31 protein-coding genes, 24 pseudogenes and 1 other annotated feature (1 of these 56 running past the window's edge) are annotated in these 57,671 nt (G+C 35.4%); of the genes and pseudogenes, 29 read left to right on the top strand and 26 right to left on the bottom strand.

Translation table 11 applies throughout. The annotated features are described in order from the left end of the window. On the top strand, positions 1–429 hold the 3' portion of the coding sequence (locus ARADI_RS20580; protein WP_369406923.1) for a CorA family divalent cation transporter. The gene continues 42 nt to the left of window position 1, outside the view; only the last 429 of its 471 coding nucleotides appear in the window; the start codon falls outside the window, past its left edge; its stop codon occupies positions 427–429. 134 nt (positions 430–563) lie between these two features. Here the strand turns inward: ARADI_RS20580 and ttcA are convergent. Then, positions 564–1,461, bottom strand: a pseudogene (ttcA, locus tag ARADI_RS03335) (tRNA 2-thiocytidine(32) synthetase TtcA). 207 nt (positions 1,462–1,668) lie between these two features. Here ttcA and ARADI_RS03330 point away from each other — a divergent pair. Further along, complete coding sequence (locus tag ARADI_RS03330; RefSeq protein WP_119711114.1) at positions 1,669–2,001, top strand: DMT family transporter; 333 nt, start codon at positions 1,669–1,671, stop codon at positions 1,999–2,001. A 148-nt stretch (positions 2,002–2,149) separates the two neighbouring features. Here ARADI_RS03330 and dsbB read toward each other — a convergent pair whose 3' ends face one another. Then, the gene (gene dsbB / locus ARADI_RS03325; protein WP_119711113.1) at positions 2,150–2,671 is read right to left on the bottom strand and encodes a disulfide bond formation protein DsbB; all 522 of its coding nucleotides are present in this window, start codon (positions 2,669–2,671) and stop codon (positions 2,150–2,152) included. A 213-nt stretch (positions 2,672–2,884) separates the two neighbouring features. Continuing rightward, the gene (nhaB, locus tag ARADI_RS03320; protein ID WP_119711112.1) at positions 2,885–4,429 is read right to left on the bottom strand and encodes a sodium/proton antiporter NhaB; all 1,545 of its coding nucleotides are present in this window, start codon (positions 4,427–4,429) and stop codon (positions 2,885–2,887) included. A gap of 225 nt (positions 4,430–4,654) precedes the next feature. Here nhaB and fadR point away from each other — a divergent pair, with 225 nt between their 5' ends. Further along, positions 4,655–5,377 carry a fatty acid metabolism transcriptional regulator FadR gene (gene fadR / locus ARADI_RS03315; RefSeq protein ID WP_119711111.1) on the top strand — a complete coding sequence of 241 codons (723 nt, stop codon included), beginning with the start codon at positions 4,655–4,657 and terminating at the stop codon, positions 5,375–5,377. 143 nt (positions 5,378–5,520) lie between these two features. Here fadR and ARADI_RS03310 read toward each other — a convergent pair. Both ARADI_RS03310 and gapA read right to left on the bottom strand, forming a co-directional pair. After that, positions 5,521–6,417 (bottom strand): annotated as a pseudogene (locus ARADI_RS03310) (D-hexose-6-phosphate mutarotase). 122 nt (positions 6,418–6,539) lie between these two features. Continuing rightward, entirely contained in the window at positions 6,540–7,535 is a 996-nt protein-coding gene (gene gapA / locus ARADI_RS03305; RefSeq protein ID WP_119711110.1) for a glyceraldehyde-3-phosphate dehydrogenase, read from the bottom strand. 353 nt (positions 7,536–7,888) lie between these two features. Between gapA and msrB the strand changes: the two are divergent. Next, positions 7,889–8,241, top strand: a pseudogene (gene msrB, locus ARADI_RS03300) (peptide-methionine (R)-S-oxide reductase MsrB). A 100-nt stretch (positions 8,242–8,341) separates the two neighbouring features. Beyond that, on the top strand, positions 8,342–8,599 hold the full coding sequence (locus ARADI_RS03295; RefSeq protein ID WP_119711109.1) for a YeaC family protein: 258 nt from the start codon (positions 8,342–8,344) through the stop codon (positions 8,597–8,599). 38 nt (positions 8,600–8,637) lie between these two features. On the opposite strand, the pseudogene pncA reads toward ARADI_RS03295, so the two are convergent. The 3 genes and pseudogenes from pncA to sppA form a co-directional block, all read right to left on the bottom strand. Then, a pseudogene (gene pncA, locus ARADI_RS03290) lies at positions 8,638–9,300 on the bottom strand (bifunctional nicotinamidase/pyrazinamidase). Between the two features lie 10 nt (positions 9,301–9,310). Further along, positions 9,311–10,288: pseudogene (gene ansA / locus ARADI_RS03285) on the bottom strand (asparaginase). Positions 10,289–10,485: 197 nt separating this feature from the next. Then, positions 10,486–12,366 (bottom strand): signal peptide peptidase SppA, encoded by a 1,881-nt coding sequence (sppA, locus tag ARADI_RS03280; RefSeq protein ID WP_119711108.1) that lies wholly within the window; start codon positions 12,364–12,366, stop codon positions 10,486–10,488. Positions 12,367–12,616: 250 nt separating this feature from the next. Here sppA and ARADI_RS03275 point away from each other — a divergent pair. The 3 pseudogenes from ARADI_RS03275 to ARADI_RS03265 all read left to right on the top strand — a co-directional run bounded on the left by ARADI_RS03275 (position 12,617) and on the right by ARADI_RS03265 (position 16,143). After that, positions 12,617–13,170 (top strand): annotated as a pseudogene (locus ARADI_RS03275) (NAD(P)H nitroreductase). 10 nt (positions 13,171–13,180) lie between these two features. Then, positions 13,181–14,220, top strand: a pseudogene (selD, locus tag ARADI_RS03270) (selenide, water dikinase SelD). A 3-nt stretch (positions 14,221–14,223) separates the two neighbouring features. Then, a pseudogene (locus tag ARADI_RS03265) lies at positions 14,224–16,143 on the top strand (DNA topoisomerase III). Between the two features lie 52 nt (positions 16,144–16,195). Here the strand turns inward: ARADI_RS03265 and xthA are convergent. Together xthA and ARADI_RS22090 are read right to left on the bottom strand one after the other, a co-directional pair. Next, positions 16,196–16,837, bottom strand: a pseudogene (gene xthA / locus ARADI_RS03260) (exodeoxyribonuclease III); the annotation flags it as partial. 12 nt (positions 16,838–16,849) lie between these two features. Continuing rightward, positions 16,850–16,987: an endonuclease/exonuclease/phosphatase family protein gene (locus tag ARADI_RS22090; protein ID WP_238149085.1), complete on the bottom strand. Its 138-nt coding sequence runs from the start codon at positions 16,985–16,987 to the stop codon at positions 16,850–16,852. Positions 16,988–17,456: 469 nt separating this feature from the next. Between ARADI_RS22090 and ARADI_RS20575 the strand changes: the two genes are divergently transcribed. Together ARADI_RS20575 and ARADI_RS03255 are read left to right on the top strand one after the other, a co-directional pair. After that, a complete protein-coding gene (locus ARADI_RS20575) occupies positions 17,457–17,645 on the top strand; it encodes a helix-turn-helix domain-containing protein (protein ID WP_369406922.1) in 189 nt (62 codons plus the stop codon). A 30-nt stretch (positions 17,646–17,675) separates the two neighbouring features. Further along, positions 17,676–18,326: a LysR family transcriptional regulator gene (locus tag ARADI_RS03255; protein ID WP_369406921.1), complete on the top strand. Its 651-nt coding sequence runs from the start codon at positions 17,676–17,678 to the stop codon at positions 18,324–18,326. Positions 18,327–18,778: 452 nt separating this feature from the next. Here ARADI_RS03255 and purU read toward each other — a convergent pair. Next, positions 18,779–19,615 (bottom strand): annotated as a pseudogene (gene purU, locus ARADI_RS03250) (formyltetrahydrofolate deformylase). Between the two features lie 649 nt (positions 19,616–20,264). On the opposite strand from purU, the gene ARADI_RS17145 reads away from it, so the two are divergent. The 4 genes from ARADI_RS17145 to galU all read left to right on the top strand — a co-directional run bounded on the left by ARADI_RS17145 (position 20,265) and on the right by galU (position 22,279). Further along, on the top strand, positions 20,265–20,450 hold the full coding sequence (locus ARADI_RS17145) for a response regulator (RefSeq protein WP_238149084.1): 186 nt from the start codon (positions 20,265–20,267) through the stop codon (positions 20,448–20,450). A 135-nt stretch (positions 20,451–20,585) separates the two neighbouring features. Further along, positions 20,586–20,891 (top strand): hypothetical protein, encoded by a 306-nt coding sequence (locus ARADI_RS17140; RefSeq protein WP_238149083.1) that lies wholly within the window; start codon positions 20,586–20,588, stop codon positions 20,889–20,891. An 18-nt stretch (positions 20,892–20,909) separates the two neighbouring features. Further along, complete coding sequence (locus ARADI_RS17135) at positions 20,910–21,179, top strand: hypothetical protein (protein WP_238149082.1); 270 nt, start codon at positions 20,910–20,912, stop codon at positions 21,177–21,179. A gap of 155 nt (positions 21,180–21,334) precedes the next feature. Continuing rightward, positions 21,335–22,279, top strand: coding sequence for a UTP--glucose-1-phosphate uridylyltransferase GalU (gene galU / locus ARADI_RS03240; RefSeq protein WP_119711107.1), 945 nt, complete (start codon positions 21,335–21,337; stop codon positions 22,277–22,279). A gap of 810 nt (positions 22,280–23,089) precedes the next feature. Here the strand turns inward: galU and ARADI_RS03235 are convergent. Continuing rightward, entirely contained in the window at positions 23,090–23,503 is a 414-nt protein-coding gene (locus ARADI_RS03235; RefSeq protein WP_119711106.1) for an H-NS family histone-like protein, read from the bottom strand. 616 nt (positions 23,504–24,119) lie between these two features. Between ARADI_RS03235 and ARADI_RS03230 the strand changes: the two are divergent. Further along, positions 24,120–24,813 (top strand): annotated as a pseudogene (locus ARADI_RS03230) (thymidine kinase). A gap of 176 nt (positions 24,814–24,989) precedes the next feature. On the opposite strand, the pseudogene adhE reads toward ARADI_RS03230, so the two are convergent. Then, positions 24,990–27,639: pseudogene (gene adhE, locus ARADI_RS03225) on the bottom strand (bifunctional acetaldehyde-CoA/alcohol dehydrogenase). Positions 27,640–27,999: 360 nt separating this feature from the next. On the opposite strand from adhE, the pseudogene ARADI_RS03220 reads away from it, so the two are divergent. Continuing rightward, positions 28,000–28,643, top strand: a pseudogene (locus ARADI_RS03220) (YchE family NAAT transporter). 491 nt (positions 28,644–29,134) lie between these two features. On the opposite strand, the gene cls reads toward ARADI_RS03220, so the two are convergent. Next, the gene (gene cls / locus ARADI_RS03215) at positions 29,135–30,595 is read right to left on the bottom strand and encodes a cardiolipin synthase (protein WP_119711617.1); all 1,461 of its coding nucleotides are present in this window, start codon (positions 30,593–30,595) and stop codon (positions 29,135–29,137) included. Positions 30,596–31,502: 907 nt separating this feature from the next. Here cls and ARADI_RS03210 point away from each other — a divergent pair. Continuing rightward, positions 31,503–31,853 carry a TonB family protein gene (locus tag ARADI_RS03210; RefSeq protein ID WP_182853055.1) on the top strand — a complete coding sequence of 117 codons (351 nt, stop codon included), beginning with the start codon at positions 31,503–31,505 and terminating at the stop codon, positions 31,851–31,853. Between the two features lie 58 nt (positions 31,854–31,911). On the opposite strand, the pseudogene yciA reads toward ARADI_RS03210, so the two are convergent. From yciA to ARADI_RS03160, 10 genes and pseudogenes are all read right to left on the bottom strand, one after another. Continuing rightward, positions 31,912–32,348: pseudogene (yciA, locus tag ARADI_RS03205) on the bottom strand (acyl-CoA thioester hydrolase YciA). A 69-nt stretch (positions 32,349–32,417) separates the two neighbouring features. Then, on the bottom strand, positions 32,418–32,954 hold the full coding sequence (locus tag ARADI_RS03200) for a septation protein A (RefSeq protein ID WP_119711104.1): 537 nt from the start codon (positions 32,952–32,954) through the stop codon (positions 32,418–32,420). 340 nt (positions 32,955–33,294) lie between these two features. Beyond that, positions 33,295–34,050 (bottom strand): YciC family protein, encoded by a 756-nt coding sequence (locus tag ARADI_RS03195; RefSeq protein WP_119711103.1) that lies wholly within the window; start codon positions 34,048–34,050, stop codon positions 33,295–33,297. A gap of 332 nt (positions 34,051–34,382) precedes the next feature. Then, positions 34,383–34,697, bottom strand: coding sequence for a BON domain-containing protein (locus ARADI_RS03190; RefSeq protein ID WP_119711102.1), 315 nt, complete (start codon positions 34,695–34,697; stop codon positions 34,383–34,385). 228 nt (positions 34,698–34,925) lie between these two features. Then, positions 34,926–35,333 carry a tryptophan synthase subunit alpha gene (locus ARADI_RS19405; RefSeq protein WP_255420598.1) on the bottom strand — a complete coding sequence of 136 codons (408 nt, stop codon included), beginning with the start codon at positions 35,331–35,333 and terminating at the stop codon, positions 34,926–34,928. Continuing rightward, a complete protein-coding gene (gene trpA / locus ARADI_RS19400; protein ID WP_255420597.1) occupies positions 35,263–35,733 on the bottom strand; it encodes a tryptophan synthase subunit alpha in 471 nt (156 codons plus the stop codon). The genes ARADI_RS19405 and trpA overlap by 71 nt, the downstream gene beginning before the upstream one ends. Further along, positions 35,733–36,923, bottom strand: a pseudogene (trpB, locus tag ARADI_RS03180) (tryptophan synthase subunit beta). The gene trpA and the pseudogene trpB overlap by 1 nt, the downstream one beginning before the upstream one ends. A gap of 50 nt (positions 36,924–36,973) precedes the next feature. Continuing rightward, positions 36,974–38,343: pseudogene (gene trpCF, locus ARADI_RS03175) on the bottom strand (bifunctional indole-3-glycerol-phosphate synthase TrpC/phosphoribosylanthranilate isomerase TrpF). Then, a pseudogene (trpD, locus tag ARADI_RS21515) lies at positions 38,343–39,938 on the bottom strand (bifunctional anthranilate synthase glutamate amidotransferase component TrpG/anthranilate phosphoribosyltransferase TrpD). The pseudogenes trpCF and trpD overlap by 1 nt, the downstream one beginning before the upstream one ends. Positions 39,939–39,964: 26 nt before the next feature. Further along, positions 39,965–41,441 (bottom strand): annotated as a pseudogene (locus ARADI_RS03160) (anthranilate synthase component 1). A gap of 33 nt (positions 41,442–41,474) precedes the next feature. Beyond that, positions 41,475–41,576 (bottom strand) — a sequence feature (Trp leader region). A gap of 179 nt (positions 41,577–41,755) precedes the next feature. On the opposite strand from ARADI_RS03160, the pseudogene rnm reads away from it, so the two are divergent. The 4 genes and pseudogenes from rnm to ARADI_RS03145 all read left to right on the top strand — a co-directional run bounded on the left by rnm (position 41,756) and on the right by ARADI_RS03145 (position 44,209). Beyond that, positions 41,756–42,611, top strand: a pseudogene (gene rnm, locus ARADI_RS03155) (RNase RNM). Between the two features lie 121 nt (positions 42,612–42,732). Beyond that, positions 42,733–43,358, top strand: a pseudogene (locus ARADI_RS03150) (L-threonylcarbamoyladenylate synthase). Positions 43,359–43,550: 192 nt separating this feature from the next. Then, on the top strand, positions 43,551–43,682 hold the full coding sequence (locus tag ARADI_RS19395; protein ID WP_255420596.1) for a hypothetical protein: 132 nt from the start codon (positions 43,551–43,553) through the stop codon (positions 43,680–43,682). A 38-nt stretch (positions 43,683–43,720) separates the two neighbouring features. Then, a complete protein-coding gene (locus ARADI_RS03145; RefSeq protein ID WP_238149239.1) occupies positions 43,721–44,209 on the top strand; it encodes a DUF4393 domain-containing protein in 489 nt (162 codons plus the stop codon). Between the two features lie 23 nt (positions 44,210–44,232). Here ARADI_RS03145 and ARADI_RS03140 read toward each other — a convergent pair whose 3' ends face one another. Continuing rightward, entirely contained in the window at positions 44,233–44,535 is a 303-nt protein-coding gene (locus ARADI_RS03140) for a hypothetical protein (RefSeq protein ID WP_147392342.1), read from the bottom strand. Positions 44,536–44,570: 35 nt separating this feature from the next. On the opposite strand from ARADI_RS03140, the gene ARADI_RS03135 reads away from it, so the two are divergent. The 3 genes from ARADI_RS03135 to ARADI_RS03125 all read left to right on the top strand — a co-directional run bounded on the left by ARADI_RS03135 (position 44,571) and on the right by ARADI_RS03125 (position 47,171). Further along, positions 44,571–45,215 (top strand): hypothetical protein, encoded by a 645-nt coding sequence (locus ARADI_RS03135; RefSeq protein WP_119711098.1) that lies wholly within the window; start codon positions 44,571–44,573, stop codon positions 45,213–45,215. Positions 45,216–45,508: 293 nt separating this feature from the next. After that, complete coding sequence (gene rluB / locus ARADI_RS03130) at positions 45,509–46,435, top strand: 23S rRNA pseudouridine(2605) synthase RluB (RefSeq protein WP_119711097.1); 927 nt, start codon at positions 45,509–45,511, stop codon at positions 46,433–46,435. Positions 46,436–46,718: 283 nt separating this feature from the next. Further along, positions 46,719–47,171, top strand: a complete 453-nt coding sequence (locus tag ARADI_RS03125) for a hypothetical protein (RefSeq protein WP_119711096.1) — start codon at positions 46,719–46,721, stop codon at positions 47,169–47,171. 559 nt (positions 47,172–47,730) lie between these two features. On the opposite strand, the gene ARADI_RS03120 is transcribed toward ARADI_RS03125, so the two are convergent. Next, the gene (locus ARADI_RS03120; RefSeq protein WP_119711095.1) at positions 47,731–48,501 is read right to left on the bottom strand and encodes a YciK family oxidoreductase; all 771 of its coding nucleotides are present in this window, start codon (positions 48,499–48,501) and stop codon (positions 47,731–47,733) included. Positions 48,502–48,629: 128 nt separating this feature from the next. On the opposite strand from ARADI_RS03120, the pseudogene sohB reads away from it, so the two are divergent. From sohB to acnA, 5 genes and pseudogenes are all read left to right on the top strand, one after another. Continuing rightward, positions 48,630–49,313: pseudogene (gene sohB, locus ARADI_RS03115) on the top strand (protease SohB). An 884-nt stretch (positions 49,314–50,197) separates the two neighbouring features. Continuing rightward, positions 50,198–52,797, top strand: a pseudogene (gene topA, locus ARADI_RS03110) (type I DNA topoisomerase). A 102-nt stretch (positions 52,798–52,899) separates the two neighbouring features. After that, positions 52,900–53,417: pseudogene (gene sodC / locus ARADI_RS03105) on the top strand (superoxide dismutase [Cu-Zn] SodC). A gap of 330 nt (positions 53,418–53,747) precedes the next feature. Continuing rightward, positions 53,748–54,722: pseudogene (gene cysB, locus ARADI_RS03100) on the top strand (HTH-type transcriptional regulator CysB). 237 nt (positions 54,723–54,959) lie between these two features. Then, positions 54,960–57,632 (top strand): aconitate hydratase AcnA, encoded by a 2,673-nt coding sequence (gene acnA, locus ARADI_RS03095; protein WP_119711094.1) that lies wholly within the window; start codon positions 54,960–54,962, stop codon positions 57,630–57,632. The last annotated feature ends 39 nt before the right edge of the window (positions 57,633–57,671 follow it).

The raw sequence follows: 57,671 nt of genomic DNA, 5'->3' as shown, positions 1-57,671 counted from the left end.
AAATTTTTATGGATGAGCGATGATGACCACCACCGCATGCAGGAAAATGCCGAAAGGCTTGGACGCTGTATTGATGAATTAGATGGTTTTGTTGCTCGTACCGCCGTTATTACCGATGAAATTAATGCGTTGATATCAGAAGCAACAAATAAACAGATTTATACTATGTCAATGTTAGCGATTGTCTTTCTTCCATCAAACTTTTTAACCGGATTATTTGGGGTTAACCTCAATGGTATACCTGGTAGTGAATTTAAATTTGCATTTAGTGTTTTTTGTTTATTATTAAGTTTCTTAATTAGTTTTGTTATCTGGCGGCTAAAAAGAGGAAGTGGTTATAAAATAAAATATTTTCCAATAGAAAATTTCCAGTTATTTAGTTTGGTAAAAAATAATTGCGCTATATCAAAAAGTTTTATCCTTAACTAGGGCAGAATTGATTTTGCAGGTGAATGCAACGTTAAGCGATGAACGTTGTGCTCCATAATTGTAGTTTTTCTCATATTGAGTTCTTATACAGAATAATTGACCACTATCGGCCGATGTTTAATACATCGGCTTTTTTATTTTATTTCAACTATATTAACCCGATCTGAGGGAGAATTATCTTGGTGTGCGTTGATGATGGGAAATGTTTCTTTATCAAATGCTAAATGGCCACCATTAATAATGTTGCTGGTATGATTAATTTGTTTGAAATTGAATAAGTTGCTATCCCATAAATGCGAAGGAACAATATTTTGCATTGATTGAAACATAGTCTCAATTCGTCCTGGGTACTGTTTATCCCATTCTCTTAGCATATTGCCGATAACTTGCCGTTGTAAATTGGGTTGAGAACCACAGAGATTGCAAGGAATAATTGGAAATGCTTTAATTTTTGCGTAGCTGGCAATATATTTTTACCGGCAATAAGCTAAGGGACGAATAACGATATGTTTACCATCGTCACTTATTAGCTTAGGGGGCATTCCTTTGAGTTTGCCACCATAAAACATATTGAGAAATACAGTTTGTAAAATATCATCGCGGTAGTGGCCTAACGCGATTTTAGTGGCTCCCAGTTCGCTGGCAGTCCGGTATAAAATACCGCGACGTAGGCGAGAGCATAGTGAGCAGGTAGTTTTTCCTGCCGGAATTTTCTCTTTCACAATACCTTAGGTGTATTTTATTCAACTATTTGGTATTCAATCTCGAGTTTGTTGAGATAGGATAGCAAAATGTCAGCAGGGAAACTTGGTTGTTTTTGGTCAAGGTTGATGGGCAAATAAAGTAAAATTTACTGGTGCACTTTTTTGTAAATATTGATAATAGGGTGTAACTATCTTTGCCGCCAGAAAGGCAACCCATAATGCGATCATTTTCTTCAATCATATTGAACTCAGCGATCGCCTGGCCAACGTTACGACGTAACTTTTTTTGTAGTTTATTAAAGTTATATTGTTCTTTTTGTTGATTCATATTTATTACTAATGTATTAAAGGTAATCGATTTTATTACCAAAAGAATGGTTTTTAAATCCACAGCGATAAGAAAATGTGACCAGTTTAGGCTAGTTTAAAGCAAAAGAAAACTTTTGCTGGTTATTTTAGTTTTACCCCACATACTGGCAATTAATGTTTCGATTATCTTACGATTGTGATGATTAGTTTATATTTAGGAGTATAAATGAACGGATTGGTATATCTATTAATATCGATTGTGGATGAAGTGATTGCAACCACATCATTAAAGGCTTCTGATGGTTTTACCCGTTTGTTGCCATCGATTATTGTTGTTATTGGTTATAACATTTCATTTTTTGGTTTATCACAAGTAGTTAAAATGATGCCATTAGGCATTGCCTACGCTATTTGGTCTGGTTTAGGGATCGTGCTGGTGTCTGTGGCAGCGTTGTTTCTCTATCAGCAAAAATTAGATTGGCCTGCCATTTTAGGTATTTTGTTAATTATTTCCGAAGTTTTAGTTATTAATCTGGTTTCTAAAAGTAGTGTTCATTGATAATCGTTAAAGGAGCATTAGTTAATAATCTTTTACCCCTAATATTTATTTAGCTATTTGACTATTTTCAGCTGGAAACCTGCACTATTTTCATCAAATCGCCATAGCAAAAGCTGGACTGATAACTATTAGTTCAGCCCAAATTGTCTTAATGACTATTTTTTTTGAACCATAAAAATTGGCTTAACAAGACAATTATTGCCACCAAGAAATAAGCGATAAAAATAATTAATAACCATACGGGCATTTCAATATTCAAAAATGACCATTGTTTTTGGCTACAGTCACCGTAGGCTTCAAAAATAGTCGGTAACCAGCGGTTAAGTGGCAGCCATGAAGGAAAATTAACGACAAAATCACATGAATCAAAAGGAGAGGGATAGAGTTGTAGTCGGGTATGTTCGAAGGTTAATTTCAATCCTTCCCAGCTACTATATAACCATAAAATTAGTGCTACTAAGCGAAAAGCGCTTCTTGGTGCCATGGCTGCGATTAAACCTGCCACTAAGATAGCAAATATCGCTATCCGTTCGTAAATGCATAATACGCAGGGTCTAAGTCCCATACAGTGTTGAAAATAAAGTGCAATAATTTCTAACATACAGGCGCTAAGAGCTAGTAGCAACCAGGCTTTTCTGGTTTGAGAGTATGAGTAAAAAAATTTAAACATGTTCATTCTATTCCATTATTTCGATAAGTTAGTTAGGCAAGCATATGATCTTATTTTGTTTACGACAAAAAAACAGCTAATTTAAATTAGCTAATAAGATAGGATATGAATTAAATTGTTAAAATGAATTTCCTATTTAGCCAATAGTTTTTGCTTAAAATGACAGGAGAATGCTATTATTTTCAAATAAATAATAGCATTATTAATAAAAAGTTATTTAGCTATATTTATCAAGCCTAATGAAGCAAACCACTCTGTTACTGGGATCAACCATAGTTCTATGGCTAGTAAACCGACTAGTGTCATAACAATAGTATAAGGTAAAGCCATGATAACCATTCGACCATATGAAAGGCGAATAAGTGGTGAAAGCGCTGAAGTTAATAAAAATAAAAAAGCAGCTTGACCGTTTGGCGTTGCGACTGAAGGTAAATTAGTCCCCGTATTAATGGCAACTGCCAGATATTCATATTGTTGATGAGATATTAATCCTTCTTTTAACGCACTCATCGCTTCATTTATGTAAACGGTGCCAACAAAAACATTGTCTGAAATCGCAGAAAGTAACCCATTGAATAAATAAAATAAAACAAGTTGCGATGATTCTGAAGACTGTAGTACAAATTGAATAAATGGCGTAAAAAGATGTTGATCGATAATCACTGCCACAATTGAGAAAAATACCGTTAATAAGGCGGTAAAGGGTAAAGCTTCTTCAAATGCTTTGCCAATGGTGTGCTCATCAGTGATGCCGCAAAATGAGGTTATTAAGATTATTACAGATAAACCAATTAAGCCGACTTCTGCAAGATGGAAAGCTAAAGCAATAATTAACCAAACGCCTACTAATGCTTGAGTTATTAGTTGCAAATTTTCTCGCCGATCCCGTTTTCTGCTGGTTTTTTTATCGTGGATTTGCAGAATATGGCGGACACTTTCAGGTAATTCAGCGCCGTAACCAAATAATTTAAAACGTTCGACGAAATAGCAAATAATTAAGCCACAGACAAATACCGACAACGTCACTGGGATCATATGTAAGAAAAAATTACTAAAATTCCAGCCAACATATTTAGCAATAATTAAATTTTGTGGCTCACCAACCATTGTCATTACGCCACCTAATGCAGTGCCAATGCCGGCGTGCATCATTAGACTACGTAAAAAAGCTCGAAACTGTTCAAGGATCTGGCCTTTTTCGGTCATGTCAGCGTTATTTCCCGGCGGAAGAAGCTCTTTCTGGCTGGATACATAACTATGATAAATAGAATAAAAACCAACGGCTACACTTATCACAACGGCAATAACTGTTAGCGCGTCTAAAAAGGCGGAAAGGAAAGCGCTTGCTAGGCAGAAAGCCAGTGAGAGTACACGTTTAGAATGAATTGACAGTAATAATTTTGTGAAAGCAAATAACAGCAATTGTTTCATGAAGTAAATACCTGCAACCATAAAAATCAATAGCAGTATTACTTCAATGTTATTAGCAATTTCATGACTTACTTGTTGCGGTGAAGTCATCCCAATTATTACCGCTTCAATAGCAAGTAATCCGCCAGGCTGTAGTGGGTAGCATTTTAGCGCCATGGCAAGAGTAAAAATAAATTCAGCAATCAATAACCAACCGGCAATAAAAGGGTTAACCAAAAAAAAGCACAGCGGGTTGATTATCAAGAAGAAAATAATGGTCAATTTGTACCATTCAGGGGAATTACCAAGGAAATTTTTTAACATAATTTGTCTGATATTTATATTCATTATTACTTGCTTTCCTTCACTAGTATATAAGTAAAATTGACTAATCTAGCATACTACGTTTTTTATACCAGAAATTAAAAAAACGATTTCCTAATTAACGACAAATTGCATTAAGTCTTTATGGTCAGATTAGTATTTCTTAATAACTCGGCTACCTCAAACTTTTTCATTCTGATATTATCTCGTTTTATTAATGGCAAAAATTTGTTTTAGGTAGAGAAAAATATGATTATTAGAGCGCAAAGCCCGGCTAATTTTGCAGAGGAGTATATTGTTGAAAGTATTTGGAATAACCATTTTCCGCCGGGTTCAATTTTACCCGCTGAACGTGAGTTATCGGAGTTAATTGGGGTAACGAGAACAACATTACGAGAAGTTTTACAGCGCCTTGCCAGAGACGGTTGGCTAACTATTCAGCATGGAAAACCAACTAAAGTAAACAATTTTTGGGAAACCTCAGGACTTAATATTTTAGAAACGGTGGCGCGGTTAGATCACAGTGGAGCACCAAAACTGATTGAAGATTTGTTATCTGTTAGAACCAATATTTCAGCTATTTTTATTCGAACCGCCTTTCGTAAAAGTAAACCAAAATCATTAGAGATATTATCAATAAGAGAGCATATAGAAGATTATTCTGAAGCATTTAGTACAGTTGATTATAATATTTTTCGTGGACTGGCATTTGTCTCTGGTAATCCTATCTATGGCTTTATCCTAAATGGTTTGAAAGGATTATATACCCGCGTTGGCCGTTACTATTTTTCTAATCCTAAGGCGCGTCAGCTTGCTTGCCGTTTCTACCATGATTTAGCCAAAATATGTGAACAAGAAAACAATGATCTGGTGCTAGATCGGGTTCGTAGTTATGGCAAAGATAGTGGTAATATTTGGCGTGAGATGAAAGATATAGACAATATGATAAATAATTTGTCTGAATTACGTTAAACTCGTTGCTAGTTAATGCGCTATCAGCCTATTTTTATTCCTTCATCAAAAGTGAGGGCGTTAATTGAGATAGCGATTATTAGTATAACATGCTAATAAATTTTAACAATCTTGATTATTATTTCCGCATAAAAATCGTAATCCTATAACATTACGTATTGCATCTTGATGCTACGCACACCTAAGGTTAATGACATGCGGGCAGGTTTTTCACCTGCTGGTTGCATTGGCTGGCTAATATGGGCTGTTTCTATACATAGCATCTTTTTGTAACCATCGCTGGTCATATCTTTTATGGTACTGGATGGTTCAGCGCCCGGGTTCCAACATACTATGTCGCTATGATGGTAATGGTGTATTTCTAAAATACGCTGCCAATTTTTATCATACACCAAATTAGAATCATCGGATTCAGTATAAATCAGTTCGTGCGGTTATATAAGTTTTTGTTTCTTCTGTGTAAACATCACGATCAGCTACTTTATCAATATAATATTTGCCTAGACCTTCAATATATATCTTATTTATGTCACTTACTTGTAAATAGGTATGTAATGCACCGGTGGCAGGCTCAGTACCATAATATTCAAATTCAATTTCGCAGGTCGCTGCTAGCTTTTAAGCGCATTATTAAGGTAAATTCATGTGGCCATATCTTTTTTGTCATTTCATTATCAGAAAGTGTTAGGGTAAGGATCACACTATCTGTAAGCTCACTATGCGCTGTCAATTGCCATTCCTGTAAACGTGCAAAACCATGATTGAGTTGAGGCGACCAGGCCAAACCCATGGGGCCAGCAGATAGGAATTCCGCCGCGAATAGCGGTATTTTTTCGAAATAGACTATTTTTACTCAACCATAAACAGGCTTTTTCCCCCTCGGGCTGCCAGCTAAGTAGTTGTGCTCCCTGCAGACTGATTGCGGCACTCACTTTAGGATGAGAAACAATAATGACTGGAATTTCATCAAGCTGCCGAAGTGTTATATAAGATGAAATTGTTTCTTTTACAGGTAAGCTAAACAGTGTCGTGTCATTCATTATTTCGACCTTTTTATATTTTTTATGATTAGAAATTAGCTAGTTTAAAAATATCGTTGGATTATATGCCAGAATGAAAAAAGCCGCCATCAATGGCGGCTTGAAGCGAGTAATTACGCTATTTATTTAGCAATATGGACAATTAAATCTAAAACTTTATTTGAATAACCAGTTTCATTATCGTACCAGGCTACTAATTTTACAAAACTGTCGTTTAAGGCAATACCCGCTTTAGCATCAAAAATTGATGTTAGTTTGTCGCCATTAAAGTCTGTGGAAACAACATCATCTTCAGTGTAACCAAGAATGCCTTTTAATTCACCATTTGCTGCCTGTTGGATCACCTGGCAAATTTCTTTATAAGTGGCAGGTTTATTCAAACGAACGGTTAAGTCGACAACTGAGACATTCGGGGTTGGAACACGGAAAGCTATACCGGTTAATTTGCCGTTCAATTCAGGAATAACCTTACCAACAGCTTTAGCGGCGCCGGTTGATGAAAGAATGATGTTTTGTGAAGCACCACGTCCACCACGCCAATCTTTAGCTGAAGGTCCGTCAACGGTTTTTTGCGTGGCAGTCGTTGCATGGACGGTAGTCATCAGACCTTCAATGACACCAAATTTATCATTGATAACTTTCGCTAATGGGGCTAGGCAGTTTGTGGTACAAGAGGCATTAGAAACAATATCCTGACCATTATAGGTGTCATGATTAACGCCCATTACAAACATTGGGGTATCATCTTTAGAAGGGCCAGTTAAAACGACTTTTTTAGCGCCCGCCGCAATATGTTCGCGTGCTGTTTCCTCAGTTAAGAAAATACCTGTTGCTTCCGCAACCACATCGACACCAACTTCATTCCATTTCAAGTTAGCAGGATCTTTTTCTGCTGTGTAGCGAATAGTTTTACCATTAACCACCAGGTGACCATCTTTAACTTCGACAGTACCGTTGAAGCGGCCATGGGTTGAGTCATATTTCAGCATATAGGCCATATAATTGGCATCTAATAAATCATTGATTGCTACGATTTCGATATCTTTACGCTCTTGGGCAGCCCGAAAAACAATACGGCCAATACGACCGAAACCATTAATACCTACTTTGATAGTCATAGTATCTCCACCAGCTATATTTTATTTAATTTAAAAGAATTCAATATTGCTTCTATCGTTACCAAAACCTTGCCATCCGTCAAGAGGAATCGTGTCAATTACCAAAAAAATTGACACATAAAGCACTTTTGTATGTTTGTCAACAAGCTTAAGGTCAATGTTTTGATTTACTATTATCGTTCTGGATAAGGAGATTTAAAGTGAATATTGCTAATATATGTGAATTATCTCACAAATCAGACTAGAAAGACCCGGTTTACACCGGGTTAAAAATAATTGAAATGGTTTAGTGTTAATTTTTGCTCATCATATGAATATAATTACTTTTACTAGAAAATAAGGAAAGCTTTCTTATGACAGAAAAAGAACATAAACGCATTAAGTCAAATAAACTTAATAAAATGCAACATCATGTCACTCAAGAAGCCGGAACCGAGCCACCTTTTTCAGGTAAATTATTACATAATCAACGAGAAGGTATTTATTACTGTCTCTGTTGCCATGCGCCGCTTTTTCTATTACAAACAAAATTTGATACTGGCTGTGGCTGGCCAAGTTTTTATCAACCGATTAATGATCAAGCCGTCAGTTATATTGATAATTTTCCCACGGTATGCAGCGGATAGAAGTGCGTTGCCGTCACTGTAACGCACATTTAGGCCATGTTTTTGCCGATGGCCCACAACCGACTGGGCAACGTTATTGAATTAATTCTGTTGCATTAAGTTTTACTGATCAATAATCTGACGAAGTAATTGAGGGTTAAGTAAGGTTTACACGACGATAAAAAAGAGAAGGGATGAAATATGGAGCTTAATGATTTGGTTAATTTAATGACTATCGATATTTATCAACGATTGCTGACTGCCGTTGAGTTGGGGAAGTGGCCTGATGGTGTTGTGTTAACACCCGAGCAAAAAGAAAATAGTCTGCAAGCTATTATGCTTTGGCAGGCTAGGCATAATCATGATGCTCAGCATATGACGGTGGGCACCGATGGGAATATCATTTTGAAAACAAAAGATGAGCTAAAGCGATTGTTTGATAGTGAACAGCAGCACTAACCAAAATTTATTCGATGTTAATAATAGATTGTCCGTCCTTAACTAAGAGCATGAGTTATAGTCATAGATTGCATGAGCAAATCAGAAGATATTATTAATTTAGCACCAGCTAATACCATTTCTTGTAATGTATGATGACTATCTTCTGGATGAAGATTAACGCCCCTACAACCATCTTGAATAACCGTTACTTGATAACTTAATTGCACTGCATCAAGGACGGTAAATTTTACGCAGTAATCTGTTGCTAACCCCATAATGTATAGATGTTTGATTTGATTTTCTGTGAGCCAATGATCTAACTGAGTTGCATGTTGATGATCATTATAAAAAAAAGCACTATAGCTATCAATTGTGGCATTCACCCCTTTTTGAAAAGTTGCCTGGATGGCTGACTGATTAAGTGCTGGATGGAATTGTGCTCCTTTCTGATGTTGCACACAGTGAACTGGCAACCAAATTTGGCGTAGGCCATTAAGTTTCCCCTCTGTGCCTACCTGAGTTCCTGAGTTAATGGCAAAACTTAAATGATCAGCAGGATGTCAGTCCTGGCTGGCAATAATAACGATATTTTGTTGTTGGCAGTAGGCGATAACATTATTAGCTGTACTAATAACACTTTCACTATCTAACACTTCTAGGTCGCCCCCTTTACAAGGGTCATTTTGCAGATCGACCAGCAATGATGCAGTATTAGTCATTATGTTGTCCTTAATAATTGTCACTATAGCTAAGTTCACCGCGCAAATTTTTTTGCATTAGCGTACGAATATCATTTGAAGATAAGGATTGACTAAGTAAATAATGAAGCTTGGTAAGGGTTGCCTCAAAAGTCATATCATAACCACTAATAACACCAACTTTGGCTAATGCGTGCCCGGTTGCATACCCATTCATGTTAACTCGTCCAGAGAGGCATTGTGTCAGATTAATGACGATAATATCGTGTTGACAGGCCTTTTCAAGGCATTTTAACAACTCAGCTTGTGAAGGTGCATTATCAACACCGTAAAACCGAAAATGAGTGCTTTGGTGGGTTGCAATAAGATGTTTTCGATACTTTGTACTGAAATACCAGGATAAATAGTAACAACCCCAATGGGTTGAGGTGTGATTTTATGGCTGCTGAAATTGCCGACGTTTTTTGGCAATGGACAGCTTTGTAAACAACGGATATGAATACCTGCATCAATCAATGCTGGACAATTAGGAGAAGTAAAGGCATCAAAACCATCAGCATGTGATTTGACGATTCGGTTACCCCTAAATAATTTTTTATTAAAAAATAGTGTCACTTCATTGATAGGGTAATTTGCCGCCAAGTACAATGCATTAAGAAGATTAGTTTGGCCATCTGATCTTAACGCTTCCAGTGGTATTTGTGGCCCTGTCACGATAATCGGCTTATCTAGGTTATCAAACATAAATGAAAGTGCAGAGGCGATAAATTCCATCGTATCGGTACCATGTAGAATAACAAAACCATCATAGTTTTCATAATTATCACTAATATCATCTGCAATGCACTGCCAATCTTGTGGTGTCATATTAGCGTAATCAATTAAAGGATTATGTTCACGAATCGTGAAATTTGGCATTTCAGCGCGATGAAATGCTGGCATGCTGGTCAGTTGTTTTTGTAGTAGGTGGCCGAAAGCTGGCACGTATCCATGGGATGGAGTATTGCATGCCAATAGTGCCGCCTGTGTAAACGACATGGATGGATTTTTTTTCATTCTCTTTCCTAACGATATGAATAAGTGAAAATTGATAAATTTAAAGAATTATAAAGTAGTTAGCTAATAAAATCTGTGGGATATTAAATACTAATATAAAATAAAGCACCCATATGCAGGGCGCTAGAATTGAACAATGATGGCTATTTATTAATAAACTTCACCACAATTTAAACAAAATGCGTAGCGATTTTGTGGATCATTCATATGCTGGTAAAATTTGATTTGTTGCTGAAGGTTGTTAGCCATTTTTTGCGGCAGTAACAATTGCAGTGTATTGGGCATCATTGCCTCAGCGCTTGAAGTTAATTCAAGTATTAATTGATCAATAAAAGAACGTTCAGGCTGCATCCAGTCAAGTGACGGTGTAGTAATTTTAGCTAATTCAGCCGCTTTATTTACCGCATCGTCAAAATCACCCAGTTTATCAACCAAACCGTTTTGTAGCGCGTCTGAACCTACCCACACCCGACCTTGAGCGATTTTATCTATTTCTGCTGGTGTTTTGTGGCGCGCCTGAGCAACATATTTTAGAAAGGTGTTATAGCCATTTTCTATGGTGATTTGCATCATGTCAGAAAATTGTTTATTAATCCCTTTTGTAACTGAGATATCCGCTAATCGCGTGGTAGAGACACCGTCAGTATAAACGCCAATTGTATCTAAGCTTTTTTCAAAGGTATTTATCACACCGAAAATACCAATTGAACCGGTCAGGGTTGTTGGACTGGCAAAAATATAATTGGCCGGTGTTGAAATCCAATAACCGCCTGATGCTGCCATTCCTCCCATCGAGACTACAATAGGTTTATTGGCCTCGCGGACAGCAACAAGTTCATTCCTTATCGCTTCTGAAGCGGTAACACTACCACCAGGACTATTAACACGTAACACAATCGCTTTGATATCAGGGTTAAATCTTGCTTTACGTATTTGCGCTACCGTTGTTTCGCTGCCAACCATGCCAGGCTCTTGTAGTCCATCTATAATGGCGCCTTGGGTAATTATCACAGCGATATTTCTAGCTTGCTCATCGGATTGTTTTTGTCGCATTAGCTGATTTTGCTGGGGGTGTTCATCGGCATAATCATAGATACTGATGTAATTAAAATGTTGCTCTTTATCATTCCAACCAAATTTTTTGCTTAACTCTTTCTCCATAACTGAGCCGGTAAATATATGATCAATGAGTTTTTGTTTAATTGCATATTGCGCACTATCACCATTGACGCTTTTTATTTCTTCAATCAATTTATCGGCACCAGGGAAGATATTTTCTGGCGTCATTTGTCGGTTTTGCGCCACGGTTGATAAATAATGTTGCCATAGTGAACCAATACAGACTTTATCGGCTTCACGTGCTTCAGGTGACATATTGTTACGAATAAATGGCTCTACCGCTGATTTATAGGTGCCAACACGGAAAATATGACTATTGACTTTTAGGTTATCCAGTAGCGTCTTATAAAAGAGTTTATTGGTTGAAAAACCGTAAATTCCGACATGACCCTGTTGTGACATATAGATATGATTGGCAAAACTGGCTAAATAATATTGCGATTGATTATAGCCATTACCTACAGCATAAATAGGTTTTCCCGCTTGCTTAAACTCTATCAACGCCTTACCAATATATTGTAAAGATGGCTGGCCGGAACCAATCAGATTATCTAGTTGTAAAACGATACCGGTAATTTTGTCGTCATAGGTTGCCCGGCGGATAATATTTACAATGTCAAATAAGGAGTTTTCTTGCATGCGTTTGTTTGACGAGCCTAACAATTCGCGGCTCATTTTACCAAGAGGATTAGGGATAGAGACTTGATCAACGATCACACCTTGTAGATCAATAAGTAGCGCACCATGATATTGGCTCGTCGATTTTTTTTCACTTTTATAGGCAAAGTAACTGCTTGCTGCGATAAAGATCAAAAAAAGACAGATAAAACTGGTGACAAATCGTCTGATAAAATTAAGTAATCGCCAACTAAATTTAAAACAGGTTGCGATTAAATTCCATGGGTTTCGCATGTGATCTCCAATTATATGATTAACATATTTATCTTAAAAGGACATAAGATAATTGTTAGCCATAACTCATAGAATAATTAAAAATATTATTTTATTGCTATTCAAGCTGATTAAAAATGTTACCTTACTATACTAATGCTGATGATAATATTCTATTTTTGAGAAACATACTTATAAAAAGGTCATTTCTACGCTATTTTTAGCTATTCAATTAGTTGCGATATAAGTGAATTTCAACAAGGAGGAATCTATGGATGCTTTAACACTATTATTAACTCGTCGTTCCATGAGTCATTTGATATCACCAGCACCTGAAGGTCAATTACTGGATAATATTTTGGCAGCCGGAATACGGGCTCCTGATCATGGTACGTTACACGCCCCTGGCATTTTGTGGTGATCCAAAATTAAGAGCTCGATAAATTTGGACAGTTACTGGAAAAAGCCGCAATTAACGCTAATTTGGGTCAAGAAGCTGAAGAGAAAACCAAAAAAGCACCTTTACGAGCTCCGTTAATTATTGCTGTTATTGCTAAAATTGTCGTCGATACAAAAATTCCTGACTAGGACCAAGTTATTACTGCTGGTTGTTGTGTTCATGCTATGCAGATGGCTGCTGTTGCTCAAGGATTTGGTGGCATTTGGCGTACCGGCTCTTGGACCACTGATCCGGTGGTGAGATCAGGTTTAGCTTGCCAGCAAGATGATAAAATTGTTGGCTTCCTCTATTCAGGAACGCCTAAATTTAATCCTACAATGAAAAGTTCTTCACCGGATATAAAGGATTTTGTGACTTATTTTTAAAGGAAAAAATATGCCATCGGAAATTAAATTAACCCAATTTAGTCATGGAGCGGGTTGCGGTTGTAAAATTGCTCCCAATATATTGGAGACCATTTTATATAGTGAACGTAAAAAATTTAATGATCCTCATTTGCTGGTTGGTAACGAGACCAACGATGACGCTGCTGTTTATGATCTTCGCAATGGCATAGGGATTATTAGTACCACGGATTTTTTATGCCAATAGTGGATTCGCCGATTGATTTTGGACGTATTGTTGCCACTAATGCAATTAGTGATATTTATGCGATGGGCGGTAAACCCATTATGGCGATTGCGATATTAGGTTGGCCCATTAATAAAATCCCAGTTGAGATAGCCCAACAAGTGATTGAAGGGGGCGAGTGGTTTGTAAGGATGCTGGCATATCACTTGCAGGTGGTCATTCGATCGATGCGCCCGAACCGATATTTGGTCTTGCCGTGACAGGTGTTATTCATACCACTAAAGTAAAAAAGAATAGTACTGCAGTTGCGGGTAGCCAATTATTTTTAACTAAACTATTAGGAATTGGTATTCACACAACGGCAGAAAAGAAAAAGTTATTGTTACCTGAACATCAAAGGGTAGCGACTCAGATTATGTGTTAATTAAATAAATCAAGTTCAGAATTGGCAAATATTGAAGGGGTTACTGCGATGACTGATGTAACCGGTTTTGGTTTGTTAGGCTATTTAACTGAAATCTGTCGAGCGGCTGATTTACAGGCGACGGTGGCTTTTTCGCAAATAGCTAAATTACCTCATATTGAAAGTTATATTGAGCAAGGGTGTGTACCAGGTAGAACCCAACGTAATTTTGCCAGTTACGGCCATTTTTTAGGCCAGATGACACCGTTACAATGCAATGTATTATGATCCGCAGACCTCAGGGGGATTATTAATGGCGGTGTTACCAACAGCAATTGCTGAAGTTAAGCAAATTGCCTGGCAAAATAATTTATCTCTTAGCGCAATCGGTCAATTAGAGCAATCCAAATCATGCAGAGCGATGATTGAGGTAGTTGAATAACCTATGCGCCGTCTGTTTATTGTAGAAAAGCCCAGTTTAGCGCGGGCTATAGCTGATGTTTTACCAAAGCCACATAAACGACAAGATGGTTTTATTGTGTGTGGTGATTCGCAATATGTGACTTGGTGTATTGGTCATTTATTGGAGCAAGCTGAACCTGAAGCTTACGATCCTCGTTTAGCACGTCGATCATTAACTGATTTACCGATCATTCCTGAAAAATGGCAATTAAAGCCTCGGGCGGCAGTTATTAAGCAACTTAATACTATAAAGCGCTATTAGTTCAGGCCGATGAGATTGTGCAGGTGGGAGATCCCGATCGCGAAGGGCAATTGCTGGTGGATGAAGTGTTAGATTTTTTAGCCTTACCCGATGATAAAAAGCAGTATGTTCAGCGCTGTTTAATTAGCGATCTTAATCCTCAAGCGGTAGTTAAGGCCATTGAACGGTTAAGAAGTAATCGAGATTTTATTCCACTTTGTGTTTCCGCATTGGCTCGAGCCAGAGCAGATTGGTTGTATGGCATAAATATGACGCGGGCTTATACTTTGCTTGGTCAGCGAGGGGGGTATCAAGGGGTATTATCCGTTAGCTGAGTTCAAACGCCAGTATTGGGATTAGTGGTTAGAAGAGATGAAGAGATTGAACATTTTGTTGCTAAAGATTTTTTTGAAGTAAAAGCACATATAATCACGCCGAATAAAGAACGTTTTACCGCTATTTGGGCAGCCAAGTGAAGCCTGCATTGATTATCAGGATGAAGAAGGGCGTCTGATTCATCGACCTTTAGCCGAGCATGTTGCTGCACGAATTACGCAGCAACCAGCCTTGGTTGTTGCCTATCAAAATAAACAAGAATCAGAGATTGCGCCCTTATCTTATTCATTGTCGACTTTGCAAATTGAAGCCGCTAAAAAACATGGCTTAAGTGCTAAGGAAGTTCTTGATATATGTCAACAATTATATGCAAAACATAAAGTTATTACTTATCCTCGTTCCGATAGTCGTTACTTACCGCCAGAGCATTTTGCCAATCGTCATGGGGTATTAAAAGCTATTGCTATACATCAGCCAGAACTTACACAATTTGAATTGGCTGAATTAGATAAGCAAAATCGCTGTTGGGATGATAAAAAAGTTGATGCACATCATGCAATTATTCCTACTGCTAAAGCAATAGCGGTGCAGCTTGATCAAAACGAAAGCAAAATTTATGCATTGATTGCTGATCAATATATTATCCAATTTATGGCTAGTGCAAAATTTCATAAGCGGGTTATTGAACTGGAGATCGCAGGTGGAAAATTTATCGCCAAGAGATCGCTTTTTGGTCGAACCTGGTTGGCGAGCAACTTTAACTACTAAGGAACGGGATGCTGATAATGATGGTATGCCACTCCCTGAGGTAAAGGTAAAAAATGAATTATTTTGCGAGCAGGGTGAAGTAATAGAAAAGCAGACTCAGCCACAAAAACCCTTTACTGTGATCCCACTTTGTTGTCGGCTATGACCGGTATTACCCGTTTTGTGCAAGATAAGGCGCTGAAAAAGGTATTGCGAGCAACGGATGGTTTAGGAATAGAATCGACCCGAGCGGGTGTTATAGAACTGTTATTTAAACGTAAATTTTCGTTATATCCATGCTGCGCCAGCAGGCATCGCCTTATATAAAGTTTTACCGCTGGTGACAGTATTGCCTGATATGACTGCTCACTGGGAGTCTAAATTAACCAAAATCAGTGAAAACAGTTTCGTTATCAGAATTTTATGTCACCATTAGCAGATACATTGAAAATGTTAATCCAACAAGCTAAACAACAAACTGATTTAACCATATTCCATACAATAGCGGTCATCGAAGAGAAAAAGTTATCAGTAAAGAAGAAGAGAGCTAGTCGAAAAAGACAATCAAATGATAACTAAGTGTAAAATAGTAGTATCATTTAATTTTAACTTAATTTAACTCAAATTTTGCTCAAATAGGCGCATGATCTGAAGGTTTTTCCATACTTCTAATGTCATAATCAATGCCCGTTTCACCACAGCAGGCAAACAACGAACTAGAGGCTAAGATCAAATCAATTCGCAAATCTCGGTTATCGACAAAACCCTTGGAACGGTAATCAAACCACGAAAATTGATCAGTAATTTCTGGATTTTGTTGACGGTAAGTATCGATTAATCCCCAGGATTTCAATTTATCCATCCATTCGCGTTCTTCAGGTAAAAATGAGCATTTCCGCGCACTTAACCAACGTTTTCTATTAATTTCACCGATGCCGATATCATGATCTGTTGGGCTAATATTCATATCTCCCATAAGAATAATATGCGATTGAGGAGAAAGATTATTTTGCAAATAAAGTTGCAAGTCTTGATAAAATTTTGCTTTTGCTGCAAATTTTGTTGGGTGATCACGGCATTCACCTTGTGGGAAATAACCGTTTATTATGGTAGTTGTGCCTTTTTCTATTTCAGTATCTGCCATAATAATACAGCGCTGGGCAATCAATATCGTCGCCAGGAAATCCCTTTTGAATAGTAATTGGTTTTTGTTTTCAAAATAGCGCGACACCATATAATGTGCTTTTTGTCCATGGTAGCAGATATGATAGCCTAACTGATTAACTTAATCTAAAGGGAATGCACCATCATCAACTTTGGTCTCTTGTAAGCCTATGACATCAGGTTGATGTTTTTCGATGATAGCTTCAAGTTGGTGGATGCGTGCTCTTAGGCTATTAATGTTAAATGAGACAAATTTCATTCGAATTGGTTACCTAATTGAAATATATTTATAAAAACATTTTATCAGATTGAATATATAAATGTAACCCATTATATAAAACACTTTCTTTTATTTATTAATGAATTATTTTTTATATTTAAATTATTTAGCGTGATTGGCAGTGATTAAATTTTAAAAAAATATATAACTTTAAAAAATAATTAATTTAATTCAAATTAATAAATTATAATTAAAAATGCACTATATGAAAATTTGTTTTTTGTCAGAAAATATTAGCTAGATGTAATGATGTCATTTGCTAAAAATCAATTTATGAAATTAATTATCGAGATTTAATTATTTTTCTTTAAATTATTAGCCTAAGTGATTTTATCTTAAAGAGCTGTAAAAAGGTATTCTTTTTGAATTTCTGTGTCAGCTATAAATTATTAAATAGATATTTAAATTTTTTCTATTTGATATTTAAGATTGAAGTGGAGTAATCATTATGTTTTTCTCAAGAAAGTTAGAAGCTTTTATGGCAGTTGTTGAACAAGGTTCATTATGTAAAGCGGCGAGAATATTGCATCGCACGGCTCCCCCTGTCGCAAAATTAATTAAAGATTTTGAGGCCGTATTAGGTAAAACGCTGTTTAAAAGGAAAAAATCCGGCATGATTTTAACAAAGGAAGGGTAATAACTTTATAATGATTTAAAAAATTTATATTTGCAGGAAAAAGAAATTACTAAAAGATATGTTGGTAATGAATTTCGTAATGTGGTTAATATTTATTATGACTGGGGTAAAAACCATCATTTAATAAAACTTTATCAAACAGCAGGTATTAATAAAATACCAATAAACGTTTTAAAATTTGATTATGATAAAGTAAATGAAATATCAGATTATGATGGTGATGGCAATATTTTAATTTTAAGTTTAGAAAAAATTGTAAGTGAACGTTTTATTTTGTTAAAAAAATTACAAAAAGAGACTATTGGTATATGTTGTCGTAAACAACTTTACGAACATGCTGAAAAGAATCTATTAAAATTATTGAATCAATTTCCTTGGCTATGTGATCCGGTCTTATATAAAAGTCAATTTATTCGAGATATAGAATCAAAAGCGACGATAGGGGCAAATAGAATCAATATCAGATGGATGGAAAACAGTGGTTTTTGCGATGGATTAATACAAAATGGTGATTACATCGGTTTAACCGATAAATTACCCGAAACCTGTCAATCAACACCTGACATTATATTTTTACCGCTAGATGAGCTTAGCATGACAAATAGTTGTTATTTTTATAAATCTAAAGCACATGGTAGTATTTTGAATCGGGTTATTGATGCAATTAAAAAAATATATTAATCAATAAGTAAAATATTAATTGGGCAAAATTATGGTTGTTCTGATGCTAGTAACCACAGGGTTTGTAACTTGCGAGTTTTTTCTAGTGAATAGACAGAGCAAGCGTTAACTGCTCTAAGTGCCTATCTATTTGAAATTTAATCGATTAGTCAGAACTATTATCCTTGTTCATTAGTTCATTAGTTCATTAGTTCATTAGTTCATTAGTTCATTAGTTCATTAGTTCATTAGTTCATTAGTTCATTAGGTAAAATTTAAATGTAATAACGATGTCAGTTTTTTTAAATATAGTTAATAACAAAAATCATCTATCATGAAAAATAATTAAATAAAATATTTTATAAAAATTAAATTTAATAAAATAATTGTGATTGTTTAAAGGTAATATTATGTACTCTGTATAATAATTACCTTTAAAATAAGTCAGGCTATTTTATTAAATATAGGATAGGTTAAAGAATAATCGTGCGGTTGCCATGAACAAAAACACGTTGTGCTAATATCCAGTATAAAGCGTGGCTCAAAACATTTTTTTCAACGTCTTTACCTGCTCGCATCATATCCTCAGCAGTATAACTATGATCAACGTTAATCACATTCTGAGTGATAATACGGCCTTCATCGAGATCATTATTGACAAAGTGCGTCGTTGCTCCAATGATTTTGACACCACGTTGATAAGCTTGATGATAAGGTTTTGCACCAATAAAAGCTGGCAAAAAAGAGTGATGGATATTAATAATTTTATTGGGATAATGTTGAACGAAATCAGGCGTAAGTGTGCGCATATATTTTGCTAAAACCACATAATCAGGATCATAATGGTAAATTTGTTCTTTTAATAGATGATCATGTTGTTATAGCGTTAAATTTTCATGGCTAATGTTAGTGAAATGGGATATTAAATTGTTCAACTAGTGATCTTAATGTCTCGTGATTACCAATTACAGCCGCAATTTCCACATCAAGACCATCATAGGCGTTTTTCATTAATAGATCACTTAAGCAGTGTGCTTCTTTGGTTAACATAATAACAATGCGTCGTTGATTTGCTGTACTTAATTCCCGTTTAGACGCTGATGGTAAAGTATCGTCGAGATCAGCTAATAATGTATAATACCGTTAAGTTCGGTACGCATGAAAAAACAGTTCGTCTGATGGTCAATAAATTCATTATTTTGAACAATATTTAATTGATGTTTATAACAAATATTTGTGATTTTAGCGATTAACCCTTTTGCATCAGGGCAGATGGTGTGAAGAATTTTATTTTGTTTTATTGCATGAATGGTCTTTTCCTTCAAATTTTTTTGTTACAAATATCGCAAAATAGGAAATTTTAATCTTGTTACGATAAAATGTGGTAATTCTGACTCTTTTAGGAGTATTATCGCAATGTTTTTTTTAAAATTTCATTAAAATTATTTAAAAAAAACATCTTTTTATTATTGTAAATCACATTTTTATCATTTGGAATATTGATTAATTAAAAGAAAACAAGCGCTTTAATAGATAAATATGAGTTATTTATGATTAATTTATCTGAAAACTTTAACAAAGGTTCATTTTTATCTTTATATCCACTTTTAATTGGGTAAATAATGTTACTCAATAGTGACTGAATCATCCTTAGTGCTATTGATCATTTATCTACTTTTGTTTGCTGATTTGAATTTTAGATATTGATAACAATAAATGAAAAATAATTATATATTTCAATACAAAAAAATATATAACTTTAAGTGTCAATCCGTAAAATATTTGTTCTATCATAAGTACTATTTTCTAAAAAGATAATATCGTCAATGGCATTTTATGTAATGTAAGGCTGGCATATGAAAGAGAAGAAAATATTAATTGTAGAAAATGAGGTGGTTTTTCGCTCCGTATTGAGAAATTACCTTAAATCATTTGATGTGATTACTTATACAACCAGCAATGGGCAAGGAGGCCTTAGATATTATTAATGCTGTTGAGCATCTTGATTTGATTTTATGTGATTTAAGCATGCCTGTGATGAGTGGTGAGACTTTAATGCAGAAATTGGTGGAAATGAAGTGTGAAATTCCAGTTATTGTTATTTCAGGAACAAATAGAATTAGTGATTTAGATAGAATGCTTTGACTTGGGGTAAAAGATGCATTATTAACACCGATTGTTGATTTTGATGATGTTAGAGAGACGATTATCCGTAATTTGTATCCAGATATTGTAGAAACAACCCTTCGTTTATCTGCTGAGCTTTTTCATATTTAGCAAATGGTACAGCACGAAAAGCATGATATTTTGCTAGTTTTACTTAAGCTGCAGCCCAAAGTAAATCAAACATTGGCAAATTATAAAATTAATTATCGGCAACTAAAAGATATTAATAAAATTGGATTATTATTTAATTTAGCAGAACTTTCTGATAAACAAATAGGTTTTTATTGCCTTGATATTGAGTATTCTTCGGGTGATGGTGTTATGGCTGCATTATTACTTAAAGTTGCATTTAATGAATTATTGCAAACCTATCTTAATAGCCAATCAAACAAATTATTTAATATTAGTGAAATGCTTTAGCAAATAAACACTTTATTAATGGATTTAAATATTAAAGGACAATTTCCAATTTTATTAGGTTATTTTTATACTGAAAGTAAAACAATTGTATTAGCTTCAGTAGGACTTAATGTAAAATTAAAAACTGAGAATAAAGAAGTCGAATTGTCATCAAGTGCACCATTGGGTAGCTTACAATCAATTGCTTATCAGCAAATAATGGAAAAAGGAATAGATTGGCAATGTAAAATATGGAATCATAAACATCGAATGACTTTAATGTTTAATTCATTGGTGGAAATATTATAATTATTTACTTTTTATAGGATTGTTAACCTAGGCCAATTTTCTCTAGTTTGCTATTTATTTGGTACATTTTACTGCTATACTCGCCACAAAAGTTGTTGAAAATCTATCTGTCACATTTCATTAGTATTTTGTATTTAGGTAACTTGGTAGAAAAAATGAAATTAAAAAAAGCGGAAAAAAAAGTTAGCAAAGCTGTTATTCCTGTCGCAGGATTAGGAACTCGCATGTTGCCGGCAACCAAAGCGATCCCTAAAGAAATGTTACCTTTAGCGGATAAACCACTTATTCAGTATGTAGTAAATGAATGTATATTTGCTGGTATTCATGAAATTATATTAGTCACTCACTCTTCAAAGAACTCAATAGAAAACCATTTTGATACTAGTTTTGAATTAGAAGCAATTTTGGAAAAGCGCGTTAAACGGCAATTATTAAATGATGTACAATCCATATGCCCAAGTTATGTCACAATTATGCAAACGAGACAAGGTATCGCAAAAGGGCTTGGACATGCCATTTTATGTGCAAAACCATTGGTAGGAGAGGTGCCTTTTGCTGTAGTTTTACCGGATGTAATTATTGATCAATATTCTTCGGATTTGAAACAGTATAATTTAACCGCAATGCTGAAGCGTTATCATGAAACATCAGCCAGTCAAATTCTTGTTGAGCCGGTACCAAAGGAGTCTGTATCCAATTATGGTGTTGTAGATTGTGACAGTTATGAATTAAAAGCTGGTGAAAGCAAAATTATTAAAGGCGTTGTTGAAAAACCTAAAATTGAACTGGCGCCATCTAATTTATCTATCGTTGGGCGTTATGTATTGTCAGAGAAAATTTGGTCTTTATTAGAGAAAACACCAATGGGTGCAGGTGATGAAATCCAGTTAACTGACGCGATTGAAATGTTAATAGAAGGAGAACCTGTTGAAGCCTATCATTTACAAGGTAAAAGCCATGATTGCGGTAATAAATTGGGTTATATGAAAGCATTTGTTGAATATGGTATGCAGCATGAATTTTTAGGTGATGAATTTTCCGCGTGGGTAAAAAAATATCTTAGATTGCTAATTGTTGAGAAATTTGATTCAAATCAATAAAAAAACCTGCATGGTATTTTTATACAATATTGCTATTTGTTATTACAAATTTATTTTAACAAGTTCTATTTATGCATAAAATTAAAATGAGATTTATTAATTATATAAGTAGGCAAGGATGTTGTTTAAATGGAGATATTACAAACTATTTCAAATAATAATAATTTGATTTTGCTGATCATATACCATTTTAGTTACTAGCTAAAATTTCTTGTGTTAGCGCGTGAGTTTCTATCAATAATATTTACGTTAACACTGATCATAATTATGATAAAAAAGTATAGTAATTATATTTAATTGATTTAGCTTGTATCAGATTAGCCGTTTATTTTTTTTATAAAGTAATCTGTTTATTATTTCTATAATAAATTTTTACATAATGAATAGAATGAAACTTAACAACCTCTCTAACAAAATAAAATAGAGAGAAGTCTAATAATGAACATCGAATGCATGACTTTATGGCAATAAAAAACAACGATACTATTTCTTGAAGGAATAATTTGAAATGTTTAGATAACAAAAATTTACATTACATGGTGTATCGCTGATAATAAAATATTTATATTAATAGAAGTTATACATTTTTATGTCGGCTTCTTTATTATAGGAAAAGGTATGGTTAGTTATTAGTGAAAAGTGGCAGGCATGTAAATGTATTTAGTATTTATCTTAGCGAGCAGAGTTTTACGCTTTGATATATATTAGACCTTATTAAGGCTGGTTATTTATTGTGTAATAAATGTTAATGATATGTGTAATTAAAATACCCTTTATATAAAGGGTATTTTAAAAGTAGAGAAAGGACATTTAGATTAAAAAATCATCCATATGTTTACCCTTCGCTAGTGCCTTTTTGATGATAGCTGGTGTGCGACCTTGGCCGGTCCAGGTTTTTATTTCACCATTTTCATCTTTATATTGAAATTTAGCCGGTCTTGCTGCGCGCTTAGTACGGTTAGATGTTTTTGAAGGCGTTTTTGCAGTAACTAGATCATCTAGACTGAGTCCTTCTCCTTCCAGTAATTTAATATATTTTGCAATTTTTTGACTATGAGCTTCTAATTGTGCTCTCGCTTGATTTTCATCTTCGCGACGTTCATCTACAACGGTATTAAATTTATCATGTATTTCTTGCAATGATTCTAACGGCATTTCTCTTGCTATCGCACGTAAGGTACGAATGTTATTTAATGATTTAAAATATTTCAATGAATCGCTCATTTTCCTGGTCTCGAATTAAAATGAATGTTGGCTGATGTCTACTAATAATAGAATGCTATTTTATTTTCTGCAATAGTGAAGTTACAAAATAAGGTTAAATTTATTGTTTTTTAAACTTAAACTTCTTTGCAAAAGCAATATAAGCGTTCACTGTAAAAATATTATATATTTTATATTAGATACCCCGGATACTTAAAAATCTATACGAAAATGATAGAACTGCTTTTATATTGGAATTTCATTCAGATGTAAAGATGATGTTTTTTATTTTTATTCAACTTTATGGTATGTAACATAAACTAAATTTTAACTTAATATGTATAAAAGAGTTTGCTTATTAAGCTTTTGTTGAGTTATCACTACTAGGTATCTAAGTTTTTTGATGAAGGTTAGCTATTAATAATCTTTTCTTATCACATACTTTGTTAAAATAAAGATGTTGTTTGTAGAGCGTAACATTTAAACATACGAACTTTTTTATGACTATAAACATTACTAAAAAATCTGTTATGTTAGTTATCAATATTTATAATCAAATGAAATGAAAAATAATGTTTGATAATGTATGTTGTAAACTTTCAAAATATTTGTCTAAATAGGTAAGAGGAAAGAGCTAATGGTTCAGCTTTATTTCTATTATTCAGCAATAAATGCAGGTAAATCAACTTCACTACTTCACTACTTCACTACTTCACTACTTCACTACTTCACTACTTCACTACTTCACTACTTCACTACTTCAGTCTTCATATAATTATAATGAACGGGGAATGAATAAGCTTATTTTCACTGCTCAGATTGATACCCTATTTGTTCAAGGTAAAGTAACCTCCAGAATTGGTTTAGTTGCAGATGCAATTTTATTTTCGCAACAGACAGATATGGGGAGATTAATAAAAGAAAAAAGTTGCTGTCAAAAAATTCATTGTGTGCTTGTTGATGAGTTTCTGTTTTTAACCAAAAAGCACGTTAGTCAGCTTTGTGAAATTGTTGATTATGAAAACATACCGGTTTTGTGTTATGGATTAAGGAAAGATTTTCGTGGTGCGTTATTTATTGGCAGTCACTATCTGTTAGCTTGGGCAGATAAACTTATTGAACTAAAAACCATTTGTTATTGTGGTCGTAAAGCAAGTAAGGTTTTGCGATTAGATGATAATGGGCTTGCTGTCTATCAGGGAGAACAGATTGAAATTGGTGGTAATGAAAAATATATCTCAGTCTGTCGTAGACATTATATGGATGCAATTAATCACACAAAATGTATTGAAGCGGGTGAAAAACCTTTTTCCGTTGTTCCATTTAAATAATTTTTAACTCCCCATATTAGGTTATTATTCTTAAATGAAAATTAATTACGTAAAATAACTATTTTGGTTTTAAATTATTTTCAAATAAGGATTAGTAAAATATTTTGAGATTAAAAAAGCACCGAATATATTTTCAGTGCTAATTATTAAATAAATGGTTACAAATAAAATGTCTATTAAGTAGATTCTTTTACTAGATGACTTTTTTCCTTTGCTTGCAGAAATATATTTTTCTTTTCAGTAAAATTATTACCATAGTATGAATCTAACATAATTTGTTTTAGTTCAGCGATCAACGGAAAGTGAGGATTCGCACCAGTACATTGATCATCAAATGCATCTTCAGATAACTTATCTACTTTAGCTAAGAAATTCTTTTCTGCGACCCCAGCTTCACGAATAGATTTGGGGATACCGAGCATAGTTTTAAGTGTTGCTAACCAATTAAGCAGTTTTTCAATTTTGTTAGCTGTACGAACAGCTGGCGAGGTTAGTCCTAAATGATCAGCAATCTCACCATAGCGACGACGAGCTTGAGGGCGATCATATTGGCGCTTTGTTGGATTGTCATTAGCGTTATAGGAATGACATTTTCAATTAGCAGCGCATTGGCTAAACCATGGGGTATATGAAATTCGGAACCTAATTTATGGGCTATTGAGTGGCAAACACCTAAAAAAGCATTAGCGAAAGCAATACCAGCGATGGTTGCTGCATTGTGCACCCGTTCGCGGGCAATAGGATCTTTTGCTCCATTCAGATAACTGGTTGGCAAATATTTTTTTAACAACGTTAAAGCCTGTAAAGCTTTTCCATCAGAGTATTCATTTGTAAGAACTGAAACATAGGCTTCTAGCGCATGGACGATAGCATCTAGTCCACTGAATGCTGTAAGTGATTTCGGCATATGCATAACAAGATTGACATCAACAATTGCCATATTTGGCGTAATTGCATAATCGGCTAAAGGATATTTTTGGCCGGTAGCATCATCAGTAACAACAGCAAATGGCGTGACTTCTGAGCCTGTACCTGATGTTGTGGTGATGGCCACCATTTTGGCTTTAACACCCATTTTGGGAAATTTATGAATACGTTTACGAATATCCATAAAACGTAGAGCAAGCTCTTCAAAATGGGTTTTGGGATGTTCATACATTACCCACATGATTTTAGCTGCATCCATAGGAGAACCACCACCTAAAGCGATAATCATATCTGGTTTAAAGGTATGCATTAAAGCGGCACCTTTACGAACAATACTCAGCGTAGGATCAGCTTCAACTTCAAAAAATACTTCAGTTTCAACATTAAAAGTTTTCAATACGTTAACGACTTCATCAACATAACCATTATTGAATAAGTAACTGTCAGTAACAATAAAAGCCCGCTTAGCACCGTCAGTAGCAATTTCTTCCAGCGCTAATGGTAGGCAACCACGACGAAAGTAAATAGAATTAGGAAGTTTATGCCACAATATATTTTTTGCTCTTTTCGCTACTGTTTTAGTATTAATTAAGTGCTTAGGACCCACGTTTTCAGAGATAGAATTTCCACCCCAGGAGCCGCATCCTAATGTTAATAAAGGAGCTAATTTGAAATTATAAAGATCACCAATCCCACCCTGAGATGCCGGAGTATTAATTAAGATACGTGCGGTTTTCATTTTCTCGCCAAAATAATTAACTTGCTCAGTTTGATTGTCTTGATCAGTATAAAGACATGAAGTATGGCCAATACCCCACATCTCAACCAATTTTTCTGGTTTTCCAACGGCATCAGCAAAATCTTTACTATGGTACATGGCAAGTAATGGTGAGAGTTTTTCATGGGCAAAAGGTTCTCTCTCATCTGTGGCTTTTACTTCTCCGATTAAAATTTTTGTGTTTAACGGCACTTGTATGCCGGCTAGTTCAGTAATTTTTACCGCAGGTTGACCAACAATAGCCGTATTTAAATTACCATTTTTAAAAATAATGTTTTGTACTGCTTTAAGCTCTTTATCTTTTAATAAGTAGCCGCCATGAGTGACAAACCGTTCGCGCACTTGATTGTAAATTTCGTCCACAATGATAACTGATTGCTCTGACGCGCAAATAACACCATTATCAAAAGTTTTTGACATTAAAATTAAAGCAACTGCACGTTTAATATCGGCAGAACTGTCAATAACGATAGGTGTATTACCTGCACCTACACCGATGGCAGGTTTTCCTGAGCTATAAGCTGCTTTCACCATACCATGTCCACCGGTTGCTAAGATAAGATTAACATCAGGGTGGTGTACTAATGCATTTGAAAGTTCGACTGAGGGTTCATCTATCCAGCCAATAATATCTTTTGGCGCACCAGCAGCAACAGCAACAGCAGCTTGTAATACGATTTTGGCGGCGTTGTTAGTGGCATTTTTAGCGCGAGGGTGAGGGGGAAAAATAATCCCGTTACGCGTTTTTTTAGACTGATTAAAGATTTAAAAATGGCTGTCGATGTAGGATTAGTTGTTGGAACAATACCACAAATTAAGCCAATAGGTTCAGCGATGGTGATAGTACCAAAAGTAAGATCTTCGGACAAAATGCCACAAGTTTTCTCATCTTTATAAGCATTATAAATATATTTCGAAGCAAAATGATTTTTAATCACTTTATCTTCTATAATTCCCATGCCAGATTCTTCAACTGCTAATTTTGCTAAAGGAATGCGAGAGTCTGCAGCCGCACGAAAAATTTTATCAACTTGATCCTGGGTAAAATTTGCAAATTGTTGTTGTGTTTTTTTAACACGCACGACAAGTTCATTGAGTTCAGTAACATTAGTTACAGACATAAAAATAAGCAAAAACGCTCATTATATTTATGATAACTTAATAGATATATAGCTTACCATATTATAAATAGCGCTAAAGTGATCTTTATCAAAAAAAGTGCATACTGAACCAATTCAGTAATAAGTTATATAAGAATAATTTCGATTAGCAATATAAGTAAATATTGAAGAATTAAGTTAGCAAAATTTTGTATGGTATCTAATTTAGAAACTTATTGTGTTATTGGATTTAGTTTTTGAATTTTAGCTAGATAAGTATACTACGCTAAGATAAAGTGTTTTTCCTGCTAGACTAAACATTATTTGTTTTGAATAATTAATTTTTAGCTAAGCGTTAATATTTGATTGAGGAACTCAATTGTGGTTGGTACTTTACTGGACCTTCCTAATTATATTAAGTTTTTTTAGGTCTTTTTGCGTTAGTTAATCCGATAGGAATTTTGCCTGTATTTATTAGTATGACTAATTATCAATCTGTGGCAGAAAGAAACCGTACTCATTTAGTGGCTAATTTTTCTGTGGCAATTATTTTATGTATTTCGTTATTGGAGAGAGAGGTTTTTTTAAAATTATTTGGTATCTCTATTGATTCTTTTCGTATTGCTGGCGGAATTGTTATTGCAGCCACTGCTATGTCTATGATTAGTGGTCGAATAGGTGAAGATAAGCAGAACAAACAAGAAAAATCAGAAACTGCCATTCGTGATAGTATTGGAGTTGTTCCTTTAGCATTACCATTAATGGCTGGTCTTGGAGCAATTAGTTCATGTATTATCTGGTCTTTTCGTTGGTTAGGATGGCAAAATTTAGTTGTTCTATCGCTAACGCGTATTTTTTTTGCTTTGTGTTGTTGGTTACTTTTTCGCTCAGCAACAATTCTCGTTAAATATTTAGGTCAAACGGGAATTAATGTTATTACTCGTATTATGGGATTATTATTAATGTCACTTGGAATTGAGTTTATCATTACAGGCACTAAATCTGTTTTCCCCGGATTACTTTAAACAAGCAATAACATCATAACTCAGTGATATTTATAATTTATTCATAAAATTTCGGATATTGATATTGCCATAAAACCTATATTAATAAATTTATTTACCTAATAATTATAATTTTTATGAATTATTAATCCATTATAAAACCAATTTCTATAGGTTAAAAAACACTTTTTTCTAAGTACCGCAATAGCAATATCCTTTTTAATTTATGGTCTAATAGGGTGATTTAAAATTGAAATTTTTCCTGTTAGCTAATACGCTTAATTATAATACATAGATGTAAGTTATGGTGCTGGTAATTTGCTCAATGAATTAATTTTGTTATTAACTATGTACAGCCTAATTTATAAAAATTAGCCTTATTTTTATAAATTAGGTGTATATATGAATATCATTATCTGACAATTATGGTAAATAAATGTTATTGGTTGATTTATTAGTATTGGCTTAATTTAACAAAAATAATTTTTTTTGCTGATAATTTTATAAAAATATTACAATAAAGGACTAAAAAAATAGCAAATACGTTCGATAACACGGTTCCATAATGGACGTTTATTCCAATTCTTCTGCATCAAAGGTGTAGAGCGAGCAATGTAATCATATTGAACTAATATTAGATCGCTACCAAAGCTTTTATCATCAATAACAACAGTAATTTCAAAATTAAGCCAAAGGCTTCTCATGTCTAGATTAACAGACCCAATTAAGCTTAATTCACCATCAACAGCTAGGCTTTTAGCATGCAAAAGCCCATCATTGAACTGATAGATCTTAACGCCGGCTTCTAATAATTCAGAGTAAAACGCCCGGCTTGCCCAACGAACTAAAAAAGAATTATTCCGATTAGGAATGACCATTAACACTTCGACACCCCGCATCGCTGCAGTGCAAATAGCATGGATTAGATCATCACTGGGAACAAAGTAGGGTGTGGTAAGTATCAGCTGCTTACGTGCAGAAAAAATTGCGGTCATTAAAGATTGCTGGATTAATTCTTCCGGAAAGCCGGGCCCTGAAGCAATGACTTGAGTTGTATGTCCACTAGCTTGTTCAAACGGCATAATATTGGTGTCTGGAGGAGGAAGAAGAATGCGTTGACCGGTTTCCATTTCCCAATCAAATGCATAAACAATGCCAAGAGTTGTTGAGACTGGTCCTTCCATCCGAACAACTATATCTACCCATTGTCCCACACCGGCATTTTGCTTAAAAAAGCGAGGATCAACCATATTCATACTACCAACATAGGAAAAATAATTATCAATAATAATTATTTTTCTATGTTGGCGTAGATCCATTCGTCGTAGAAAAAAGCGGAACAAATTTACTTTTAGTGATTCTATTAGTTCTATTCCGGCTTCACGCATTTTTTTCGGTTGATGGCTGTGAAAAAAAGACCAACTACCGGCAGAATCAATCATAATTCGGCATTTTACACTACGTTTTGCTGCATTGATCAGAGCTTCGGTAACCTCATCAACTAACCCTCCGTCTTGCCAAATATAAAATACCATTTCGATATTGTAATAGGCTGAATTAATATCGCGTATAATGGTATTTAAAGCGTCTTGATAATTGGTTAAAAGTTGAATTTTATTTCCTTTAACGCCGCCAATTCCTTGTCTTTTTTCGCAGAGTTCAAATAAAGGTTCTGCCACTCGGCTGTTGCCTTTGCAAAAAATATGTTTAGATTGTTTGAGTTTTTCAAGCCAGGTTTCAACTGAAGGCCACATATTCTTTGCTTTAATTACTCGTCGCTTGCCAAGGTGTAACTCACCAAAAGCAAGATAAGCAATAACGCCAACTAGTGGGATGATGTAAATAATCAATAGCCAGGTTAGGGCAGAAGTCACCGGACGGCGTTTTAATAAAATGCGTATAGTAACCGAGGCAATCATTAGCCAGTACAGAAAAAGCACAGCCCAGTTTAATAGTATATAGAGGGTTGCCATAGGCAAAGATGTTCCTATCTTAAAGTTGGTTCGATATTATTGATTATCTGATTATCTGATTATCTGATTATCTGATTATCTGATTATCTGATTATCTGATTATCTGATTATCTGATTATCTGATTATCTGATTATCTGATTATCTGATTATTCACTATAGCAAAATAAAATTTGTTATGAATATGAAAAGTACGATTTTTAGCTTAAGTAAAAGTAATTTAATGTATTTTATGAATATTTTAATTATTTTTATATTTTTTTGCTATATCCATGATATGTTAATTTGTCAGATCAAATAGTCACTTATTATTATACACTTCAAATGCTAAGCCTGGTTACTTTAAATAAATTAAACATGTTAATAATTGGTTTGTTTTTATGGCTTACCATGTTGATATCGTTAATGAAAAACTAGATCATTACCTAATTTTATCGTCAACAAGATACTTTTTTAATTTTAGCAAGCTATCCTTATTGAATATGATTGCTATTTGCATTTAGAATAGAGCTTATTTAATTTGCTTATTTAAGAAAGAATTTTCTCATGCGTTGGATCTGTTCGGCATCATTTATTGTCTTATCATTATTTCTTCATGCTTCGTTAGCGGTATCTTGGTTTTTATTACAACCTACAATTATCAGCTTCTTCAGCTGAATCTATGTCAGTAACTATGGTTGCTTTAGCTGCACCTAGTGATATTAGCTAGTCGGTAAATGTTAATGAGCCAGTAACGGAAATCGTGCCTAAAATAGAGCCTGATGTTGAAGCCAAACTGGCGTTACTTGTGAAAAAAAGGTCACTCCAAAAAAGTCGATCGTTAAACAAAATTCTAAATCTAAGCAGTTAGTAGGAAATCATATTAAAAAAACTATTACCGAACACTCACATCAATCACAAGTTAATGTCGTGAGCAAATTAGCAAGCGATGATCATGTTGGTGTTAATAATAATCAGCAGACTAATCAAATAGCTTCCTCATCAATTGCTATAGATGGCCGCAGAGCATTAAGAATTCAACATCCAGATTACCCTGATCGCGCCCGTAAACTCGGTAAAGAAGGTTATGTTAATGTTCTATATAATATTGATGAAAATGGTAGAGTCGTTAACTTAGAAGTAGTTGATTCATCACCTAGAGGTTTGTTAGAACGTGAAGTTAAGCGTGCGATGAATCGTTGGTATTATGAAAAAATTCCGGCTAAGGGATTAAAAAAGACATTCCTGTTTAAAATCGATGGTTCAATTAATCTTTCTTAAATTGGTTTAGTTATAAAGCTTGCTTAAAGGCCAAGGTAAATTGGCCTTTAAAAATAGATTAATTGGGAGATACGTTATCAGAGTTAGATAATTGGTAATGGCGTTTTTCTTCAGGTAAACAACGGGGAGAATTATCCTCATTAACAGCAACATAAGTGAAAATGGCTTCGGTGGCTCCATAACGTTGGCCTACTGGCTCACTGGAAACTTTCTTGACCAAACTTCAATATTGATGGTGATAGAGGTGTTACCTGTTTTAATGCAGCGAGCATAACAACATATTACATCGCCGACTGAGACTGGTTTTTGGAACGTGATCCCATTGACGGCGACAGTAACAACACGACCAAGTGCAATTTCTTTTGCTAAAATTGCACCGCCAATATCCATTTGTGACATTAGCCATCCGCCGAATATATCACTATTAGCATTTGTATCGGCCGGCATTGCTAATGTACGGAGAACTAATTCTCCTTGTGGTAATTGTTGTGTCATGAAAAATTTACTTCTGTTATTTGCCATAATATACCTGCTGGAAGTAGGTATCCGTTGTTATCATATCAATTACTTTTGTTCTTTAGGCAGATGTTTATAGATATACACCATGCTAAGTATTGTAAATATTAGTGTGACCGCGGTCAAACCAAAAACTTTAAAGTTAACCCAGACATCCTGAGGTAGCCAAAAGGCAACATAAATATTTACTAGCGCACAGATAGCAAAAAAGATTGCCCATGATAAATTTAATTTATGCCAAATCTCATCAGCTAAATGGATCTCTTTACCCAGCATTCTCTGGATTAATGGTTTTTGGGTAAAATATTGGCTGACTAACAGTGCTAATGAAAAAATAGCGTAAATAACTGTCACTTTCCATTTAATAAAAAGATCACTGTGGAAAATCAACGTCAGTCCACCAAAAATGATCACGATTACTAAAGTAATTAACGAACTTTTTTCAATTTTTTTGTAGATAAGATAAATGGCCAGCATAGATAAAGTGGTGGCAATCATTAATGCGCCAGATGCGTAAAAAACATCTACTTTTTTATATACAATAAAAAAAACAATGAGAGGAATAAAATCTAATAGTTGTCTCATGAGGGCACTTATCCTGATCCTTTTCGAGTAAATATGAATTTTTATAATTATTTGATTAATAAATTATAAAATATCCTATTGCCAATTTGTTTTATATTATATTACCTTATTTGATAATAATGTTACACAGTTAGTAGGCATATATTTTTATTGATAAAATTATCTACTGAGCAATAAAATTCACTATTAACATATTGAAGTAATTAACTTGTTATTACGAATAAAATGCAATTTTGAGTTAGAACGTTTGTTCTGTAATTAATGTTTAATTGTCTATGTTAATAGCAAATTTTTACCACGCTATCTAATGGTAAATAATAGCCGTGATATTTTTATCTGGTTAATTTGTTGTTTTTCCAACTAACATGTAAAGGCGGGAAAAATAGATCAATGTAAAAGAGGTAAGCAAATTATTCAATGTAAAAGAGATAATATTATTCACCATACTCGGTAAAAAACGAAATTGTCCAAGCAGCATAGTGAGTAACATTTGCAATGCTAACCAAAGTAATAAAATTGTTAGAATTAACCCCCAATGACGAAATGCTATTTTCCAACTTTGACTCATGGCTCGTAGTGGCATAATGTTTTTGACGGTTATTAAGATGATGGGTGATAAGGAAAAACCGATAGCTAAAATGATACCGGGTAAGATGAATAGCATAAAGCCAAAATAAATTATAATTGTGCATATAACTAATAAAATTAACATGTTAGGTAATATACGTAACGAAAGCATAAAGGCTTGCCATGCACTGACGCTATTGCCGGTACTGAGTTCTGACAAATAAGTAACTACTGAAGAAACTAATAATATTAATCCGATAAAAACCGCACCCAATGAGAGTAATGAGACTCTCATCATTATCGATTTTTCTTCATCAGATAATTGACTTACCCAAGTTAAAAGTGAAGTTGAGTCATTTTGACCACCAAGGGTTTTGACAATGGTTGCCATTTCATCGATGGGAACCAGAAAGTAATAAAGTATTAGACTGATGGTAGCTGAAATGAATGACAGGATAAAAAGGCCGCTCAGCTGATTTTTAAAAAAATTAAAGCTATCGCTGATAAGTGAGTTGGCCGTAATGGACATGAAAACTGCTCCTATAACTGGTTTTTATCATCATATTTTAATTGTATATTGTAACTGACAGTGAAGAGAGCGTATAGCTTTTCTACGGTAAAGCTATTGCTATATCAATAAATTTTGTGGTTATTCTATAAATAAGGATAAAATACTAAAAATAGAGTGATATTCATATTATAGTAATTTTGAATATAACAAGATAATGATTGGTTTTAATAATTGATATGGTAATGACTTTATGGTGATAAAAGCGATTATTTTATTATCTGATTTGAGGGGCTAATGGCGATAAATTATATTTATTTCAGTCCCTATATTGGGGCTGAAAAGTAAAACAATCATCGTATTTTCATTGAATCAATGACTGATTGTACACCTGCTACACCTTGTGTTACTTGAATTGCCCGCTGAGCGTCGGCACGCGAACTGACAAAACCGCTCAATTGCACACGACCTTTAAAGGTTTCAACATTGATTTTCGTTGATTTTAAGTTTTTTTCTGCCAATAATGCTGTCTTCACTTTAGTTGTAATAACCGTATCATCAATATATCCACCAATTCCTTCTGTTTTTGCTGTTGGAGCACAAGCAGAAAGGAATAATTCCATAAATAGCATGGTACAGAGCGCTGTCATTGATTTAAGATATTTCATTATTCAATTCTCCATTAATACGAGGGTTATTTTTATTTATCGTATATGAGTGCTAAATGAAAATTTCATCGCAGTCAGTATACTGATTATTGATGAAATATAAATAAATTACAAATGAATAGCTGGTATCGATAGCGACTTGTTAATTGCAATAGTTTATTAGAATCGATAATTAGTAATCACAAAATAGCAAGGCTAACTACCATTTTTCCGCTAGCTTTAAATTGACTATTTTTGCGTAGCCATTTTTATCTGTGAAACAAACTGTTTTAATTTTACCAGTAAAATATCAGGTTGCTGGTGATGAATTTCAATTAATTTAACAACTGCAAAGCCAGATATTCCGCCAACTATACCATTTTTGATTGCATCGGTGACTTGTTTCGGTTCAGCAATGCCAAAACCTAACAGTGGTGGAGCGGCATGGTAGGCTTGTAACTTGGTTAATAACTGGCTAGCAGGAATATTTGCTTTTTTTCTGTGCCTGTTACACCTGAACGCGAGAGTAGATAAGTAATAGCCACGACCATATAAAGCAATTTGGCGTAAAAGCTTGTCATCTGCATTAGGAGGACAAATAAATATTGGTGCAATAATTATGTTGCAACGCTGAAGTGCGAAATGGCAGGGACTCATTCATTGGTACATCGGCGATTAAAAAGGAATCGATGCCAGCATTCTGAGATTGAGCATAAAAATTATCAATACCATGGTTAAAAATCATATTTGCATAAACTAATAAGCCAATAGGAATCAAAGGGTGCTTTTTGCGAATTTGTGTTAATAGTTCAAAATAGTATGTTGGCGTTATGTTCGCATTAAGTGCGCATAAATTCGCCTTTTGAATCGTTGGACCATCAGCCAGTGGATCAGAAGAAGGAATACCAATCTCTAATGCATCGACTTTTGCCTCAATTAGTGTATCAATAATCTTTAATGATATTTCTGCATTCGGATCGCCTAAGGTGATGAATGGGACAAAAGCTCCCTGATTTTTAGCACTTAAGGTGTTAAACAGTAGCTGATAACGCTCCATTAGATCTCTCTTTTGGCTTGCAAAATAGCCTGTACAGTAAAAATATCTTTATCTCCACGGCCAGAGATATTAACAATCAGTAGTTGCTCTTTTTTTGGTTCTGCTTCAATCATTTTTAAGGCGTAAGCCAGGGAGTGTGACGACTCTAAAGCTGGAATGATACCCTCCTGATTAGCCAGTTTTTAAAATGCGGATAACGCTTCATCATCGGTAATTGAGACATAATCAGCACGGCCAATACTATTTAAATAAGCATGTTCTGGTCCTACTGAAGGAAAATCTAACCCGGCAGAAATAGAATAGGACTCTTTAATTTGGCCTTCATCGGTTTGCATTAGGAGGGATTTCATACCAAAGTAAATACCAAGCCGACTATGTTTTAATGGTGCACCATGGGCGCCAGGGTCGATACTTAGACCAGCTGGCTCAACCCCAATTAGACGTACGTTTTGTTCGGGTTTAAACGCCGTGAATAATCCGATAGCGTTAGAGACTCCGCCAACACAAGCAATTACGGCATCAGGTAGTCGTCCTTCTCTAGCTAAAATTTGTGCTTTGGCTTCATCGCCAATCATACGTTGAAACTCGCGTACTAGCGTTGGATAAGGATGGGGCCCGGCGGCGGCGCCAAGTAAATAGTGGGTGTTGCTATAACTGGCTGACCAATCTCTCAATGCTTCGTTGCAGGCGTCTTTTAAGGTTGCTGAACCATTATTTACCGTAATAACTTTAGCGTCCAATAATTGCATCCGAAATACATTGGGTGATTGGCGTTGGACATCTTTTTCCCCCATATAAATGCGACATTTAAGCCCAAGTAATGCACAAGCCAGCACTGTAGCAACGCCATGTTGCCCTGCTCCTGTTTCTGCAATAACTTCAGTTTTGCCCATCCGCTTGGCTAATAAAGCCTGATCTAACACTTGATTTGTTTTATGTGCGCCTCCATACAATAGATCTTCTCGTTTTAGATAAAGTTTAGTTTTAGTACCGATGGTTAAATTGCGACATAGCGTTAAGGCGGTGGGACGGCCAGCGTAATTTTGTAATAGATCGTGAAATTGTTGTTGAAACGTATCATCTTGCTGGGCTTCGATGAAAGCCTGTTCCAGTTCGTTAAGTGTGGGAATAAGAATTTCAGGCACATATTGACCACCAAATTGGCCAAAATAGGGATTTAATTTACTCATTGCTTTATTCCGTTAATCTGATCGTTAAATTGTTAATTTGATTGTTACGCTTATAAATAATCAAACAATTTTTTAAAGGTAATCTGTAACTTATGGCAACTTTTTATGCCAGGCTGGTGTTCAACGCCAGAATTGAAATCAAGGCTTAAGCAGCCTAACGCAGCTGCTTATTGGCAGTTGTCCGCATTTAATCCACCGGCTAACATAATTTTATCAAGATGTTTCGCAGGTAATTTAGACCAATCAAAAGTTTTGCCTGTGCCGCCTTCACCATGATCAAGTAAATAGCGATCGATATTTTTTGCGTTGAAACAAGGTGGTGATTGAGTCATATTAACTGCTTGCCATATTTCGCAATTTGCGGGTAATAAAGAACGAAGTTGCTGAATGTCAGCAGCTGCTTTATAACCATGCAACTGGACGGCAAATAAATTTAAATGATGACTAATTTTAGCGATTAATGAATTAGCCTGGTGTTGAAAAACTCCAACATAGTTAAGGGGCGCTGCGGCTATAACGGATGTCGCTTGCTCGAGTGTTACTTTCCGTGGCGATTTGACTGCAAAAAAAAATTAAACTGCCATAAATCGCTCCGACTTGATAAGCGCTTTGTACATCTTGTGGGTGGGTAAGGCCACAGACTTTATTGTCACGAATAATTAGCCGACGAATGGCTAACATTAAATTTTCTTCGCCCATCAATGCGCTGCCGATCAAAAAGCCTTTAACTTGTTTACTAAGATGACGAATTTGTTGGTGGTTATCAATACCGGATTCACTGATAATTAATGTTTCTTTGGCTAATTGTGGAGAAAATTGTGTTGTACGATTTAAATCAATTGACTGATCATGAAGATCACGATTATTGATGCCGACAATGTTGGCCTTAAGTCTAATAGCTCGTTTCAGCTCTTCCTCACTACTCACTTCAGTAAGAATACTCATCTTTAATTTATTTGCCAGTTCCGCTAAGAATTGATAGGTCTGGTTATCTAATATTGAAAGCATCAATAAGATAGCGTCAGCCTGGTAAAAGCGAGCTAAATAGATTTGGTAGGGATCAATAATAAAGTCTTTACACAAAATTGGTTGTGGCACGGTATTACTAACCAGGCGTAAATAATCAAAACTACCGTGAAAATATTTTTCATCAGTTAACACTGATATTGCTGTCGCATAATTTTGGTAATCTTTAGCAATCTGAATAGGATCAAAATGATGACGAATGATGCCTTTTGATGGCGAGGCTTTTTTACATTCCAAAATAAACTCTGGATGAGATTACGAAAGTGCAGTATAAAAATCGCGTCCAACTTGGCTTAACTTGTGCAATAAAGCTAGTTAATGGCTGCTTTAATTTTCTTGTTGCTAAATATGCCACCTTATCTGTAATAATTTTTTGTAAAATAGTCGCTTGCATTAGTGAAACTTCCTCCTGTTGGCTAGTGTGTTTAGCCGTTGATAGGCTTTTCGACTACCAATAACCCGTAAAGCAAAATCGGTATTGGTTTTTAGATCTTCATGGTTATTAAGCTTCATCAGTAATGTGACATTGGCAGCAACGGTGCTAGCATGGGCCGGTTTCACGTGACCCTGTAACAATGTGGTAATAAGTTGATAATTTTTATCAACAGAGCCGCCAGTTAATTCTGATAGAGAGTAGGTTGGTAAGCCAAAATCTTGAGTCGTTAGCTGGTAAATTAAAATTTCATCCTAATTTAATTCAGCCACTTGAATAGGGGCATGTAAGGCAACTTCATCCATACCACCACTATGAACAACAGTAGCACGTTTAAATCCTATTAATTGCAATGTCTTAGCAATAGGTAAAATTAGCTTAAGATCATAAACACCAATAAGTGAAATTGGCGGTTTAGCTGGATTGATTAGCGGGCCAAGGATATTAAATAGAGTGCGAGTTTTTAATTGACGACGTATCGGTGCCGCATGGTGAAATCCTTCGTGATATTGTGGTGCGAATAAAAAACATATTCCGATCTTATCTAAAGCACGCCGAACAGAGCTTGGGGTCATATCGAGAGGAATGCAGAAGGATGCCAGTAAATTAAATGATCCGGAGCGACTTGAAATACTAGGATTGCCATGTTTAGCAATTTTTAATCCACACACTGCGGCAACAAAGGCACTGGCGGTGGAAATATTAATACTATTGCTGTGATCGCCACCAGTCCCTACGATATCGCAGAAATCGTAATTAGGCCGAGGAAAAGGTTGTGCATTTTCTAAGCAAGCTAGCGCGGCACCAACAATTTTATTTAGTATGCTTCCCCGCGCATTTTCATGCTTATCAATGCACCGGCTACTTGAGGCTCTGTTAATTCACCTCGCATCATCGCGCTGAAAAGTAAATGACTTTCTTGTTGTGTAAGTATTTGTGCATTAAATAATTTGTCCAAAATAAATTGCATTTTGCTGCTCCTTAATTTAATGCCCATAATAGGGTTTGTGTTAATAAAGTGGTTCCCTCAGTTGTTAAAATTGACTCAGGATGGAATTGAAATCCGCAGACTTTATGTTGGTTATGACGTACTGCAATTACAGCGCCTTGGCAGTGAGCATTAATGATCAAATCAGCAGGAATTTTTTCGCCAATCAGCGAATGGTAACGTGCAATCGGTAGTGGATTTGTCAGATCACGGAACATAAGTTGATTATCATGTATTGCTAATGATGACTTGCCGTGCATGATCTCTTTAGCGCATGAAACTTTTCCGCCATAAGCTTCAATAATTGCTTGATGACCAAGGCAAATACCAATCACCAGTATTTGACCAAGTACTGAGGGCAAAAGTGCAGGCATACAGGCAGCATTGGCAGGTTTACCGGGGCCCGGAGAGAGTATCAGTACAGGCACATCATTTTAAGCTGGCGCTCGATGATAGCCTTAAGTAGCGTATTGCGATAGATAGTGACTGTGTGACCTAATACTCTTAATTGATCGACCAAGTTATAGGTAAAAGAATCAATATTATCGAGTAGCAAAATATTAGCCATTAGCTGATCTCCCTGGTTTGATGAGATTACATAATGGCGTTGATAACTGCCTGGGCTTTATTGCGCGTCTCGGCCGCTTCAGATTGCGGATCTGAATCTAATACTATACCAGCACCGGCTTGGATAGTGGCAATGTTGTCTTCGATATAAGCAGCACGAATAACAATGCAGGAGTCAAAATCTCCACTGCCCTGAAAGTAGCCAATTGCACCACCATAGCTGCCTCAATTCTCATTTTCATAGCCAGCAATAAGTGTCATTGCTTTGATTTTAGGCGCGCCAGTTAAAGTACCCATATTCATACAAGCTTGATAAGCATGTAATATATCCAGATCAGCCCTTAATTTACCAACTACCCGGGAAACGAGGTGCATAACATGAGAATAACGATCAACAGAGGTGAAGTCGGCAACATATCGACTACCCGGCTGACAAATACACGCTAAGTCATTGCGGGCCAAATCAACTAACATAATATGTTCAGCTAGTTCTTTCGGATCGGTTCGCAACGCCAGTTCAATTTTACTATCTAAATCAGCATCTATTTCGCCTATTTCATTACGTCCTCTTGGCCGAGTTCCGGCGATTGGATATATTTTAATTTATCGACTTTTGGCGTCATATTTGAGTGCGCTTTCAGGCGATGCACCAAATAGAGTAAATTCTTGATCCTGGATATAAAACATGTAAGGGCTGGGATTTTGTACTGTAAGGCGTTGATAGGCGCTTAATGGTGCGGTACATGGCAACATAAATTTACGTGAAGGTACTACTTGAAAAATATCACCCTTGATAAATGTATTTTTTTAGTTTTTCAATAATTTCGCAATATTCATTATCGTTTTTATTGACCACTAAAGGTTATTGCTAGCTCAGCTGTGATTGGTAAGGGGAGTAGTGGTTGCTGACAGGCTGTAATAATTGCTTGATGATGGTTTAATATCATATTAGTAATAGATTGTTTTGTTAAAAATTGATAGCTTATCAGTTTTATAGACTGTTTTTGGTGCGCGATAACAAGATAATGTTCAGCTAAATAGAGACAGTAATCAGGACAACGATTTGATTTTGCAACTGGCGGTAAATTTTCAAAATAAGCAACTAAATCATAAGAGAATAACCCCGCTAACAGAATTTTATCTGCATCAATAGTGTTATATTTGGCTAAATGATAAATCAAACGTAGCGCATCAAAGGATGAAGTTGCTTTTAGCCGGCTATTCACTGGGTAAAGCGGTGTAGATATGGCTTAATAGTGCATTACCATTAGGGCTAAGAGCGGCAAAAACAACTTGCTGTTGGTTGGGCGGTAATTCGTAATGCTCTATCAACGATCAGGATACTTTGTAGATTTTGCTTATTATTAACGGTAGCGGACTCTAACAATAGTGTGCTTGGGCGATTACTGCATAAATGATGAAATAACAGACAAACTTCAGGCTGATAATTAATTTTATTCTCTAATATGCGAAAAGTTGTTTGATTGACTGCTATGTTTTCCATATTGGTTGCCTTTCATATTATATTAAATTGGCTATAAAAAAACCCGCTTCATGGCGGGTCTTGATCTGGTGTTGCGTTATTAATTCACGCGCAGGAAGAAACCGCCCATTTAAGGGAGTTTTGCCACCAACGGATTTTAGCGACGATAAAAAATACCGATGTCATTTTTGTTCTTCCTCGCAATGTGTCATGATAGGTTAACGCTATCGCTAACCTATCATACTAGTAAACTAGATCATTCGGATTGTGTCAAGTAATTTATGCAACACTATGAATTTTTTCTATAACTGTCAGCCGTAAATGAGGATAAAGCTTTGGCACACGACAATGAGAAGCTCTCTGTTATTTATGATTTACATAGTCATACAAAAGCTTCTGATGGTGATCTCACCCCCTTAGAATTAGTAGACAGAGCGGTATTAATGGGGTCGATGTATTAGCTATCAATGATCACGATACAGTTAATGGAATTTTGCCAGCATGGCAGTATATTAATGAAAAAAGTAAGCCGCTAACATTAATTGCCGGTGTTGAGATTTCCACAATTTGGGAAAAATTGAAATTCATATTGTAGGTCTTAACGTTAATCTGGATGTAAACTGTCTTAAACATTTACTGGAAATGCAAACTGCACGGCGTAACCTGCGTGGCGAAAAAATAGGCTATAAATTAGAAAAATTCGGTATTCCTGATGCCAGGCAAAATGCTAAAGCTTATGCCGCCGGTGGACAGGTAACATGTAGTCATTTTGCGCGTTATATTATGGATTATGCTAAACAAAAAAGTATCGGCCATGTTTTTAAAAAATTTTTAACCCGGGGTAAACCAGGTTACGTCCCGGCTGATTGGTGTAAGCTTGATGAGGCAATAGACGTTATTCATCAATCGGGAGGCATTGCCGTCTTGACACATCCTTGTCGCTACTCGCTATCAACAAAATGGCAAAAAAGGTTAGTTTTGTATTTTAAATAGTAACAGGGTGATGCGATTGAAATTGCTCAATGCCAACAATCGTCTGATGAACGAAAAAATTTAACTGAATTAGCTAGACTATATGATTTATATGCTTCGGTCGGTTCTGATTTTCATCGCCCTTGCGCCTGGACTGAGCTAGGTAGAAATCTTTGGTTGCCAGCAGGTGTTACACCGATTTGGCAAACGTGGCAATAAAAATTGGGGATTATCGTTTAGGCTTAAATATTATATAGTAAGCGGCTTAGGTATATTGATAACTTAATTTTCAAGTTTAATTAAATAATATAGTGATTAAATAAATATATAGAGAACATTCATGGGACAATCTCTCTATATTCACCCACAAAATCCGCAACCTGGATTAATTAGCCAATGTATAGAAATATTAAACAAATGCGGCATTATTGTTTATCCGACTGATTCCTGCTATACAATTGGCTGTAAGTTAGATAATAAAAACACACTTATGCAAATTTGTCGCCTACGCCAAATTGGGATTCCCGCCATAATTTTACCCTAATGTGTCGTGATTTATCTGAAATAGCTGAATATGCCTATCTAGATAATTAGGTGTTTAGAATGATTAAAAATAGTACACCCCAGGTCATTACACTTTTATTTTATGTGCAACAAAAGAAGTCCCACGTCGAATAATGAATAAAAAACGTAAAACAATAGGGATACGTTTACCCAATAATCCGATTGCCAGAAATCTGCTTGCCGGAATTGGTGAACCTTTACTATCGACGAGTTTAATTTTGCCAGGTGAAGATTTTGCACAGTCTTCAGCAGATGAGATAGAAAGTTTAATTGGTCAACAAGTTGACTTGATTATAAATGCTCGTTATTTAAGTGAAAAACCCAACCACTGTAGTTGATTTAACAGAGAGTACGCCAAATATCATCCGGGTTGGAATGGGTTCCACGATACCATTTGAATAAAAAAGCTTCAGATGAGGTTAATAGAAAAACGGTGTATAATAACCACAGTTTATTTTTTTAGTTATTTTTATAATTATGACGCCTGTGTTCTTGTTCTTCTAGAAAGAGAGGCAATTTTGATCATCTAAGATTACTCCTTTTTATATATAATGTTATAATTATATGCAATTTTCCTCTTTATGGGCTATTGACATGGCAGGTGATGAGTTGACGAATAGTAAAATTGCTAATGTGGCGAATCCTGTAGCGGCAGTAGCTAAAAAAATTGCAATTTATCTCAGCCAGCAGCACAGGAAATCCGGAAGGCACTTGGTACAGTTGTAAAACTTGTAAATGTTGCTTTAGCACCGGTTAGTGTCTTGGTGTGGGGATACGATCAAATACGTGAGTTTACTGCTACCAAGGTTGCGGAAAAGTTGAAGGATATCGCACCCGAAAATATCGTTACTCCTCATCCTAATGTAGCAGGTCCAGCAATTGAGGCTTTGAGGTATACAGGTCATGAGGAATCATTAAGTGAAATGTATGCTTCATTACTCGCTACGGCGATGAATAAAGACACCATACAAAAAGCTCACCCTGCATTTGTCGACATCATAAAGCAATTAACACCCGATGAAGCAAAAATTGTTCGTGGTTTTGCAAAAGATGAAAGTATAAATCCTCTTATCTCGGTCTTGGCTACAAGTAGACCTGATAAGAATATTTATGATGGTTACAGTATTATTCTAAAAAATTTTTCGCAAATTGGAGAAAGGGCGGGTTGTGATTATGTACAGCTTATTCCTGCTTATTTAGATAACTTAGTCAGAATGGGCCTTTGTGAAATTCCTGAGGGGGTATCCGTATAGGAGTGAAGAATGGTACGAACCTCTTATAAATCACCCTGGAATCGTAGCATTACGCGATGATTTACACAAAAAAACCACGGAACAGATATCAGTAAGGGGGCGTTGGTTGTTACTGATTTTTGGGCGTCAGTTTGTGTTAGCATGCTGTCCGACGAATAAAAAAATACGCAAGCAGTAGCTTCGTAATCATTGATATTGTTTACCCGACATGCACTCGTTAGCGCTGGTAATAGTGACAATTCTAGTACAAGTTCATTGTGTTCTAGTGTGTGACGTTTGTTTATTGCAAGATAGGCGCTGTTGCTTGGATTAAGAAAAGCGAACAAAAAGAATTGCCCATCATTACTTTCAAGGGATATTTATGAAAAAAATTGAATGGGGTAAATATATCTTGATCTACTTAGCTGGATTTCTCACCAGTTTCAGCGGTGTTTTAGATAGTTTGGTAAAAATTCTCACCTTATATAAGGAATTTAAAAAGACGTACATTTATGATAGTGAATTTTTAACAGGTAACTGGTCAACAAATGCTGAATATGTAATTAATAGCGCGGAATTGGGTTTATTGAGTATACAGGCGTTCGATGATGGAAGTGCGAGTGGTGAAATTATGAGCGAAAAAATTTGTGATGCACTACCACTTATTTGGTATATTAAACTTGAAACTGAATCTCCAGATTTTGAGGAATTCTTCATTGATAGGAAGTTTTATTTGAAGCAGTTGCAAAAAGGCAGGATGCAAACAGTTGCAGTATTGAAATTGATCCATGAAGATAGAAAGAATGGAGCTATTCAATTTGAATTGATTGGTGATGATACAGATGTTTTGCCTAAGAGAATAGTATTGGCTAAAAATTATCCACAATATAAATCCGACTTCAAAGAGCTTTCTAATTATTGCGCTGAATCACCGAAGAAGTTCTGGAGGGAATATTATAAAAGGCAAGGTAAGAAATTTCCTGAATCACATACAAAAAATGGGGTGTTGCTTCCAGTGACATCATAGTTTGCTTTGTTAACGGTTTACATATCAATCTGTAAATAGCTCTTTGTGCTATCTATACTGATGTGATTTAGTGCCTTTATAAAGAATTTAACTATATAAGGATAAAACCAGTTGAATCATTTAATCTAAAATTCGTGTAGTATGTGCGCCAATAATTATCGTGTGGTGACGAATTGTTTACTGTGCTGTGTACTATGAAATAGTTATATATCAGTGAGTTATGTTTTTTAGCTAACTCATTGTTTTTGAAAGTATTCCAGACGCCTGTGAAGGTGGCACAAGAGGTTTACTCTATGAGCGTTAAAAAGCAGCAAAGTGAAAAGTTACAAAAAATACTTGCCCGTTGTGGTTATGGATCGCGCAGGGAAATAGAAAGTTTTATTCAATCCGGTAGGATCAGTGTTGATGGTCAATTAGCGACCTTGGGTGACCGAATAGAAGTTAAATCTAACACTAAAATTCGCTTAGATGGTCACCTTTTGAAAATCAAAGAAGCGGAAAAAACAGTTTGTCGGATCTTGGCTTATTATAAGCCGGAAGGCGAACTATGTACTCATCATGATCCAGAAGGACGTCCAACCGTATTTGATCGCTTACCTAAATTAACCGGCTCTCGTTGGATTGCGATAGGGCGCTTGGATATAAATACGTGTGGTTTATTATTATTTACCACAAATGGGGAACTGGCTAATCGTTTGATGCATCCTCGTCATGAGGTCGAACGTGAATATGCAATTCGTGTTTTTGGTAAAATTAATGATGCTAAAATTCGGCAATTAACCAAAGGTGTTCAACTTGAAGATGGTGAAGCTAATTTTAAGACACTGAAGTTTCGTGGCGGAGAAGGCATGAATCAATGGTTTAATGTTACTTTAACGGAAGGTCGTAATCGTGAAGTAAGGCGTTTATGGGAAGCGGTAGGCATACAAGTAAGCCGCCTGATCCGCGTTCGGTATGGTGATATTTATTTACCAAAGGGATTACCCAGAGGAGGATGGACGGAATTAGGTTTAGCACAGATTAATTATTTGCGTCAACTGGTTGGTCTTATAGATGAAACGGCCAGTAAAATATCGGTTGAGCAAGATAGACGTCGTATTAAAGCAAATCAGATCCGTCGTGCTGTAAAACGGCATACACAAGTTTCTTCGATGCGAGTAGCAAATAAACGAGCAACGGGGACTGCCAGGGGACGTAATACATCTTCGCGTAAAGGATAATATAAAATTAAAGGCAATATTAGAGTCGTATTCAACTGCCTAATGTTTTTTTAATAGATAAAAATAGTGCTATACAGATAAATACTTTTAATTTAATTGAGATGATCCTTAGAATAGGCTACTTTCATTAGGCTAAGTTTGATTAGAAGGTTGAAATTTTATATGCCACAATTTGGGCAAATTATCGCTAGCAGCATATTTATATTGTTGTTAGCAAGCTGTGATGAGCCGCAATTAACCCATTCTGCTGATGGGAAATTTTACGTTAGTCATAATAATAAAGATGCCCTTTAATTTTAAGATTGATAATCAATCGGTTAAACTTGTTCAGGGTGAAATTAAACAACTTGATTTACCATCTGGCAAGCATACGATTGAATACCCCATTGGCCAAAAAACCGAATTTATTATCTACCCTGGTAATCAGGGGGGAATTATTAATCTTACCCAACAATATTATTATGCTTATAGTTCGGTTTTTAAAGGAATTATTTCTAACCAATTATTCTCTTTGAAATATAATCAAATTGTTGTTGATGGAATAAAAGTACAGGGTCCAATACTAAGTAGTAATGCCTTATTTATTGATAGTAATGTTTTTAAATGTGATTATCCTATAGGCGCCTCTTTTCTCAATGTTTTAGCTTTAAATAAAAGCAAACAGTCAGATGGTCAAGTGAAAACAAAATGTTTTACTAAAGAAGAGTTTATTGATTTTTTGTCAGTAGTAAGATAAAAAGTTAATAATATTCATATTGTTGATATCGGGTATTGAGCTAGTTCAATAATGGTAATATTTTTCTTGTCAGCTAAAGAAATAAAGAAATAAAGAAATAAAGAAATAAAGAAATAAAGAAATAAAGAAATAAAGAAATAAAGAAATAAAGAAATAAAGAAATAAAACACGGTAACGCATTCGTTTGAATATACACTTCCAATTGTAAATTTTAATAATTATTCTTTACAATCTTATGCTAATAAAATTGTTGAAATTGTCGATGATTTTAAAAACATCAGTAATATAGAATCAAAAGGGAAAATCTATGATGAATATTACCACTATATTTACAATATGGCGAAAGTTTATAGCACTTTCCATTTCGGGCAGAATGAACATGATCGTGATGAGTATTCTGCTTTTATTAATCAAACAAATATGATTTTTAATGCAGGGATATTAAAGCAGCATCCAGTAAATAACTATAAAGCTTATTAATTCAGTAATCACTTTGTTTGATAATTAGCTATATCATTTATTATTAATTTTTATTGCGGTTGTTTTTTATACCTAAATATTAAATTGCCACACCGGGTTTACGATTAGGCTGTGCATCAAAACTTACTCCTGATTCCTTAATACTATCTTCTCCCATTAGATAAAGATATATCGGCATAATTTCTTGTGGAGTTTTTAGCTGCATAGGATCCTCTGAAGGAAAAGCATTCGCTCTCATTTGCGTTCTTGTACCACCGGGATTAATGCAATTAACACGTAAATTAGTATCTTTATATTCATCAAATAATACTTGCATTAGACCTTCGGTTGCGAATTTGGAAACTGAATAGGCCCCCCAATTAGCACGACCTCGTCTGCCGACGCTTGAAGTGGTAAATATTAAGGAACTATTTGGTGCTTGTAGCAGCAGTGGTAGTAGGGCTTGTGTTAGCATAAAAGTTGCGTTAACGTTTATTTGTATAACTTCATGCCAAAGTTTTATAGGTTGATCAATAATCAGCGCAATTTTTCCTAATATGCTTGCGTTATGTAATACACCATCAAGATAGGGATAATGTTGGCTAATGTCAGTTGCTAACTCATGGCATTGTGATTTGGTTATTGTTAATAAATCAAGGGTATAAATAGAAACTGAAGGTGTAAATTTGCTATTAGAAATAATTTCTTGTTTGGCTTGTTCTAGTTTTGCGGTTGTTCTACCGACTAAAATAAGATTGGCGCCATAACGTGAATAAGTTAATGCCGCTTCACGTCCAATGCCATCGCCCGCGCCTGTAATTAAAATGGTTTTTTGCTTAAGTAAATCAGCTTTAGCTTGGTAAGGCAGCATAACATTTTCCTACTTTTGATTATTCAAATTTATTAATAAGAGTTATAAGCACTTTACCAAGTTTTTAGTTACAATACCCCTATTGTTTATATTCTGTAAAGAAGGATAGAATTGTAGAATTTCTTTCATTGTATGGATTATTTGTTGCTATTATATTAATTTTATTGGTTATTTTTAGTTTTGGACAGCGTAAACAGAGCAAAAAAAGTGATTTAAAACTTATTGATTTAAGTGAAGCCTATCGTCAACGTCAGCGTGAAATGCAACAGGTTAAGATGAGTGACACTGAGTATAAAATTTGGTTAAAAACCTATAAAAAACAACGTAAAATTGAAGAAAAAAGCAGAAATCAGATGCTACAGTTGGTCAAATAACGCTAAAAAAAACCTTGTCTTTTTGTGATTAATTTCAAAGGCAGCATGAATGCTCATGAAGTCAATGCATTACATGAAGAAATCACTACAATTCTATCAATTGCTGATAACAAAGATGAAGTATTACTTAGGCTTGAAAGTCCAGGTGGTGTTGTGCATGGCTATGGCTTAGCTGCCTCTCAACTAAATCGTTTACGGGAAAAAGGCCTTAAATTAATTGTTTCGGTGGATAAAGTGGCGGCCAGTGGCGGTTATATGATGGTTTGTGTCGCCGATCGTATTGTGGCGGCTCCTTTTGCAATTATTGGCTCTATCGGTGTAGTTGCGCAAGTACCCAATTTTCATCGATTACTGAAGAAAAAGGATATTGATGTAGAATTACATACAGCCGGAGAATATAAACGTATACTAACTTTATTAGGTGAAAATACCGAGTAAGGACGTCAGAAGTTTGTACAAGATTTAAATAAAACGCATTAGCTATTTAAAGATTTTGTGCATCAAAAACGGCCGGCCCTTGATATTAATGCTGTGGCAGCAGGTGAACATTGGTATGGTATTTAGGCAAAGGAAAAAGGATTAATTGATGAAATAGGCGTTAGTGATGACATTATTATCAATCAAATTGATGCTCTTGAAATTATTGAGGTAATTTATACTCCGGCTAGATGTTTTGTTGATCGTTTAATGGGTAGTATGATAGAAAATGCAGATAAGTTGTTAATACGCTGGTGGCAAAGAGGACAGAGACCACTACTTTAAATTATGAATAATAAATACATACCGGCGTTTTCAGCCGGTATTTTTATAATGTAATAGTTAAAACTTAATTATTTAATTGCAAATAAAATATTAATTAAAAACATGATAAACAATTTTATAAAGCACTATTAAGCTATTTTATTGAGAAATTAATTTCTTTCTGAAAATTTTATTTATATATCTGTTTGAACTGGATTTCTGCTACTTTTTATATAATTTTATTGATTTTTTTTATAATCTATTCATAACTTATTGAGGTGGTTTTTGTTGTCATAACAATACCTATGAATAAAATAAGTGGTTGCGCATCATTTTTTATTAGGTAGAGTGTAGGCTTTTTATTACTTACAATGCTTTACTTTTGTCATTGTTTTGCTGACAAAATTATATTATTGAATCTGATTACAGTATAAATTCACAAAAGTTTTTATCTTTATATGGCAAAGTATTTAAGCAAAAAAAGTTGATATATTGTGAATCTGACTCAATATAAAAAGAGATTTCATTCCATCTGGCTGGAAAGTCAGTACGCTTAGACAATATTTTAGGTAAAGATAACTATGGGTAAAGCTCTTGTTATTGTGGAGTCCCCGGCAAAAGCCAAGACTATCAATAAATACCTTGGTAATAACTACGTTGTTAAAAGTAGCGTAGGGCATATACGTGATTTGCCAAAAAGTGGTTGTTCCAGCTCACAAAAGAATACAAACTCAGCCAATAAGGTTAAAAAAGTAAAAAAAGATGAACATGAGGCGCTTGTAAATAGAATGGGAGTTGACCCATATCATGGGTGGAAAGCCAATTATCAAATTTTACCTGGCAAAGAAAAAGTCGTTGCTGAATTAAGATCGCTTGCCTCCGACGCAGAGCATATCTATCTGGCAACGGATCTAGATGTGAGGGGGAAGCGATTGCCTGGCATTTGCGAGAAGTGATTGGCGGTGATAATCAGCGCTTTAGTCGAGTAGTTTTTAATGAAATCACTAAAAATGCAATTAAGCAAGCTTTTGATAATCCTGGTGAATTAAATATTGATCGTGTTAATGCTCAACAAGCTCGGCGTTTTTTAGATCGGGTTGTTGGTTATATGGTTTCACCGTTATTATGGAAAAAAATTGCTCGAGGCCTTTCTGCAGGGCGTGTTCAGTCAGTCGCGGTACGTCTGATTGTAGAACGGGAACGCGAAATTAAAGCATTTGTCCCACAAGAGTATTGGCAGCTGCATATTGAGTTACTGACAGTAGATACGGCATTGATTCGAATGGAAGTGACACATGAAAAAGGTAAGCCTTTTAAGCCCGTCACCAAAGCACAAATTGATGCTGCCGTTGCATTATTAAAAAATGCCCATTATCAGGTGTCAGATCGTGAAGATCGGCCCACAATTAGTAAACCCAACGCACCTTTTATTACCTCAACCCTGCAACAAGCGGCAAGTACACGTCTTGGCTTTGGCGTTAAAAAAACCATGATGATGGCACAGCGTCTTTATGAAGCAGGTTATATTACCTATATGCGTACTGACTCAACTAACTTAAGTCAGGATGCTTTAAGCATGGCTCGCAATTATATTGACCATAAGTTTGGCAATAAATACCTGCCTAAACAGGCGAATGTTTATACCAATCAAAAAAGTTCGCAGGAAGCACATGAAGCTATTCGTCCTTCTAATATTGACGTTGGTGTTGATGCTCTAAAAGAGATGGAAGAAGCGGATGCCAAAAAACTATATCAGCTGATTTGGAACCAATTTGTCGCCTGTCAAATGACACCAGCTGAATTTGATTCAACGACAATAAACGTCAAAACTGGAAATTTTAAGTTGAAGGCTAAAGGGCGTATTTTACGTTTTGATGGTTGGACTAAAGTTATGCCCGTATTGCGTAAAGGTGATGAAGATAAAATATTACCTATGGTCAAAGTTGGTAGTCAGCTTGAATTGGATAAATTGTGTCCTAGCCAACACTTTACTAAACCTCCAGCACGTTTTGGCGAAGCCTCTCTGGTTAGAGAACTTGAAAAACGCGGCATTGGCCGGCCATCAACCTATCCGGTTATTATTTCAACTATCCAAGATCGGGGCTATGTAAAAATTGAAAATCGCCGTTTTTATGCTGAAAAAATAGGTGAAATAGTTACTGACCGGTTAGATAAAAATTTTAGTGAATTAATAGACTATGATTTTACTGCGCGAATGGAAGATCAGCTTGACTTGATAGCAGAAGATCGTATCGAGTGGAAGAGTGTATTAGATGAGTTTTTTGCTGCTTTTACCGAACAGCTAGAAAGCGCAAATAAAACACCCGAGGAAGGTGGCATGCGTCCCAATCCGATGGTATTAACATCGATTGAATGTCCTGACTGTCACCGACAAATGGGGATTAGAACTGCTTCTACCGGTGTTTTTCTGGGATGCTCTGGTTACAGCTTACCGGCAAAAGAGTGCTGCAAAAAAACCATTAATTTAATTCCTGAAGATGAATTATCAAATATTCTGGTAGCAGAAGAAGATGTGGAAACGCATGCTTTGCGGGCCCGCCGGCGATGTCCTAAATGTGGTACCGCGATGGATAGCTACCTTATCGATAATAAACGTAAATTACATGTATGCGGGAATAATCCAGTATGTAATGGTTATGAGGTTGAAGAAGGTGAATTCCGCATTAAAGGCTATGATGGGCCAATTATTGAATGTGATAAATGTGGCTCAGAAATGCATCTGAAGATGGGTCGATTTGGAAAATATATGTGCTGTACCAATGAGGCTTGTAAAAATACTCGCAAGATCTTAAAGAGTGGTGAAGTGGCTCCGCCTAAAGAAGATCCTATTACATTGCCGGAACTAGTTTGTGAAAAATCTGATGCTTACTTTGTATTAAGAGATGGCACAGCAGGAATATTTTTAGCCGCTAACACTTTTCCAAAATCAAGAGAGACTCGCGCACCATTGGTTGAAGAATTGGTACGTTTTAAAGATCGTCTGCCAGCCAAATTTAGTTATTTAACCCAGGCACCATCGGTCGATCCTGAGGATAATAAAACCATTGTAAGATTTAGTCGTAAGACTAAACAACAATATGTTTCTTCAGAAAAAAATGGTAAAGCTACGGGCTGGAGTGCATTTTATATCGATGGTAAATGGATAGAAAAAAATAAATAAAATTTCATCTATTTTCTATAATTAAACAAGGCTACTGAAATCAGTAGCCTAATTTTTAGTTTATATATCGTCGCTATTTCAAATCATAACCAGGATTAATATATGAAATTGAAAATGTTACTAATTATGGGCACTTTTTTTGCTGCAACATCGCTAGCCAATGCAATGATAGTTCCAATGAAGATAGTTACTAAAAAAGATAACGGCCAATCGGTAGGTGAAATTAAGATCACGGAAACAAAATTTGGTTTGTTATTTACTCCCAAATTACAAGGATTAGCACCTGGAATACATGGTTTCCATGTTCACGAATATCCTAGTTGTGATGCTTTGCAAAAAGATGGAAAGTTAATTGCAACAGGAAAAGCGGGTGGCCATTTTGATCCTAATAAAACAGCTCAACATAAAGGTCCATATAGTAGTGCGGCCATTTAGGTGATTTACCGGGTTTAGTTGTTAATGGTAGTGCTGATTATGCCATTTTAGCGCCTCGTTTAAAATCAATAAGTGTAATTAAGCATAAAGCATTAATAATCCATGAAGGTGGAGATAATTATTCAGATCACCCAGAAACTTTAAGCGGTGGTGGTTTAAGGGTAGTTTGCGGTATTATTAAATAAATTTATTTATTTTAGGCCATTCAAAGTTAGTTTAGGAAATCTTTAGTAATAGTAAACGACGTTGTTTGGCTTTTTATTTAGCATTTAGTTAATTAATAATCTTGCCAAAATTTATATTCATTATAACTAATAAATGCATAATTAATTGTTAGTAAAATAAGCGCATTATATAAATAATATTTAATTTGTAATTTATTTGTTGTTATATTTTCAATCGTATATATTATTGATTATAATAAATAATACTTATATTTCTTTTTGTTATAATAAAATTACTATAAGTTATAAAATAATTAATCCTTTATTCAATTTATAAGGACGCTGAATAAGATGAAATTACAGCAATTACGTTACATTGTAGAGATTGAAAATCATAATTTAAATGTTTCATCAACAGCAGAAGGGTTATACACATCACAACCAGGTATAAGCAAACAGGTTCGTATGCTTGAAGATGAATTGGGAGTGCAAATTTTTGGACGCAGTGGTAAACACTTAACTCATGTTACCCCAGCCGGCAAGGAAGTAATTAAAATTGCTCGAGAAGTTATGACAAAAATGCACGCTATCCGAGCAGTCGTTGGTGAACATACTTATCCTGATCGTGGCATATTAGCCATTGTTACCACACATACTCAAGCAAGGTATGCTCTTCCTCCGGTTATTAAACAATTTATCAAACATTATCCACAAGTTTCATTACATATGAGTCAGGGTTCGACGATATAAATTGCGGAAGATGTCAGTAAAGGAAATAGCGACTTTGCTATTGCGACTGAAGCGTTACATCTTTACAAAGATTTAGTGATGTTACCTTGTTATCATTGGAATCGCTCGGTTGTCGTTAAAGCTGATCATCCTTTAGCTGACAAGAAAAATATTACCATTAGTGAACTAGCTCAATACCCGATTATGACTTATACCCATGGTTTTACAGGCCGCTCTGAATTGGATGAGGCTTTTTATAAGGCAGGTTTACAGGCTAAGATTATTTTTACCGCCACTGACGCTGATGTTATTAAGACTTATGTAAGATTGGGATTAGGTATAGAAATTATTGCTAGCATAGCAGTTGACCCTAATCAAGATCAAGACTTAGTTATTATTGATATGCGGGATAAGTTTAGCTATAGCACTACAAAAATAGGTTTTCATCGCAATAGTTTTCTACGTAGCTATATGTATGATTTTATTTGGCGTTTTGCACCACATTTAACGCCTGATGTTGTTGATAAAGCGATTGCTTTACGTTCAAATGAAGAAATTGAAGAAATGTTTAAAGAGATTCAATTACCAACAATATAATTTTAATAAAAATTAGAGTTTATTTTCTATTCATGATTTTTTTATTTTATATTTTTCTTATGCACTAATTCCACATCAAACCAGGGCTATTTAGCGTTAACACGTTTAATTTATTTTGAACAAAATCATATTTAATGATCATTATGTGTTACATAACCGAAAAATATTTCTAATATATTATCTTTATAAGATGCGTCATCTTAGTTATCTAGATAAAAAATAATAAAAGGAGGAGTTATGTCGTTAAGTCTAAGAACGGACTGTGCATCCACACTCTCCGCTGGAAGTAAAGACTATGAATATTTTAGCTTACCTATTGCAGCTAAACAGTTAGGTGATATTTCGAATCTGCCAAAATCACTTAAATTACTATTTGAAAATTTGTTGCGCCATTTGGATGGAAAATCTGTTGTATTAAAAGATTTGCAGGCTATGGTTGATTGGCAGCGTACGGGGCATGCCGAGCGTGAAATTGCCTATCAACCAGCCCGAGTTTTGATGCAGGATTTTACTGGTGTGCCAGCAGTGGTTGATCTTGCTGCAATGCGCGAAGCCGTGCAACGATTAGGTGGTGATGTTAATAAGGTAAATCCATTATCGCCGGTCGATTTAATTATTGACCATTCGGTTATGGTCGATGAATTTGCCATTCCTCAAGCCTTTAGTGATAACGTAAAATTTGAAATGCAACGCAACAATGAACGTTATCTATTTTTACGTTGGGGACAAAAGGCATTTAATCGTTTTAGAGTTGTGCCGCCCGGAACAGGTATTTGTCACCAGGTAAATTTGGAGTATTTAGGTAAGGTGGTTTGGTATGAAGAACGAGAAGGAAAATTGTTCGCTTATCCAGACACATTGGTTGGTACTGATTCTCATACCACGATGATCAATGGTTTGGGGGCTTTAGGTTGGGGAGTAGGCGGTATTGAAGCAGAGGCCGCAATGTTGGGACAACCGATTTCGATGCTCATTCCAGATGTAGTTGGTTTTAAATTAATTGGCAAACTAAACGAAGGGATCACCGCTACTGATTTAGTTTTGACTGTCACCCAAATACTGCGTAAACATGGCGTAGTGGGTAAATTTGTTGAATTTTACGGTGATGGTTTAGCTGATTTACCGCTCGCGGATCGGGCTACCATTGCCAACATGTCTCCTGAATATGGGGCTACATGTGGTTTCTTCCCGGTTGACGAAATCACATTAAGCTATATGCGGTTAACAGGGCGTTCGGAAGATGAAATTGCTTTAGTTGAAAATTATACTAAAAAACAAGGATTATGGCGCCATCCAGGTGAAGAGCCTATTTTTACCAGTACCTTGGTATTAGATTTAGCATCGGTGGAAGCCAGTCTGGCTGGGCCCAAACGCCCTCAAGATCGGGTTGAATTGAGCCAGGTTCCACATGCATTTAAAGATTCACTCGAGCTTGAGTTAAATAGATCAACCAAAGAGCCTGCGCCATCGGTCAGTTATGATGGTAAAAATTTTCAGTTACAAGAGGGAGCGGTTGTTATTGCGGCGATAACTTCCTGTACCAATACTTCAAACCCAAGCGTTTTAATGACGGCAGGATTACTCGCGAAAAAGGCGGTTGAAAAAGGTTTAATGCGTAAACCTTGGGTAAAATCCTCGTTAGCACCGGGTTCGAAAGTGGTTACTGATTATTTAGCTAAAGCGGGATTGACTGATTATTTAAATCAGTTAGGTTTTAATATAGTTGGCTATGGCTGCACCACTTGCATTGGTAACTCAGGGCCACTACCGGCGCCAATAGAAGAAGCAATCAAAAAACATGATCTTACGGTAGGTGCGGTGCTATCAGGCAATCGAAATTTTGAAGGTAGGATCCATCGATTAATAAAAACCAACTGGTTGGCATCACCACCTTTAGTGGTAGCTTATGCTTTAGCGGGTAATATGCAAATAAATCTTGTTGATGAGCCGTTGGGACAAGATAAAAATGGTAAAGATGTTTTACTCAAAGATATATGGCCTACCAGTCAAGAAATTGCTGATGCAATACAGTTAGTAAAATCTGACATGTTCCATAAAGAATATAATGCAGTTTTTGATGGCGATGAAGCATGGCAGGCACTTGATGTAAAAAGTTCAGCCACTTATTCATGGCAACCTGATTCAACTTATATTCGTAATCCTCCGTTCTTTGATAGGATGCAACTTGCGCCGGCACCGATCACTGATATTCATGCTGCTCATATTCTTGCAATCTTGGGTGATTCTGTTACGACGGATCATATTTCACCAGCTGGAAATATTAAAGCGGATAGTCCAGCCGGCCGTTATTTACAGTCCCATGGCATACAAGCAAAAGATTTCAATTCGTATGGTTCGAGGCGAGGTAATCATGAAGTTATGATGAGAGGCACATTTGCCAATATTCGTATTCGTAATGAGATGCTACCTGGGGTTGAAGGGGGATTTACTCGCTATATACCGACACAGACTCAGCTATCTATCTATGATGCCTCCATGCAATATCAGAAAAAAAAGATACCTTTAGCAGTTATTGCTGGTAAAGAGTATGGTTCCGGCTCTAGTCGTGACTGGGCGGCTAAAGGAGCCCTATTACTAGGGGTAAGGGTGGTTATTGCTGAATCTTATGAACGAATTCATCGCTCTAATTTGATTGGTATGGGGGTCTTACCATTAGAATTTCCGGCTAATGTAAACCGTAAAACGTTAAAATTGACCGGTGATGAGACAATTGATATTGCAGGCTTGCAATCGATTACCCCAGGCGAGATGATTATAGTAACCATTACTGATAAAAATGATCAGAAAACGACAATAGCGATGCGTTGCCGCATTGATACGATGACTGAATTAGAATATTTTCGTCATGGCGGTATTCTGCAGTATGTTATTCGTCAAATATTAAAATAAACGGATTTAAACCATCAAAAACTGCTCTGTTAAAAATAG

Source organism: Arsenophonus endosymbiont of Aleurodicus floccissimus (assembly GCF_900343025.1).
Taxonomy (GTDB): domain Bacteria; phylum Pseudomonadota; class Gammaproteobacteria; order Enterobacterales; family Enterobacteriaceae; genus Arsenophonus.
This window is presented reverse-complemented; position numbering and strand designations above follow the sequence as displayed.

Bases quoted from the DNA above. Each gene is read 5' to 3' on its own strand.
- ARADI_RS03330 (WP_119711114.1), top strand. From the start codon at position 1,669: ATGAACGGATTGGTATATCTATTAATATCGATTGTGGATGAAGTGATT.
- dsbB (WP_119711113.1), bottom strand. From the start codon at position 2,671: ATGTTTAAATTTTTTTACTCATACTCTCAAACCAGAAAAGCCTGGTTG.
- nhaB (WP_119711112.1), bottom strand. From the start codon at position 4,429: ATGAATATAAATATCAGACAAATTATGTTAAAAAATTTCCTTGGTAAT.
- fadR (WP_119711111.1), top strand. From the start codon at position 4,655: ATGATTATTAGAGCGCAAAGCCCGGCTAATTTTGCAGAGGAGTATATT.
- gapA (WP_119711110.1), bottom strand. From the start codon at position 7,535: ATGACTATCAAAGTAGGTATTAATGGTTTCGGTCGTATTGGCCGTATT.
- ARADI_RS03295 (WP_119711109.1), top strand. From the start codon at position 8,342: ATGGAGCTTAATGATTTGGTTAATTTAATGACTATCGATATTTATCAA.
- sppA (WP_119711108.1), bottom strand. From the start codon at position 12,366: ATGCGAAACCCATGGAATTTAATCGCAACCTGTTTTAAATTTAGTTGG.
- ARADI_RS22090 (WP_238149085.1), bottom strand. From the start codon at position 16,987: ATGAAATTTGTCTCATTTAACATTAATAGCCTAAGAGCACGCATCCAC.
- ARADI_RS20575 (WP_369406922.1), top strand. From the start codon at position 17,457: ATGTTTTTCTCAAGAAAGTTAGAAGCTTTTATGGCAGTTGTTGAACAA.
- ARADI_RS17145 (WP_238149084.1), top strand. From the start codon at position 20,265: ATGGGCAAGGAGGCCTTAGATATTATTAATGCTGTTGAGCATCTTGAT.
- ARADI_RS17140 (WP_238149083.1), top strand. From the start codon at position 20,586: ATGGTACAGCACGAAAAGCATGATATTTTGCTAGTTTTACTTAAGCTG.
- ARADI_RS17135 (WP_238149082.1), top strand. From the start codon at position 20,910: ATGGATTTAAATATTAAAGGACAATTTCCAATTTTATTAGGTTATTTT.
- galU (WP_119711107.1), top strand. From the start codon at position 21,335: ATGAAATTAAAAAAAGCGGAAAAAAAAGTTAGCAAAGCTGTTATTCCT.
- ARADI_RS03235 (WP_119711106.1), bottom strand. From the start codon at position 23,503: ATGAGCGATTCATTGAAATATTTTAAATCATTAAATAACATTCGTACC.
- cls (WP_119711617.1), bottom strand. From the start codon at position 30,595: ATGGCAACCCTCTATATACTATTAAACTGGGCTGTGCTTTTTCTGTAC.
- ARADI_RS03200 (WP_119711104.1), bottom strand. From the start codon at position 32,954: ATGAGACAACTATTAGATTTTATTCCTCTCATTGTTTTTTTTATTGTA.
- ARADI_RS03195 (WP_119711103.1), bottom strand. From the start codon at position 34,050: ATGTCCATTACGGCCAACTCACTTATCAGCGATAGCTTTAATTTTTTT.
- ARADI_RS03190 (WP_119711102.1), bottom strand. From the start codon at position 34,697: ATGAAATATCTTAAATCAATGACAGCGCTCTGTACCATGCTATTTATG.
- ARADI_RS19405 (WP_255420598.1), bottom strand. From the start codon at position 35,333: ATGAGTCCCTGCCATTTCGCACTTCAGCGTTGCAACATAATTATTGCA.
- trpA (WP_255420597.1), bottom strand. From the start codon at position 35,733: ATGGAGCGTTATCAGCTACTGTTTAACACCTTAAGTGCTAAAAATCAG.
- ARADI_RS19395 (WP_255420596.1), top strand. From the start codon at position 43,551: ATGGCAGGTGATGAGTTGACGAATAGTAAAATTGCTAATGTGGCGAAT.
- ARADI_RS03135 (WP_119711098.1), top strand. From the start codon at position 44,571: ATGAAAAAAATTGAATGGGGTAAATATATCTTGATCTACTTAGCTGGA.
- rluB (WP_119711097.1), top strand. From the start codon at position 45,509: ATGAGCGTTAAAAAGCAGCAAAGTGAAAAGTTACAAAAAATACTTGCC.
- ARADI_RS03125 (WP_119711096.1), top strand. From the start codon at position 46,719: ATGCCCTTTAATTTTAAGATTGATAATCAATCGGTTAAACTTGTTCAG.
- ARADI_RS03120 (WP_119711095.1), bottom strand. From the start codon at position 48,501: ATGCTGCCTTACCAAGCTAAAGCTGATTTACTTAAGCAAAAAACCATT.
- acnA (WP_119711094.1), top strand. From the start codon at position 54,960: ATGTCGTTAAGTCTAAGAACGGACTGTGCATCCACACTCTCCGCTGGA.